Consider the following 56,727-nt stretch of genomic DNA (forward strand, 5'->3'; position numbering starts at 1 on the left):
TCGATTTCGGTCGTGGTGACGTCGTCGATGGAGAAGGCTTCGACATCCGCTTCGGGCAGATCCTCGGGCAGCGCCTCCGGCTGCACCGACGGAAAGCCGATGCCATGCGGAAAGTACTCCGACAGAAACTTCGCCTCATGCAACTGACGCGGCGACGCGATGCCGCCGCATTCGAGCATCAGACGCGCCTGCGAGATGCCGCGCGCGGCCGCCGCCGCTTCGAGCGCCTTGTATTCGATGGAATTCTTGTCCGGCTTGGTGAGCAGGCCGATCGCCTTGCCCTTCAGCGCCTCGGGCAGCTTGCCTGCCTTCAGTTCCTCTTCCCAGCCCTGCTGCACGAGCGCCTGCTGGCGCTTGCGCTCCAGCGACGCGAGCGCCATCTGCAACTGCTCCTGCGGCGCGCGCTGATACTGGCCACGCCCCTTGCGTCGGAAGTAGACCGGCGCGCCGTGCATGCGCAGGACGAGCGCCGCGCGCTCGGCGGGGCCGAACTTGTCGCCGAAATAGTCCGCGCCGAGCGCGGCGAACGGGAATTCGTCGTCGGGCGCGCATTCCCACAGGAAGTCGAGGTCGATTTCCTGCGCGATGGCGTCGGCTTCCTGCATCAGGTCGCCGGCGGCGGGCTTGTCGAACTCGATCAGCACGTCTTTCGCGCGCACCTTCGCGCGCCGCCCGCCCGGCAACTCGACCTGGAAGGCGTCGCCCTGCTTGGACAGCACCGATCCAGCCTTGAAACTACCCGATTCCTCGAAGAAAACGTTCACTCAATACTCTCGTAAAACGGTGGACCGGGTCGCGCTCGGTTGCAGCACGCGCGCCGGTGGTTGAATGGGTTCGACGCCGGGCTCACGCGACTGCCGGCGCGACGAGCGCGGGCGGCGCCTGATCGCAGAACGCGATGACATCGGCGAGATAGTCCGGAAAATCGCTGATCGCGTGATCGCCGCCCTGGATCAGCGTGGTCCGCACGCCGGGATAGTGGTCGAGCATCGTGCGGTAGTCGAGCACTTCGTCGCCCGTCGCCGCGATCAGATAGTAGCGCTCGGGCCGCGTGATCGACTCGACCGCGAGTTCGCGCAGTTCATCCAGATGCCGCGGCAGCACGGTGATGGTGCCGCCGCCATGCCACAAAGGCTGCTCGCCGAGAAAATGGCTCAGATCGCGCTGCGGCACCACGGCGGGATTGAGCAGCACCGCGCGCCAGCCGTGCTTTTCCGCGAGATAAGTGGCGTAGTAGCCGCCGAGCGAGCTGCCGACGACGGTGACATCGCTCTTTTTCTCGCCCGCCGCGAGCGATTCCGCCAACGCGACGGCTTCGCTGGGCGAAACCGGCAGCGTCGGGCACTGCCATTCGCCGAGCCGCCCGAGTTCCGCGAGCCGCGTGTGCATCACGCGCGCCTTGAACGAGTGGGGAGACGAGCGAAAGCCGTGCAGATAGAGAATCACGAATGTCCTCCTGCGCCACGCGCCGAAAGCGCGTCGAGCAGTTTCTGATGGACGCCGCCGAAGCCGCCGTTGCTCATCACGAGCACATGGTCGCCGGGGCGCGCGGCGGCCGTGACCGCCTTCACCAGGGGTTCGATCTCGTTGAATGCCCGCGCCTTGCCGCCGAGCGGGGACAGCGCCTCGGCGAGATCCCAGCCGAGCTTGTCGCGGCCTTCGCGCGCGCCGTAACCGAATACCAGATCCGCGCCCGCGAGACTCGCGGGCAATTGCGCCTTCATGGTGCCGAGCTTCATCGTGTTGGAGCGCGGCTCCAGCACGGCGAGGATGCGCGCGTCGCCGATGCGCGTTCTCAGTCCGGCGACGGTTGTGTCGATCGCGGTGGGATGATGCGCGAAGTCGTCGTAGACAGTAACGCCGTCGACGCTGCCCTTCACTTCCATGCGCCGCTTGACGTTGCGAAAGCCCGCAAGCGATTTGACCGACTGCGCCGCCGGCACGCCGACCGAGCGCGCCGCCGCGATCGCCGCGAGCGCGTTCATGCGATTGTGCTCGCCCTGCACCTCCCAGCCGACCACGCCCTGACGCTCGCCTTCCCAATACACGGCGAACTGCTCGTCGACGGGCGCGCCTTCCTCTACGGGCAGCGCCTGCCAGCCGCCCTCGACGCCGAAGCGCTCGACGCCGGACCAGCACCCGCGCGTGAGCACGCGCTCGAGCGCCGCCTCGCGCCCGTTCGTGACGATGCGCCCGACACCGGGCACCGTGCGCACGAGGTGATGGAATTGCGTTTCGATGGCGGCGAGATCGGGGAAGATATCGGCGTGATCGAATTCGAGATTGTTGAGCACGGCCGTGCGCGGCCGATAGTGGACGAATTTCGAGCGCTTGTCGAAGAACGCGGTGTCGTACTCGTCGGCTTCGATGACGAAGAAGCTCGAATCGGTCAGGCGCGCGGAAATACCGAAGTTGAGCGGCACGCCGCCGATCAGGAAGCCCGGATTCATGCCGGCGTCCTCGAGCAGCCACGCGAGCATGGAGCTCGTCGTCGTCTTGCCATGCGTGCCCGCGACCGCGAGCACCCATTTGCCGTTCAGCACGTGCTCGCCGAGCCATTGCGGGCCGGACGTGTACGGCAGGCCGCGATCGAGGATGGCCTCCATCAGCGGATTGCCGCGGCTCACCACGTTGCCGATGACGAACAGATCCGGCTCGAGTGCGAGCTGCTCGACGCCGTAACCTTCGATCAGCTCGATGCCCTGCGCTTCGAGTTGCGTGCTCATCGGCGGGTAGACGCCCGCGTCGCAGCCGGTGACCTTGTGGCCCGCTTCGCGCGCGAGGACGGCGAGTCCGCCCATGAAGGTGCCGCAGATGCCGAGGATGTGGATGTGCATAAAACGTGTCGCGCCGCGCGGGCGATTGAGATGCGGAAAACAGGAAACGGCGCCGTACGGGAACCTAAGGGCAAACCCGTGCAGAAAGGCGCCTGAAGGCGCATATTGTAACCGAGCAGGCTAAGTGCTCTTTCGCCCGCGCAAGCGTTCGGAGCGTTGCCCCGAAAAGGGCCGCCTGACGTTATCTAGTATCATTCCGGCATGGTTCGCAAATCACATTTCGATCCGCAGCGCGTGCGCGAGGAAATCGCGATTGCGGCTGCGCGGATGATCGCCGAGGATGGCCTCGACTACTCCACCGCCAAGCGCAAGGCCGCGAAGCAGGTGGTCGGCGAGGCCAAGATCGGCGGCGAGTTCCTGCCCGATAACGACCAGATCCAAGAGGAAATACGCGAGTATCAGGCGATTTTCCAGAGCGACAGCCAGCCGGCGGTGCTGCGCCGCATGCGCGAGGTCGCGCTCGAATGGATGGACCGGCTCAAGCCCTTCGGGCCTTATCTCACGGGCGCGGTACTCAACGGCACGGCGGGCGAGCATTCGGATATTCACCTGCAGTGCTTTTGCGACAATCCGAAGGAAGTCGCGATTTATCTGCTGAACGCGAACGTGCAGTACGACGTTTCCGAGACCCGGCATTTCGCCGGGCGCGGCTACGTCGAGACGCTGAGTTTTCTGCACCGGGTGCGCGGCGAGGAACCCATCGGCGTGCATATCGCGCTCTATGGCACCGACGACCTTCGCGGCGCCGTGCGCGCGGACGGCCGTGGCCGCCTCGCCCGCGCGAACGCGGCGGCCGTTCGCTCGCTCCTCGATCATCCCGACGCCCCGCCGCTCGAAATCGGCGGCTGATCTTTCTTCTGGACCCTCATGAAAAGCACACGCATTGTGGCGGCCCTCGTGGTCGCTGTCGCGGCGACCGTCGGCGGATTCTACGCGGGACACCGGTTCACAGGCAGCGATACCGTGGCCGCGACTCAGGCGAGCGGGAACGCCGTCGACCAGCTTTGGAAAGCGACGCCGCCCGGCGCGTCCGGCACCGCGCAGCCGCTCGCCGCGTTCAAGGGCAAGCCGGTCGTGGTGAACTTCTGGGCATCGTGGTGCGGCCCGTGCGTCAAGGAAATGCCGACGCTCTCCGCCATGCAGCGCGACTACGAGAAGAAGGGCATCACGTTCATCGGGCTGGGTGTGGACAGTGAAAAGAACGTCAACGACTTCCTGAAGAAAGTGCCGGTCGCCTATCCCGTCTACGTCACCGGCTTCGGCGGCGCGGAACTTGCGCGGAGCTTCGGCAATAATGCGGGCGGCCTCCCGTTCACCGTCGTAATCGACGCAAAGGGCCAGGTTCGCTCGACAAAATTGGGCGAAGTCGATCCGGCCGAGCTGAAAAACACGCTCGACAGCCTGTAAAAATTCGATGTTGATAGACAGCGACTTGCGCCGAGTAAGCTGCGAGTTAGGATGACATACGCCGATCTTGCGGCAAAATCGGCTAATCGAACCGTGTGAAGCGGTAATTTGTCCCGCCGTTTCAGATTGGTCCGTACGGTAAAACTAGACAAAATTCTCTAAACGGCGCTAAAGTGCGCCGAATTCCGCACAACCCGAAGCGACCATGACTACTCTGCCGGTGCCACGAGGCTACCTTGCCGCCGAGTCCGACCTCCGTGAAACCGGTGCCGGCTTGGGCGGGGCATCCGCAGCAGTCAGGCGCGTGCAGTTCGGGCGCGCGCTTCAAAGCGACCACGCCGATGCGTTCGACATGAACGCCCGCGGCGTGCCGACCGATTCTGCCGCCGTTGTTGCCGCCGGCGCATGCTCGGGCGCGGCAATGCGCTGCGGGCGCGCGCGCGTCGGACGGCTGGCCGCGCCGGCTCGCGGCTGAGCAGTCAGAACACCCACAAATCAAGTCAAGTGCCGGGCCAATCCCGGTCTCCAAGTATTGAAAGGGGATTTTTCGATGGACCTTCGTAAACTGAAAACGCTGATCGACCTCGTCTCGGAATCCGGCATCTCGGAGCTGGAAGTGACGGAAGGCGAAGGCAAGGTTCGCATCGTCAAGAACGCCGCGCCGGTCTACATGCAGGCGCCGCAGCAATACGCGCCGCAAATGCAGGCGCCGGTCGCGCCGCATTTCGCCGCCGCGGGAGAAGCAGGCGCAGTGGCCACGGCCGGCGCGCCCGCTGGCGCCGCCCTGCCGCAAGGTCATATCGTGACCTCGCCGATGGTCGGCTCGTTCTACCGCGCGCCGTCGCCGGGCGCGGACCCCTTCATCCAGGTCGGCGATACGGTGAAGGAAGGCCAGACGCTCTGCATCATCGAAGCGATGAAGCTCTTGAACGAAATCGAATCGGACAAGGCCGGCGTCGTGAAGGAAATCCTCGTCGAGAACGGCCAGGCGGTCGAGTACGGCCAGCCGCTCTTCGTGATCGGCGACTAAAGGCGCATCGGGCCGTGCCGCGGATGCGCCTCGCGGCCGCCGCCCGGCTTCACGCGCTGGCGCGCTTCGTGCGGTATCGATCCGTCGAAGTGCGCCGCCGATTGGATCCCCGAGGGCCGCTCGCGCGAGCCCGTTGATGAGCCGACCCACTATGTTTGAAAAAATTCTCATTGCGAACCGCGGCGAAATCGCGCTTCGCATCCAGCGCGCGTGCCGCGAACTGGGCGTCAAGACAGTCGTCGTCTACTCGGAAGCCGACAAGGAAGCGAAATACGTCAAGCTGGCCGACGAAGCCGTGTGCATCGGACCGGCGCCTTCGAATCTCTCGTACCTGAACATGCCGGCGCTCATCAGCGCGGCCGAAGTCACCGACGCGGAAGCCATCCACCCCGGCTACGGCTTCCTTTCCGAGAACGCAGATTTCGCCGAGCGCGTCGAGCAATCGGGGTTCACATTCATCGGCCCGCGTCCCGAAACGATCCGCCTGATGGGCGACAAGGTCACCGCCAAGCAGACGATGATCAAGACCGGCGTGCCGTGCGTGCCGGGCTCGGAAGGCGCGTTGCCGGACGATCCGCGCGAGATCGTGAAGATTGCGCGCACGATCGGCTACCCGGTCATCATCAAGGCAGCGGGCGGCGGCGGCGGCCGCGGCATGCGCGTGGTGCATACGGAAGCGGCGCTCGTCAACGCGGTCAACATGACGCGCGAAGAAGCGGGCCGCGCCTTCGGCAACCCGCAGGTCTACATGGAGAAGTTTCTCGAGAACCCGCGCCACATCGAGATCCAGGTGTTGTCGGATTCGTTCCGCAACGCGATCTGGCTCGGCGAGCGTGACTGCTCGATGCAGCGCCGTCACCAGAAGGTGATCGAGGAAGCGCCGGCGCCGGGTATCGCGCGGCGTCTGATCGAGCGCATCGGCGACCGCTGCGCCGATGCGTGCAAGAAGATGGGCTATCTCGGCGCGGGCACCTTCGAGTTCCTGTACGAGAACGGCGAGTTCTACTTCATCGAGATGAACACGCGCGTGCAGGTGGAGCATCCGGTGACCGAGCTCATCACGGGCGTCGATATCGTGCAGGAGCAGATCCGCATCGCCGCCGGCGAAAAGCTCTCGATCCGCCAGAAGGACATCGTGTTCCGCGGCCACGCGATCGAATGCCGCATCAACGCGGAAGATCCGTTCAAGTTCACGCCGTCGCCGGGACGCATCACGTCGTGGCACACGGCGGGTGGTCCGGGCATCCGCGTCGATTCGCACGCATATGCCAACTACTTCGTCCCGCCGAACTACGATTCGATGATCGGCAAGCTGATCGCTTACGGCGAAACGCGCGAACAGGCCATCAACCGCATGCGCATCGCGCTGTCGGAGATGGTCGTGGAAGGCATCTCGACCAACATCCCGCTGCATCGCGAGATGATGATCGACGCCAAGTTCGTCGAAGGCGGCACGAGCATCCACTATCTCGAGAACAAGCTCGCCGCGCGTCAGGCGGCTGTTGCCGAAGAGTCCTGAAGCACGCTTTACGTAGGCATTGAGCAGGGAAAGAGCATGAGTTACCGGGAACTGATCGCCGAACTGGATCGTGAGCACGCTGAAGCGCTGTCGGATGCGCTGCTCGAAGTCGGCGCATTGTCGGTGTCCGTCGAGGACGCCGACGCCGATACGCCCGACGAGCAGCCGCTCTTCGGCGAGCCGGGGCTCGTGCCCGAAAAGAGCGCGTGGAATCGCTCGCGCGTCGTCGCGCTGCTCGCCGAGGACGCCGACGCGGCCGTGTTGCTCGCGGCCGCGTCGAACGAAATCGGCTTGCAGCACGCGCCCGCGTTCACGGTGCGCGAAGTCGAGGAGCAGGATTGGGTGCGCCTCACGCAGGCTCAGTTCGATCCGATTTCCATCGGCGAGCGCATCTGGGTCGTGCCTTCGTGGCACGACGCTCCCGATCCGGACGCGCTCGTGCTCGAGCTCGATCCGGGCCTCGCGTTCGGCACCGGCAGCCATCCCACCACGCGTCTGTGCATGGAATGGCTGGAGCAATCGGTGAAACCGGGGCAATCATTGCTCGATTACGGTTGCGGCTCCGGCATCCTCGCGATTCTCGCGAAGAAGTGCGGCGCGGACCCGGTCGTCGGCATCGACATCGATCCGCAAGCGGTCGAGTCGGCGCGTCAAAACAGCGAGCGCAATCGCGCGGACGTGACCTATGGTCTGCCCGACGCGTGCCCCGCCGGCGAGTTCGATATCGTCGTCGCGAACATCCTCTCGAATCCGCTTAAGCTGATGGCGTCGATGCTCGCCGCGAAGGTCAAGCCAGGCGGCAGAATCGCGTTGTCGGGCGTGCTCGCGCGGCAGGCGGACGAGGTCGCGGCGGTCTATGCCAAGTGGATCGACATCGGCGTCTGGCGCGAGCACGAAGGCTGGGTGTGCCTTGCGGGAACCCGGCGCGAAAGCCTTTAGAATAGCGCCATCTTCCACGAATAGGCCGTCAGGCCAACGGCACTTCTTATATGGCGCTGGCAACCCGCTGCCCCCACTGCGAAACCGTATTCAAACTCGACCCGCATCTGCTCGCGCCGCATGACGGCCGCGTGCGCTGCGGACACTGCCAGGAAGTTTTCGACGCCGCGCATCATCGCTTCGAGCTGCCCGATGAGCCGGCCGCGGCTGGCATCGCACAGCATGCCGCGATCATCGACGATGAGGCCGCCGTCGGCCCCTCGACCCGTTCGGGCACGGGTTCGGCGTCTTCCGCCGAAGTTCCCGCCCAGCCCGACGCACCGCTGAAGCCGCGGCCGTTCGCGCCGCGCAACCTCGATCTCGGCTCGACGGGCCCGGCGAAACTCGCCGACGCGCCGCCGCGCGCCGCGAGCGCCAAGCCAGCCGAAGACAGCGAACGCACGGTCTACGCCGACTCTCCCGCATTCGCGAGCACGTCGGCGCCGCCGCGCTCAGCGCCTCCACGCACCGAAGCATCGCAGGCAGCGCAGCCGGATGCGGCGAACGAGCCCTCCGCGCTGCCCTCCGAACCCGCGCGCCTGAAGCAGTTCATCCGCGTGGGCGCACCGCATTCCGATGCCGCGAACTCGGCGCAAGGGGGCGCCGATATGCCGCTCGCCGAACCGCCTCCTCCGCCGCTCACCGGCCCTGTCGACGATCGTGCCGAACCGTTCATCGGACCGCTTCGCGATCCGGACGCGCCGCCCATGCGCGCCATGCCGGAGCCGCCGGCCGCATCCGCATGGCGCGAGGACGACGAACCCGGCTTCAGCGGCAAACCGCCCGCCGGCGCCCGCGCCACCCCTCGCCGCGTCAGCGCGAACGAAGCGTTTCCGGTCATCCGCGAACCGCGCGCGCCCGCGCGTGCCGCTGCCGGTTCGAGCAAGGGCAAGCGCATCGTGGGCATCGTCGTCGCCGTGCTGCTGGCGTTGCTGTTGCTCGTGCAGCTCGCATGGTGGCAACGCGAAACCGTGATGGTCATCGTGCCCGGCTCGCATGCGCTCTATTCGCAGGCCTGCGAGCAGATTGGCTGCACGATCTCGCCGCCGCGCGACATCGACGGACTGCAGATCGAGAGCTCCGGCCTGCGTCAGGTGGACGGCCCTCACAAGCTCGAATTGAAGCTGTCGCTGCGCAATCGGCTGGATGTCGCGCTCGCGTATCCGGCGCTCGAACTCACGCTGCTCGACGACAAGAACAACGTCGCCATTCGCCGCGTGCTCTGGCCGCAGGATTACGCGCGACCGGGTACGATATTCGCCATCGGCCTGCCGCCGCAGAGCGCGCAGCCGGTCGTCGTCCGGCTGGATACGGGCGACGCGATCGCCGCGAATTACCGGGTTCAGGTCTTTTATCCGTGATGACGGACCGGCGCGCGAACGCCGCCTGTCCCAATTCCCTACGACGCGCGTGACTGCCCTCGCGGCTCGGGCACGCGCGATTTTCCCGTCAGCATCTGACAACTCTCTGGAGCGCAACATGAGTCAAGTTACCCTCGGCGGCAATCCCATCGACGTCAGCGGCACGTTCCCGGGCGCAGGGCAGCAAGCGTCCGAATTCACGCTCGTCGGCACGGATCTCGGCGACGTCAAGCTGGCGAACTTCGCCGGCAAGCGCAAGGTGCTGAACATCGTGCCGAGCCTCGACACGCCGACCTGCGCCACCTCGACGCGCAAGTTCAACGAAGCCGCCGGCAAGCTGGACAACACCGTCGTCCTCGTGGTCTCGGGCGACCTGCCCTTCGCGATGAAGCGCTTCTGCTCGACCGAAGGCATCGAGAACGTGACGTCCGCATCGACCTTCCGCGGCCATGAATTCGCGCAGGCATATGGCGTCGACATCACCAGCGGCCCGCTGCGCGGTCTGACGGCGCGCGCCGTCGTCGTGCTGGACGAGAACAACAAGGTTCTGCATTCGGAGCTGGTGCCCGAAATCAAGAATGAACCGAACTACGACGCGGCGCTCGCCGCACTGAAGTAATTCCTCGCGCGGACCGCTTCTCCACGAAAGCGGTCCGCGCATACGAGGCGCGGTGAAAGTCTCGCCGCGCGCCGTATGCGCATTCTCTTATCCCGGATCCCCACGTAAAGGACGTTCGCCTTGGCTACGCTCATCTGCGGCTCGCTCGCCTACGACAACATCATGACTTTCCAGGGCCGCTTCGGCGACCACATCCTGCCGGACCAGGTGCATATGCTGAACATCAGCTTCCTGGTGCCGACGATGCGGCGCAACTTCGGCGGCTGCGCGGGCAACATCGCCTATGCGCTCAAGCTGCTCGGCGGCGATCCGAAGATCATGGCGACGCTCGGGGCGGCCGATTCGCAGCTCTATATCGACCGGCTCGACGCGCTCGGTTTGTCGAAGGAATACGTGCGCGTGCTGCCCGACCAGCACTCGGCGCAGTGCTTCATCACGACAGATCTCTCGAACAATCAGATCACCGCGTTCCACCCTGGCGCGATGATGGAATCGCACCTGAACCGTGCCGATGAAGCGCAAGGCATCACGCTCGGCATCGTCGCGCCGGACGGCGCTCAGGGCATGCGGGAGCACGCCGAAGGCCTGGCTCGCGCGGGCGTGCCGTTCGTGTTCGATCCGGGCCAGGGCTTGCCTATTTTGGAAAGCGTGGAACTTCGTCGCATGATTGAACTCGCCACATACGTGGCGGTCAACGATTACGAAGCCAAGTTGTTGAGCAACAAGACCGGCTGGTCGATCGAAGACATCAAGAGCCGCGTCGATGCCCTCGTGGTGACGCGTGGCGAACACGGCGCGCAGATCTATCATGAAGATGGCGTGCTCGAAGTGCCCTCCGTGAAAGCGCGTCAGGTCGTGGACCCGACCGGCTGCGGCGACGCATTCCGCGGCGGCCTGCTGTACGGCATCGAAAACAAGCTTGGCTGGGAGAAAACGGGTCGTCTCGCGAGTCTGATGGGTTCGCTGAAAATCGAACATCAGGGGCCGCAAACCTACGCGCCGACGTGCGCCGAAATCGAAGAGCGTTTCAAGCAGGCTTTCGGAAGCAGCCTGTTCTGAGTGACTGGAGTCAAGGAATGAAAACGGTAAGTCGTATCGCGCTGGCCATGGCGCTCGTCGGCTCGGTGGCGCTGACGGGCTGCGCGTACAACAGCAGTTCTTCGGACGTCTACACGGCGTCGCAGGCGCAGCGCGAGGAAACGGTGCGCATGGCGACCGTCGAAAGCGTGCGCGGCGTGAAGATCAGCTCGAACAACGGCCAGCCGACGGGCCTCGGCACCATCGGCGGCGGCGCGCTGGGCGGTGTTGCTGCGGCGAGCGCGATCGGCGGCGGCAATGGCTCCATCATCGCGGGCATCATCGGCGGTCTTGCAGGCGCAGTCGCGGGCAATGCGGTCGAGAACAGCGTTGCGATGAAGAACGGCCTCGAGATCACCGTCCGCCTCGACAACGGCGATCTGCGCGCCATCACGCAAACCGCGAACGGCGAAGTGTTCCAGGCGGGCGAGCGAGTCCGTCTCTTGTCGAGCGGCGGCGTCACGCGCGTCACTCACTGACCGATTCAACTGAGGATTAGGCGTAGCGTACCAACGCGAGCGTCCGTTCCAGCAAGAGCGCATGCATCGAAAGATGCATGCGCTTTTTCATTTGCAGCCGGATTCGAGTGACACACGCTCGATGAAATTCGTTGGCCGAAACGAAAAACCCGCCGCCAGGTTGCCCCGGCGACGGGTTCAGGCCGGGTAGGCTTACCCGGACTAAGGGCACAGCGCACTGTGCCTGGATGCTGCGTACTGCGAGAGCTTACGGACGGCTGCCCGTCGGGAACGGCCATGCCGCTGCCGGGTTCAACGCCGTCTTGACCGCAGCGGCCGGAGCCGGAGCAGGCGCCGATACCGTGGTTGCCGTCGTTGCGGGAGCAGCAGCCGTGGTCTTCTTCGCAGCAGCAGCCTTCTTGGCCGGAGCTTTCTTCGCCGGGGCCTTTTTCGCAGCAGGCGCAGGAGCAGGCGCAGCGGCTGCGGTCTTCGCAGCAGCCTTTTTCGCAGGAGCCTTCTTCGCAGCGGCCTTCTTCGCTGCAGCCTTCTTCGCCGGCGCCTTCTTCGCGGCGGCCTTCTTCGCAGGCGCCTTCTTGGCGGCAACCTTCTTCGCCGCTACCTTCTTGGCTGCGACTTTCTTCGCTGCTGCTTTCTTCGCGGGCGCCTTCTTCGCCGCGACCTTCTTTGCTGCTACTTTCTTCGCTGCCACTTTCTTTGCAGCAACCTTCTTCGCCACTACCTTCTTCGCAGCGACTTTCTTGGTTGCCACTTTCTTCGCCGCAACCTTCTTAGCAGCGACCTTCTTCGCTGCTACTTTCTTCGCTGCAACCTTCTTCACAGCGACCTTCTTGGCGGCAACCTTCTTCGCCGGAGCGGCCTTCTTGGCGGTGACTTTCTTCGCTGCAGCCTTCTTCGCCGCGGGTTTTTTCTTGGCAACTGCCATGGTTTTTCTCCTTCAGGTTTTCAGATGAGAGTCAGTTCAAACAACACCCTTCGTCAAAACCCGCTTCCCACGCGTCGCCTCTCACAGCGCACGCTACGAAGCGGATTATTCATCGGCGTACGCTGATCCCACCTGCTTACGCTAATGAATACGGCAAGGCGCGCCGTGCCCCGAGGCACCGCGCGCCAAATTGAGTCAGCTCCGCGTATTCGCGGCGCCGGCCATCGCTTGATCGAGCCAGCGAGCTTGCCGCTGGCATTTTCCGGGGGGAAGTTTGCCCATCCCTTTTCAGGGATCGCAAAACGCCTGTCTTCTATTCGAGCCACTCGGCCCGCCAAGTCAGTAGGCGCACTTTGCATCAGGCGACCGTTCTCCTAAACCTTGTCGGTCAGGCGCGCGTGAGCGACACGCTGCTGCCTGATCGTCCCATCGATTTCGTCTGCAACACGTCCTGGATTTTTCTTATTCCCAGGTCAGCGCGCCGCCGGTTTGATACTCAATCACGCGTGTCTCGAAGAAGTTGCGTTCCTTCTTCAAGTCGATCATTTCGCTCATCCACGGGAACGGGTTTTCCTCGTTCGGGAAGAGCGGGTCAAGTCCGATCTGCTGGCAACGACGGTTGCAGATGAACCGCAAGTAGCTCTTGAACATCGACGCATTCAGGCCGAGCACCCCGCGCGGCATGGTGTCTTCAGCGTAGCGATATTCAAGCTCGACAGCCTGCTTGAAGAGCTCGCGGATCTCGGCCTTGAATTCGGCGGTCCACAGTTGCGGCTCTTCCAGCTTGATCTGGTTGATGAGGTCGATGCCGAAGTTGCAGTGCATCGATTCATCGCGGAGGATGTACTGATACTGCTCCGCCGCGCCCGTCATCTTGTTCTGGCGACCCAGCGCCAGAATCTGCGTGAAGCCCACATAGAAGAACAGGCCTTCCATGATGCAGGCGAACACGATCAACGACTTCAGCAATTTCTGGTCCGCTTCCAGCGTGCCGGTGGTAAAGGCCGGGTCCGTCAGCGTATTGATGAACGGAATGAGGAACTCATCCTTGTCACGGATCGACTTCACTTCGTGATATGCGTTGAAGATCTCGCTTTCATCGAGACCCAGCGATTCGACGATGTACTGATACGCGTGCGTATGGATCGCCTCTTCGAACGCCTGGCGCAGCAGGAACTGGCGGCACTCCGGAGCGGTGATGTGACGGTACGTGCCGAGCACGATGTTGTTCGCGGCGAGCGAGTCCGCCGTGACGAAGAAGCCGAGGTTGCGCTTGACGATACGGCGCTCGTCGTCCGACAGACCGTTCGGGTCTTTCCACAGGGCGATGTCGCGCGACATGTTCACTTCCTGCGGCATCCAGTGGTTCGCGCAGCCGGCGAGGTACTTCTCCCACGCCCACTTGTACTTGAACGGGACGAGCTGATTGACGTCCGTCTTGCCGTTGATGATGCGCTTGTCGGCGACATTGACGCGCGCTTCGCTCTGCGCGGCGATCGCGCCGGCCGAAGGCGTAGCGGCTGCGGGCGGAACGAAACCATCGGAGAAGATGTTCGTCGTGTTCGCCTGAGCGGTCTGATGGGCAGCTTGATGAGCGTGCGCAACTTGCGTTGCACCCGGCGTACCGAAAGTCGTGCCTTGAGCGTGACGCAACGCGTTCTGTTGCGAAGCGCTCGAGGGAGCTACGGCAGTGGTCTCGTCATCCCAGTTGAGCATAAATTCTCACCATCAATTTAGTTCGGTTTTTACCATCTTTTCATGAGCGATAAAAGAGTTTGCTCATGAAAATTCTCGTTTTCATGCGATTTAGATTCGACGTTGCTACCTGCATACAACACTTGGCTCGCAGCGGTGTGCGTGAAGCGCGATGCGACATCTGTTGAATCGTGTGTGAAGCGGTCCTGATCGTGTGACTGCGAAGGCATCGCAACGTGCTTGCGGCTGACTTCATCGATGCCTTGGAAGCCTTGTTGCATAAGGCTTTGCGGCCGGCGCACGATGCATGATGCGAAGCACGGTGCGCTTTACTGCGAGCATCGACTCGACGATCAACGTGCGATCTCGAACACATCGGAGCGTGACTCGCTTCGGTCATCGATCGCTGTCTCTCGATGACACTCGATGCGATGCAAAACATGCGTCGTGAAGAGATCGACTTGCTACCTTCGCTCGCTCTCTTCGATGACCTTCGATGCGTGTCATCGAACACATGCCGCGCCACTCGAAGGACACGCGCACGGACATGTTGAACCGCGCTCTACTGCCTGTTGCATGCTTCGAATTCGTTGCCGAAGTTTAGCATTTGATGTCTCGCATTTCCACAATATCTTGTGCACTCGAATCTTGCCGATACAACCTATAGCGTGTAAACGCGACACTCCGTCTCACGGCGAAACACGCTCCGGCAGGCCTCATCGGCCGCGCAGAGGATCGAGCAGCGAGCGCAGGTTGTTGTGATCGATCTCGTGCATCAACGCGAGCAACTTGCCGAGCTTGCCCTCTGGAAAACCCTCACGCGCGAACCACGCGAGATAGTGACCAGGCAGATCCGCGATGAGCCTGTCCTTGTATTTGCCATAGGGCATCGTCTGTGCGACGAGACGTTGCAGATCCTGCGGGTCCATCTCTTCTTCACTCCTCGTTCAATGTTCATCGCACCACGCAATGCGCTTCGATCACTCAGCGACCGCTCCATATCGATGCCATAATCGCCGCTCTTGCCGCCAAGAGTTGATCGCGATTCACCATGCCGCTTGCCGTCAAAGCTTTCATTGCCCCTCTCATCGTCGCGTGTGCGATGTTCATGGAAAGCGTCGACGCCAATGTCATCGTCACCGCGATTCCCGAAATGGCGCGCGCCTTCGGACGCGATCCCGTCACGTTGAAGGTCGCCGTCACGAGCTATGTGCTCGGGCTCGGCGTCTTCATTCCGATCTGCGGCTGGGTGGCCGACCGCTTCGGCGCACGCGCCGTGTTCCGCACGGCCATCGGCGTGTTCGTCGTCGGCTCGCTGCTCTGCGCGGCCTCCACGTCGCTCGGCCCCTTCACCGTCGCGCGCTTCATCCAGGGCGTCGGCGGCGCGATGATGGTGCCTGTCGGCCGCATCATCATCTTCCGCTCGGTGCGCCGCTCGGAGTTCATTCGCGCGATGAACTATCTCTCGGTGCCCGCAATGCTCGGACCAGCCGTCGGGCCGCTGCTCGGCGGCTTCATCACGACTTACCTGCACTGGCGCCTGATCTTCTTCATCAACATCCCGATCGGCATCGCCGGTATCTGGCTGACGAACCGCTATATCGCCAACTCGCACGAGGAGCATCCGGGCCGGCTCGACTGGTTCGGCTTCTTCCTCTCGGCGAGCGCCGGCGTACTGCTGATGCTCGGTCTCTCGCTGGTCGGCGGCGAACTGATTCCGCAAGGCACGGCCTACGCGATGTGCGCCGCCGGCGCGCTGATGGTCATGCTGTACTGCATCCACGCGCGCCGCGCCGAGAAGCCGCTGCTCGACCTGCGTTTCTTCCGCGTGCCCACGTTTCAGGCGAGCGTGCTGGGCGGCTCGATGTTTCGCATCGGGCTCGGCGCGGTGCCGTTCCTTCTGCCGCTCGCGTTGCAGGAAGGCCTCGGCATGACCGCGTTCAAGTCCGGGGCGATCACTTGCGCGTCCGCGTTCGGCGGCATGTTCATGCGCTCGCTCGCGTCGCGCGTGCTGCATCGCTTCGGCTTCCGTCAGACGCTCTTCTACAACGCGGCGCTGTCGGGCATCGCTATCGCGGCATGCGGCGCGTTCTTTCCCGGCACGCCGACCTGGGTGATCTGGGCTGTCGTGCTGCTCGGCGGGTTCTTCCCCGCGTTGCAGTTCACGAGCCTCAACTCCCTCGCGTATGCGGAGATCGAAACACGCGATGTCGGCCGCGCGACCAGTCTCGCGAGCTTCGTGCAACAGGTGTCGCTCGGTCTCGGCGTGACCGTCGCGGGTATTACGCTCGAACTCTCGCAATATCTGAACGGTCATGCGAGCGTGCAATGGTCCGACTTCTGGCCCGCGTTTGTCGTCGTGGGGTTGTTCTCTTTCCTTTCGATGCCGATTACCGCGCGGCTTGCGCACGATGCTGGGACCGAGATTTCGCGTGGCACGCGGGGGTGAGGTTGGTTCTGCCCCTGTGGGGGCGTCCTGCGTGCGTCCCTGCGTGCGGTTTCATGGAATCCTGTTTTCGCGTCGGTCTATTTGTGCTGCCCCTGTGCGGGGCGGCTTGCGTGCGTCCCTGCGTGCGGTTTCATGGAATCCTGTTTTCGCGTCGGTCTATTTGTGCTGCCCCTGTGCGGGGCGGCTTGCGTGCGTCCCTGCGTGCGGTTTCATGGAATCCTGTTTTCGCGTCGGTCTATTTGCTCTGCCCCTATGCGGGGCGGCAGTCACTTTCTTTGCTGCTGCAAAGAAAGTAACCAAAGAAACAGCTATCCCCATCCAAAGTACTTCAAGCCGGCCCCGGCACAGAACGGCGCAAGTGGTCCGGCAGTAGCGAGTGCCCTCATAGGTCTAATCGGGCTTGGATCGCGCACGGTCTGTCACATCGCACCGCTCAACTGACTGGTAAGGCGCCAAATAGCTCCGGCCCGCTTCGCGGCCGACCGGTCCATCGGGTCGGCGCACACTTCCTTGCTAACGCTTCCATCTCATTGCATTCGCGCACCGTTGGTTTCCCTTGTAGACCCAGCGGCAGCGCGTAGCGCTGTGCCGGAGCTATTTGGTGCTGAACCAGCGCGCTCAAACTTCTAGCTTGTCAGACCGTGCGCGGTCCAAGCCCGATCAGACCTTTGAGGGCACTCGCTACTGCCGGACCACTTGCGCCGTTCTGTGCCGGGGCCGGCTTGAAGCACTTTGGATGGGGATAGCTGTTTCTTTGGTTACTTTCTTTGCAGCAGCAAAGAAAGTGACTGCCGCCCCGCATAGGGGCAACGCGAATAGACCGACGCGAAATCGGGATTTCACGAAGACCGAAGCGAAAGCGGAATCCGGCGAGACCGACACGCCCCCCGAATCCAGCGAAACAAACAAGAAAAAACAAAACGGACCGGCACCAGAGCGTGACACTGCCCCGATGCCGGCCCGCAAGACCGGCTCACCCCCGGCGCTCAGCCGAAACTTACTGACAAGCCTCGCACTCATCGAAGCCCGGATCGCCCGGGCGCATCATGCACACGGGGCCGTCCGCTTCCGGCGCGGATGCAGCCACTTCGACCGCCGCCGCATTGAACCCACCCGCGCCCGACGAAGCACCGCCCGACACGCCACCGAAACCGCCCTGCGCGCCCGATGCGCCGTTGCCGCTATCCCCCGAAGGCACCGCGTTCAACGCGCCGTGCGCCACCGTCGACTTCTCGACGTGCGTCGCCGCCATCGTGCGGAGGTAGTACGTCGTCTTCAGGCCACGAATCCACGCGAGCTTGTAGACCTCGTCGAGCTTCTTGCCCGACGCGCCCGCCATGTAGATGTTCAGCGACTGAGCCTGGTCGATCCACTTCTGACGGCGCGACGCCGCTTCGACCAGCCACTTCGGATCGACCTCGAACGCGGTCGCGTAGATCGCGCGCAGATCGCCCGGAACGCGGTCGATGCGCGAGAGCGTGCCGTCGAAGTACTTCAGATCCGACACCATCACTTCGTCCCACAGGCCGCGCGCCTTCAGATCACGCACCAGGTAGTCGTTCACGACCGTGAATTCGCCCGACAGATTCGACTTCACGTACAGGTTCTGGAAGGTCGGCTCGATACACGCCGACACGCCGATGATGTTGGAGATCGTCGCCGTCGGCGCAATCGCCACGCAGTTCGAGTTGCGCATGCCGTAGGTCGAGATGCGCGAGCGCAGTGCCGGCCAGTCCATGGTTTCGGACGTGTCCACTTCCACATAACCGCCGCGTGCTTCGGCCAGCAGCTTCAGCGAATCCTGCGGAAGAATGCCGCGATCCCACAGCGAGCCGCGATACGTCGCGTAACGGCCGCGCTCTTCAGCAAGCTCCGTCGAAGCGTAGTACGCGTAGTAGCAAACGGCTTCCATCGAGCGATCCGCGAACTCGACCGCATCCGTCGACGCGTACGGCGTGCGCAGCAGATGCAGGCAGTCCTGGAAGCCCATGATGCCCATGCCGACCGGACGATGCTTCAGGTTCGAGTTACGCGCCTTCGGCACCGCGTAGTAGTTGATGTCGATGACGTTGTCGAGCATGCGCATCGCGACGCTGATCGTGCGCTTCAACTTCGCGTGATCCAGCGCGTAGCTGCCGTCGGCCTGCTTGACCATGTGCGCGACGAGGTTCACCGAGCCGAGATTGCACACGGCGATTTCCGTTTCGCTCGTGTTCAGCGTGATTTCCGTGCACAGGTTCGACGAATGCACGACGCCCACGTGCTGCTGCGGCGAACGCACATTGCACGGATCCTTGAACGTGATCCACGGATGGCCCGTCTCGAACAGCATGCCGAGCATCTTGCGCCACAGTTGCGCCGCCGGCAGCTTCTTGAACAGCTTGATTTCGCCGCGCGCAGCTTTCTCTTCGTAAGCGACGTATGCCTTCTCGAAGTCCGCGCCGAACAGGTCGTGCAGGTCCGGGCAGGTCGACGGCGAGAACAGCGTCCAGTCGCCGCCTTCGACGACGCGCTTCATGAACAGGTCGGGAATCCAGTTCGCCGTGTTCATGTCGTGCGTGCGGCGACGGTCATCGCCCGTGTTCTTGCGCAGCTCGAGGAATTCCTCGATGTCGAGGTGCCATGACTCCAGGTAGGCGCACACGGCGCCCTTGCGCTTGCCGCCCTGATTCACCGCGACGGCCGTGTCGTTCACGACCTTCAGGAACGGCACCACGCCTTGCGACTTGCCGTTCGTGCCCTTGATGTGCGAACCGAGCGCGCGCACGCGCGTCCAGTCGTTGCCCAGGCCGCCCGCGAACTTCGAGAGCAGCGCGTTTTCCTTGAGCGCCTCGTAGATGCCGTCGAGGTCGTCGGAAACGGTCGTCAGATAGCACGACGACAACTGCGAGCGATGCGTGCCCGAGTTGAAGAGCGTCGGCGTCGACGACATGAAGTCGAACGACGACAGCACGTTGTAGAACTCGATGGCGCGCGCTTCGCGGTCGATCTCGTTCAGCGACAGGCCCATCGCGACACGCATGAAGAATGCCTGCGGCAGTTCGATGCGCGTGCCTTCGACGTGCAGGAAGTAGCGGTCGTAGAGCGTCTGCAGGCCGAGGTAGCCGAATTGCAGGTCGCGGTTCGCGTCGAGCGCGGCGCCGAGGCGCTTCAGGTCGAATTGCTGGAGCTTGTCATCGAGCAGGCCGGCTTCGACGCCGCGCTTGATGAAGAGCGGGAAGTATTCGGCGTAACGGTCGCCCATCTCGGCTTGCGTGACTTCGCCTTCGAGAATTTCGCGGCGGATCGTGTGCAGCAGGATGCGCGAGGTGACCTGGCTGTATGCCGGATCCTTTTCGATCATCGTGCGCGCGGCGAGGATCGCCGAGTCGTAGACCTGCGACATCGGCACGCCGTCGTACAGGTTCTTCACCGTTTCCGCGACGATCGGCTCGGCGGAGACCGCGTCGCCCAGATTCGCGCATGCGGAGACGATCAGCGCCTTCAGCGCTTCGAGATCGAGCGGGCGCGAGACGCCGTTGTCGGTCACGTTGATCGCGCCTTCATGCGACTGCGCGTTCTGCGCTTGCGTGCGCTCCTGCGAACGCTGCTGCGTGCGCTTCTCGCGATACAGCACGTACGCGCGCGCGACGTTGTGCTCGCCGCCGCGCATCAGCGCGAGCTCGACCTGATCCTGAATGTCTTCGATATGGAACGTGCCGCCATGCGGACGGCTGCGCACGAGCGCGCGCACGACCGCTTGCGTCAATTGCTCGACGAGCTCGCGCACGCGCGCGGATGCCGCGCCCTGGCCGCCGCTCACGGCGATGAACGCCTTCGTCACGGCGATGGCGATTTTCGTCGGCTCGAACGACACCACGCTTCCGTTGCGACGGATGACCTTGTAGTCGGCAAACGTCGTGTTGGGCGCGAGCGCCTGCTCGGCGCTCGTGGCCTGCGCACCGCCGATCGGCTGTGCGGATGCGCCTTCGAAGGAAGTCGTGGCGTTGTCGGTGGTTTGCATTTGCAAAACTCCTGGTGTTCGAATGGTGCGGATGGTCCGCGGATTTATCACTTATGCCGCGCGCGTCACGACATCGTCATGAAGCTTGCGCGGTGTTTTGGCGGTAAAGCCGGGCTGTGAATGCAGCAGGCTGGAAACACGAATCGCGGCGCTTACGGCCCGCATCGTTCTTGGCGTCTCATGCGGTGCCCGCGTTGGCGCGCGGTGTCGGTCGACGCAACTCGCGCTTGCTTGCTTGCCTTCTTCACGGTGCTGCTTGCTGGCGCTCGACGCGCCCGACGCCTCTCTCCTCGCAAAGAGAAACCGTCTCGCGCATCGCCCCGGGCCAGCCAAACTTCTCTTACGCCGGAAAGCGGGCGGCGCCGGCTCGTCGGAGCAGGCGCCGCCTCAACAACACAAGATCTAGTGCAAAGTACGTCTGTCGGCACCAAGTATAGTGGACATCCATCCAGTCTCAAAAAGTTTTATTTGCTTTGGATATGCCGCCGCGGGGTTGACTTTTGCTATCGCAAAGCGCGACAAGGCCTCGCGCGCGACGCTGCTGCGCCGCAACGAGAAAGACCTTACGCAGCGCTCAGATGTTGGACTGAAACGGGAAGAAGGAAGGCGGCAGCGCGCTGTCATGACGCAGACGCGGCCAGTCGAAATGCGGGCCGGGATCGGTCTTGCGGCCGGGCGCGATATCGGAATGTCCGGCTAGCGCGTCGATCGGATAACGCTTCACGATAATGCGCGTAAGCGCGCTCAGCGCTTCGTATTGCGCGTCTTCGAACGGCATGCGGTCGCTGCCTTCGAGCTCGATGCCGATGGAAAAATCGTTGCAGCGCTCGCGTCCGCAGAACGACGAGACGCCCGCGTGCCACGCGCGTTCATCGCAGGAGACGAACTGCTGAATCTCGCCGCCGCGGCGGATCACGAAGTGCGCCGACACGCGCATGCCGCGCAGATGATCGAAGTACGGATGCGCGTCGTGATCGAGCGTGTTGAGAAAGAAATCGGCGATGGCGTTCGTCGTGAAGTCGTCCGGCGGCAGGCTGATGTTGTGCACGACGATGAGCGTCGGCACCGCGTTGTCCGGACGCGCCTCGAAGTTCGGCGACGGCAGGCGCGTCGCGTTCGTGAGCCAGCCTTGCGCGTCGATATGCGGATCGCGCCTGGAAGCGATGTTCATCGTGCGTCGCGTCCGGTCGGACGGCTCGCGAAATGGCGCGCGTGATCGGCGCAGCAGAAGCGCTCGCCCGCGACGACGATCGATTCGCTGCGCGGCGTGTGCACGCCGCATTGCGCGCAGCGGATGAGCGGATCGGCGAGTTGCGGCGCGCCGTGCGCCGCGCCATTGCCGTGGCGCGCGCCGTGAGCGCCGTTGGCGCCGCCGGCCGTCGCGCCGCCAGCGGGTCGCGCGCCGGCTTGCGCTTCGCCCTGCTGCGCGCGCTCGTTCGCGCGGCGCAGCTTCTTCAGGAGCCATTGGCACACAAAGAAGAGGAGGACGAGGAAGAAGAAATTTCGCATCGAATGAATGCCGATAAAAGTGCGCCCGAACGCTCAGACGACCGCGCGATGCAGCAGCACTTCGAACACAAAACGGCTGCCGACGTAGGCGAGCAACAGCGCGGCGAACGAAGCGAGCACCCAGCGCAATGCGGCGCGTCCGCGCCATCCGGAGATGCGGCGCGCGGTGAGCAATGCGCCGAACATGAGCCAGGAGAGAAATGCGAACACGGTTTTGTGATCGAACTGAAACGCGCGATTGAGCAACTGCTCATTGAACGCGACGCCCGACACCAGCGTGAGCGTGAGCAGCACGAAGCCCGCCGCGATCAGGCGGAACAGCAGCTTTTCGAGCGTCAGGAGCGGCGGCAGCGTGTCGAGCCAGCTCGCAAGCCAGCCGTTGCCGGTATGACGCGTAGCCAGCCCGCGCATGCGTTGCAGACGGCGTTCGAGCAGCAGCATCAGCACGGCGTGCAGCGCGGCGATCGCGAACAGCCCGTACGCGACGTTCGCGATCAGGAAGTGCAGCTTGAACATCGGCGCGGCGGAGTACGACAGCACGCGCACGCCGCCGAAGACGAGCGGTAACAGCGACGCAATGCACGCGAGCGGCAGCACAAGCAGGCGCAAGCCGTCGAGCGGGAAGAAAAAGCTTTCGATCCAGTAGATGCCCGCGCCGAGCCAGAACATCGCGGAGAGCGCGAACGCGAAGCCGAAGATCATCGCGTTCTGGGGGAAGATTGTGGTGTGCAGCAACAGGCCGTGCACGAGCAACGCTATTAATAATAGAGCGCGCCCGGTACCGCCCATCCCGGACGCCTTTTTCGGCGCCGACGGCGATGCAATGCCCGAAGGCACGCCCGCCAGCGCCGGCTCCACGGCCGTGTGGCGATGCGCGCGCCAGCCCGCCACGGCAAGTCCGCCGTAGAGAAGCGCAGTGAGGGCATACAGTACAATATCCATGTTCGAAGTTTACACTAGGCCCCTGAATCGCGACGTTTTCTCCCTTGCGGCAACGCGGGGCGGCGTGTCGTGTCGCGTTGAAAAAGGGCCGCATTCTCTACCGTTTCCCCATGCTCGATAACCTCACTCAACGGATGGCGCGCGTCGTCAAGACGCTGCGCGGCGAGGCCCGGCTCACCGAGGCCAACACGCAGGAGATGCTGCGCGAGGTGCGCCTCGCGCTGCTCGAAGCGGACGTGGCGCTGCCGGTCGTGCGCGAGTTCATCGCGAAGGTGAAGGAAAAGGCGCTCGGCGAGGAAGTGCTGTCGAGCCTGTCGCCGGGTCAGGCGCTCGTCGGCGTCGTCCAGAAGGAACTGACCGCCGTGATCGGCGGCGATTACGAAGGCAAGGCCGCCGAGCTCGACCTCGCCGTCGCGCCGCCCGCCGTGATCCTGATGGCCGGCCTGCAGGGCGCGGGCAAAACCACGACCACCGGCAAGCTCGCCAAGCTCTTGCGCGAGAAGAGCAAGAAGAAAGTGCTCACCGTTTCCGTCGACGTGTACCGCCCCGCCGCTATCCGTCAGTTGCAGACGGTGACCGAGCAGGTCGGCGCGGATTTCTTCCCGTCCGAGCCGAATCAGAAACCGGCCGATATCGCGCGCGCGGCGATCGACTGGGCGAAGCGTCACTATCACGACGTCGTGATCGTCGATACGGCCGGCCGTCTCGGCATCGACGAAGCGATGATGCAAGAGATCAGCGAGTTGCACACGCTGCTCAAGCCCGCTGAAACGCTCTTCGTCGTCGATGCCATGCTCGGTCAGGACGCCGTCAACACCGCGAAGGCGTTCAACGACGCGCTGCCGCTCACGGGCGTCGTGCTCACCAAGCTCGACGGCGATTCGCGCGGCGGCGCGGCGCTCTCCGTGCGCCACGTCACCGGCAAGCCGATCAAGTTCGTCGGCGTCGCGGAAAAGCTGGACGGCCTCGAAGTCTTCCATCCGGATCGCATGGCGAACCGGATTCTCGGCATGGGCGATATTCTCGCGCTCGTCGAGGAAGCGCAGCGCGGCGTCGATACGGCCGCTGCACAGAAGCTCGCCGACAAGGTCAAGAAAGGCGGCGACTTCGATCTGAACGACTTCAAGGCGCAGTTGTCGCAGATGAAGAAGATGGGCGGCCTCTCGTCGCTCATGGATAAATTGCCGGCGCAGTTCCAGCAGGCCGCGCAAGGCGCGGACATGAACAACGCCGAGAAGCAGATGCGCCGCATGGAAGGCATCATCAACTCGATGACGCTCGCCGAGCGCGCGAAGCCCGAACTCATCAAGGCGGCGCGCAAACGCCGCATCGCCGCGGGCGCGGGCGTGCATGTGCAGGAAGTGAACCGCATGCTCAACCAGTACGAGCAGATGCGCGGGATGATGAAGAAGCTCAAGGGCGGCAACCTGCAGAAGATGATGCGCGGCATGAAGGGCATGCTGCCCGGCATGCGCTGATCCGCACTTTTATTGAACCCGCGTTCTCTTCGGTCGTCCGACTCGAAGAAACGCGGGTTTATCATATGGCGCACGCCGCCGTTTTTTTCCACACTAAGAAGTCAGCCTTTCCCGCTTCCCCCTTATGAATCGCGAAGAAGCCCTCCACATTTTCAGCCACTCCGAAGAAATCGTGACGGCTGACGAAGTCAACGCATCGATCGGCAAGATGGCCTCGGCCATCAAGGCGGCGACGAAAGACGACTTCCCGCTCGTGCTCTCGGTCATGGGAGGCGCGGCCGTGTTCACCGGCATGCTGCTGCCGCATCTGGATTTCCCGCTCGAGTTCGATTACATCCACCTGACGCGCTATCGCAACGCCATCAAGGGCGGCAGCGAGATGCAGTGGCGCGTAGCGCCGGCGGAATCGGTGAAGGATCGCGTGGTGCTCGTGCTCGACGACATCCTCGACGAAGGCGAGACGATGGCCGCAATCCGCGACCGCATCATGGCGATGGGCGCGAAGACGTTTCTCTCCGCGGTGCTGTGCGAGAAGATCATCCCGAAGGCGAAGCCGCTGCGTCCGGATTTTTGTGGATTCGAAGTGCCGGACCGGTATGTGTTCGGCTGCGGCATGGATGCGAAGGGTTACTGGCGGAATTTGCCGACGATTCGCGCGTTGACCGAAGGGGCGTGAACTTCGCCTTGTGATGCGACATGAAAAAAGCGGCCGAGGCCGCTTTTTTCACAACTGATGCACGAAAGTGCGAATGCCGGTCAATATCATCTCGACCGAAATCGCGACGAGCACGAGCCCCATCAAGCGCTCGAACGCCGTCACCACGCGCTCGCCGAGCCACTGCTGAATCCTCTCCGCGAGAATCAGCACCACGGCGCAGACGGTCATTGTGACCGTCAGCGCGCCGATCCACTCCAGCATTTTCCCCGGCGCCTGCGACGTCAGCAGCATCACGGTAGCGAGCGCCGAAGGTCCGGCCAGCGCCGGAATCGCCAGCGGCACGATCAGCGGTTCGCCGCCGCGGGAATCGCCGCCCATGGCGCCATCGGGATGCGGAAAGATCATCCGCAGCGCGATGAGGAACAGCACGATCCCGCCGGCGATACGCAGCGACAGATCCGTCAGATTCATCGCGCGCAGGAAGCGGTCGCCGGCCAGCATGAACACCAGCAGAATGCCGAACGCGATCGCCACTTCCCGGAGAATGACGACGCGGCGCCGCGCCTTCGCGACGCCGCGCAACGCGTTGATGAAGATCGGGATGTTGCCGAGCGGATCGGTGATCAGCAGCAGCAGGATCGTCGCCGAGAGGAAGTTGTACTGCATTACTTCCCGAGCGCCGCCCGCACCTTGCCCGCCACAACGTCAGCCGCTTCATCGACCGGCAGCAGCGTGGCTTCGGTGTCGCGACGGCCCTGATACTCCAGCTTGCCTTCCTTCAGCCCGCGATCGCCGATCACGATGCGATGCGGCACGCCGATCAGTTCCCAGTCCGCGAACATCACGCCCGGGCGCTCGCCGCGATCGTCGAGGATCACGTCGATGCCAGCTTGCTGCAGCGTCGCGTAGAGCTTGTCGGCCTGCTCGCGCACGGCGTCGCTGCGGTCGTAGCCCATCGGGCAGATCACGACTTCGAACGGCGCGATGGCTTCCGGCCAGATGATGCCCTTGTCATCGAAGTTCTGTTCGATCGCCGCGCCCAGCACGCGCGTCACGCCTATGCCGTAGCAGCCCATTTGCATCGGCGCGGGCTTGCCGTTTTCGTCGAGGAAGGTCGCGCCCATTGCCTCGGAGTACTTCGTGCCGAGCTGGAACACGTGGCCCACTTCGATGCCGCGGCAGATTTCGAGCACGCCACGGCCGTCCGGCGACGGATCGCCCGCGACGACGTTGCGGATATCCGCCACCTCCGGCTCGGGCAGATCGCGGCCCCAGTTCACGCCGGTGGTGTGGTAATCGACCTCGTTCGTGCCGACGACGAAATCGCTCATGTTCGCGACCGTGCGGTCCGCGATCACGCGCACCGGCTTCTTTGTGTCGATGGGACCGAGATAGCCCGGCGGCGTGCCGAACCATTCGATGATCTCGGCTTCCGTCGCGAAACGATAGCCCTTCAGGCCCGGCAACTTGTTCGTCTTGATGTCGTTGAGCGAGTGATCGCCGCGCAGCATCAGCAGCCAGATCGTGGGCTCGGCGCCTTCGTTGTCGGTGGCGAGGACGATCGACTTGATGGTCTTTTCGAGCGGAATGTTCAGAAGCTGCGCGACGGCCTCGCACTTCGCGGCGCCGGGCGTCGGCGTTTTCTTCAGCGCTTCGGTGGGTGCGGCGCGTTGCGCGATGAGCGGCAGTGCATCGGCGGCTTCGACGTTCGCCGCGAAGTCCGAGCTCGGGCAATACGCGATATCGTCCTCGCCCGTCTCGGCGATCACGTGGAACTCGTGCGAACCGCTGCCGCCGATCGAGCCGTTGTCCGCCGCGACCGCGCGGAACTCCAGGCCGATGCGCGTGAAGATGCGCACGTAGGCTTCGTACATCTTGCGATACGACTCGGCGAGGCCGTCGAGGTCCTTATCGAAGGAATAGGCGTCCTTCATGATGAACTCGCGGCCGCGCATCACGCCGAAGCGCGGACGGATCTCGTCGCGGAACTTCGTTTGAATCTGGTAGAAGTTCACCGGCAGCTGGCGATAGCTCTTGATGTCGCGGCGCGCGATGTCCGTCACGACTTCCTCGTGCGTCGGGCCCACGACGAAGTCGCGCTCATGGCGATCCTTGATGCGCAGCAGTTCCGGGCCGTACTGCTCCCAGCGGCCCGACTCCTGCCACAGTTCAGCGGGCTGCACGGCGGGCATCAGCAACTCGAGCGCGCCCGCGCGGTTCATCTCTTCACGCACGATGGCTTCGACCTTGCGCACCGAGCGCAGGCCGATCGGCATGTAATCGTAGATGCCGCCCGCAACGCGGCGGATCATGCCGGCGCGCATCATCAGCTTGTGGCTGACGATCTCGGCGTCGGCGGGAGCTTCTTTCAGGGTGCCGATGAAGAAACGGGATGCTTTCATTCAAATATTCCAAAAGCGGCGCACGCTTCGGAGCCGATGTGGCGCCGGAGCAGGCGGATCGAAGGTGAACGACGGAAACGGTCGAAGGCCCGGCCAAGAAGAAGATTTTGCCGTCTTCCCGATACGCTGGCAAAGCGTCTTGCGCCCTGCCCGGGAAACGTGGAACGAATTCGCGTTCGTGCCACGGGTTCGAACCGATGCGCGGGGTCCGTTAACTGTTTATAATCAAAGCAATTTTAAAGGATTTGAAGGTGGCTGTATGCTGGATCGTGAAGGCTTTCGCCCGAACGTCGGCATCATCCTCTTGAACGCGCGCAACGAAGTGTTTTGGGGCAAGCGGCTGCGTGAACATTCCTGGCAGTTTCCGCAAGGGGGCATCAAATACGGTGAGACCCCTGTGCAAGCGATGTATCGGGAGTTACACGAAGAAACCGGCCTGCTACCGGAGCATGTGAAAGTTGTCGGTCGCACACGCGACTGGCTGCGTTATGAGGTGCCGGATAAGTTCATCAAACGCGAGGTGCGCGGACACTATCGCGGTCAGAAACAGATCTGGTTTCTGCTGCGCATGGTAGGCCGCGATTGCGACATCTGCCTGCGTGCGACGGACCATCCGGAGTTCGATGCCTGGCGCTGGAACGAGTATTGGGTGCCGCTGGATGCGGTGATCGAGTTCAAGCGCGACGTTTATCAAATGGCTCTCACCGAGCTGTCCCGGTTCCTGCGGCGAACCAACTCCCGCGGCGAACGCGGCGAGCGAGCCGCGCATCATGGGCCGCGCTATCCGCGCGTGCTCCAGACGATGACGATCGAAGCACCTCCTGTCACTGCCTCCGGCGCGGCGGTTCAGGCAGAATGCACGGTCAGTGAAGAAGTGCACGTGATCGTGCAACGCTCATCGTTCGACTGAGCGTGCGACCGATCGCCGCGCTTCTTCGCGCACTTTGACACTAGCACGACTCTGATCGATGGCACGGCGAACTTCTCGCCGTGCCATCTCGCTTTGTTCCGCCGGGCGGGCGCCTTGCGTCCCGCGCGCATGTTTCCGGGAAGACCCAATTGAAAGTGAATGCCTCACTCGCGGTAATCGCGGCATCCGCGGCAGCGCTTGCCGTGCTCGCCGGCTGTTCCAGCAACAAAGGTCCGTCCACGCAGGACGACGGCGTCTTCACCTATCTGCTCGACCGCAAGCCGAACTGGACCGAGGAGAAGATCGAGACACTGCCGCCCTTGCCGCAAGCCTCCAACCTGCTCGCGTTCAACGTTTCGCAAAATACGCCGCTCAGCTTCGCCGTCGACAAGACCTCGCTCACGGTCGGCAAGGATGGCGTCGTGCGTTATGTGGTCGTCGTGACGAGTCCGGCGGGCGCGCGCAACGTCAACTATGAAGGCATTCGCTGCGATACCTATGAATGGCGCCGCTACGCGAGCATCAACGACGACCAGAACGGCTGGGACCAGGGTTCCGCGTTCGAATTCAAGCGCATCGAGAACGGCGAACTGAACGCATATCAGGCCGCGCTCTATCAGGATTACTTCTGCGCGAGCAAGCTGCCTGTCGGCACGGCCAAGCAGATCGTCAACAACATCCAGTACAAGCGCACGCAAAGCGTGATCAATTCGCGCTGAAGCGGCTTCCTTCGTGAAAAAGCCCGCTGGCCTTGCGGCTCAGCGGGCTTCGTTTTTTGCTGACAAAGGCTCAGACGAGCACGAGGTTATCGCGATGGATCAGCTCGGGCTCGAGCATATAGCCGAGCACGGTTTCGATCTCGCCACTCGGCCGCCGATGAATCAGCCGCGCTTCCGAACTGCTGTAGTTCGTGATGCCGCGCGCGATCTCCTGCCCCTTATCGTCGACGCAGGCAATGACCTCGCCGCGATCGAAGGCGCCCTTCACATCGATCACGCCGATCGGCAGCAGGCTCTTGCCATCTGCCGTGAGCTTGCGCACCGCGCCGTCATCGATCACGACGTGCCCGCGCACCTGCAGGTGATCTGCCATCCACTGCTTGCGCGCCGCCATGCGAGCCGTGCGCGCGATGAGTTGCGTGCCGATCATCTCGCCGGATGCGAGGCGCGTGAGCACATCGGATTCACGTCCGCTCGCGATCACCGTGTTCGCGCCGCTGTGCGCCGCGCGCTTCGCCGCGAGAATCTTCGTCAACATGCCGCCGCGCCCGAGGCTCGAGCCGGCGCCGCCCGCCATCTGCTCGAGTTCGGGCGTGCCGGCATCGGCCTGTTCGACGAGCGTCGCGTTCGGGTCCTTACGCGGATCGGCGGTGAAGAGGCCGCGTTGATCGGTGAGGATGACGAGCGCATCGCCTTCGATAAGATTGGCGACGAGCGCGCCGAGCGTGTCGTTGTCGCCGAACTTGATTTCGTCGGTGATGACCGTGTCGTTCTCGTTGATGATCGGCACCGCGCCGAGGCGCAGCAGCGTGAGCAACGTCGAGCGCGCGTTCAGATAGCGTTCGCGATCGGCGAGGTCGGCGTGCGTCAGCAGAATCTGCGCCGTGCGGATGCCGTGCGCGCCGAAGCTGCTCTCGTAAACCTGCGCGAGGCCCATCTGACCCACGGCGGCCGCTGCCTGCAACTCGTCGATTTCACGCGGACGCTTGGTCCAGCCGAGCCGGTGAATGCCTTCCGCTATCGCGCCCGAACTCACCAGCACGACTTCCTTGCCCTGCTCGCGAAGCGCCGCGATCTGCGACGCCCAGCGATTGATTGCAGCATGATCGAGACCGCGCCCGTCGTTGGTGACGAGGCTGGACCCTACTTTCACTACGATTCGCTTCGCAGCGGCGATGACCGAACGCATCGTGCGCTTTCTCCTCGGAAGTCGTGTTGTGGGGTGCGTCCTTACTCTTGTTCCTTGCCGGCTGCATCGTCACGGAAGCGCACATCGGCCGCGAGATCCTCGGCTTCCGCCGCACGCGACGCGTCCGAATGCTGCGAGATGTAGTCGTAGATCGCGTACGTGAGCGCTTCGCAGCCCTGACCGGTCAATGCAGAAATCTCGAAGACCGGGCCGTCCCATTCGAAGCGCTCGACGAAATCGGCGATGCGCGCCTCGCGCTCGTCTTCCGGCACCATGTCGAGCTTGTTCAGCACGAGCCAGCGCGGCTTCTCGTAGAGCGCCTCGTCGTACTTGCGTAATTCATTGACGATAGCCGTCGCTTCCGCAACCGGATCGACGTTTTCGTCGAACGGCGCCATATCGACCAGATGCAGCAGGACACCCGTGCGCTGCAGGTGACGCAGGAAGCGATGCCCGAGCCCCGCGCCTTCCGCCGCGCCTTCGATCAGGCCGGGAATGTCCGCGATCACGAAGCTCTTGCTCGGCCCGACGCGCACCACGCCGAGATTCGGCGCGAGCGTGGTGAACGGATAATCCGCGATCTTCGGCCGCGCGTTCGACACCGACGAGATGAAAGTGGATTTCCCCGCGTTCGGCATGCCGAGCAAACCGACATCGGCGAGCACTTTCAGCTCGAGCTTGAGCATGCGGCGCTCGCCCGGCTTGCCGTCGGTCTTCTGACGCGGCGCGCGGTTCGTGCTCGACTTGAAATGCAGGTTGCCGAGGCCGCCCGCGCCGCCCTTCGCGATCAGCACTTGCTGATTGTGCTCGGTCAGGTCGGCGATGATCTCGCCCGTCTCCTGATCCGCAATGATGGTGCCGACCGGCATGCGCAGCGTGATGTCGTCGCCGCCCTTGCCGTAGCAATCCGCGCCGCGTCCGTTTTCGCCGTTGCGCGCCTGGTGCTTTTTGGAAAAGCGGTAATCGATCAGCGTGTTGATATTGCGGTCCGCGACCGCGTAGACGCTGCCGCCGCGGCCGCCGTCGCCGCCGTCCGGCCCGCCGAACGGGACGAACTTTTCGCGGCGCATCGACGCGCTGCCATCTCCTCCGTCGCCGGCGATGACTTCGATCCTCGCTTCGTCAATGAACTTCATGCGTTGCTCCGTCCCGTGTATTCCAGCTATTTTGCCGTGACCTGACGATGCCAGTCACCGATATCCTTGAATTCGTCCGATGCGCCTTTTAAGCGCACCAAATGAAAATGGCCCCGCGAACTTCGCGGGGCCATTTTTTCGGTCCTGAAGCCCGTGCGTAAAATTTACGCTGCCGGGACAACGACGACCGTGTGCTTCTTCGCAGCGCCCTTGGTCACGAACTTGACGTGGCCGTCGGCCAGCGCGAACAGCGTGTGATCCTTGCCGATGCCGACATTCTCACCCGGGTGCATGCGCGTGCCGCGCTGGCGAACGATGATGCCGCCTGCGTTGATTGCCTGGCCGCCGTACACCTTCACGCCGAGGCGTTTCGACTCGGAGTCGCGGCCGTTGCGGGAAGACCCGCCTGCTTTTTTGTGTGCCATTTGCTTAGCTCCTTACCGGTGCGCTTACGCGTTGATCGCGTCGATGCGCAGTTCGGTGTAGTTCTGGCGATGGCCAGCGTGCTTTTGGTAGTGCTTCCGGCGACGCATCTTGAAGATGGTCACTTTGGCGTGACGACCCTGGGACACGACGGTAGCCTTGACGGAAGCCCCACTGACCAGCGGCGTACCGAACTTAATCGATTCGCCTTCGCCCACTGCGAGAACCTGGTCGAGCGTGATTTCAGCGTCAATGTCTGCCGGTATCTGTTCTACTTTCAATTTTTCGCCAACGGCAACCTTATACTGCTTGCCGCCGGTTTTTATGACCGCGTACATTGAGAACCTCACTCAGAATTCTTTCCCGCTCGCGCGGGAAACTTCAATATTTCCCACGCACCACGCGGGGAAAACACGCGATTATACATAGAGTTACGCTCGACGTCAAAGTGCGGTGCCGCCTACCTCGCCGGGGCGGCCCAACCTGTGCCGCGCATCCGAACCTCGGCGAAAAGGACGCGAATCGTGTCTGAATTCCGCCGACGTCACGCGAATCGACACAGCCGAACCCCGTCGTCTGTCGGATTCGCCTTATAATCCGCCGGATTACCCTTTTTGCCGATCATGTCGTCCACCGCCACTTCCTCTCCAAACGCCGCCGCGCTGCTTGCCCCGATCGCCGAGGACATGCAGCAGGTCAATCGCGTCATTCGGCAGCGCCTGGCATCAGAAGTGATGCTGATCAACCAGATTTCGGAATACATCATCGGCGCGGGCGGCAAGCGGCTGCGTCCGGCGCTGCTGCTGCTCGTTTCGGGCGCACTGGGCGACACGACCGGATATCGCCACGAGCTTGCCGCCGTCGTGGAGTTCATCCACACGGCGACGCTGCTGCACGACGACGTCGTCGACGAGTCCGACCTGCGCCGCGGCCGCAAGACCGCCAATGCGCTCTTCGGCAACGCGGCGAGCGTGCTGGTCGGCGACTTCCTGTATTCGCGCTCGTTCGAAATGATGGTGAGCGTCGGCAAGATGCGCGTGATGGAGATTCTCTCCGTCGCGACCAACATCATCTCCGAAGGCGAAGTGCTGCAGCTTCTCAACATGCACGACCCGGACGTCGACGAAGCGCGCTACATGCAGGTGATCCGCTATAAGACGGCGAAGCTGTTCGAAGCGGCCGCGCAGCTGGGCGCGGTGCTCTCGGGCGCCGATGCGCGCACCGAAGCGGCGGCGGCGGAATTCGGCCGGCGCATCGGCACGGCGTTCCAGATCATGGACGACTGGCTCGACTACACGGGCACACCCGAATCGATGGGCAAGAACGCCGGCGACGACCTACGCGAAGGCAAGCCCACGCTGCCGCTCATCTATCTGATGGAGCACGGCACGCCGGAACAGGCGGCGCTCGCGCGTGAAGCCATCGAACAGGGCGGCACGGATCGCTTCGAGACGATCTTCCACGCTATCACCACGTCCGGCGCGCTCGATCACACGATCGAATGCGCGCGCAAAGAGGCTCAGGCGGCGGCGAATGCAATTTCTTCATTTCCCTCTTCCATATACAAAGAGAGCCTGCTAGAATTATGTTCTTACTCGACGTCACGGCAGTCTTGAACGAGACTGAAGCGGCGGAAGAGTCCAAGTAGTACAGCAGTATCAATTCGGGGTGTAGCTTAGCCTGGTAGAGCGCTACGTTCGGGACGTAGAGGCCGGAGGTTCGAATCCTCTCACCCCGACCAGAATTAGAAAAACCCGCATGGTCCGCCATGCGGGTTTTTTATTTCCGGCGAACGAAAGCGCGTACGCTGGCCGAAAGGCCAAGGGCGAGCTTGCCGGCCCGTCTGCTATATTGCCTCCCATCTTCGCCCCTACTCGATCATCGCGTGGACAACCTTCCCTTATGGGCGCAAATTTGCGCCATTTTTCTGCTTCTCATCCTTTCCGGCTTTTTCTCGATCTCCGAAACGTCGATGATGGCGCTCAATCGCCATCGGCTGAAATATCTGGCGAGCCAGGGATCGCTCCGCGCGCGCACGACGCAAGGCCTGCTCGCGAAGACCGACCAGTTGCTTTCCGTGATCCTGATCGGCAACAACCTGATCAACACGATCATCCCGGTGCTCACCACGTCGATCGCGCTGCACACGTTCGGGCATAACAACCTCGTCCTGTCCATCACGACGGGCGTCATCGCGTTTCTGATCATCGTGTTCGCGGAGATCGCGCCGAAGATCGTCGGCGCGACGTATCCGGAGAAAGTGGCGCTGCCCGCGAGCCTCGTGCTCGCACCGCTCATGCGCATCGCGCGGCCGCTGATCTGGTTCGTCAATCTGTTCGCCAACGCGATTCTGGCCGCGCTGCACATCAACACGAAAAACAAGCGCGATCAGCGCATTTCGCCGGAAGAACTACGCACCATCGTGCTCGAAACCGGCAGCTTCATGCCGACCAAGCACCGCAGCATCCTGCTCAATCTGTTCGATCTGGAGAACATCACCGTCGATGACGTGATGATTCCGCGGCGGCGCATCGAAGCGCTCGACTTCGAAGCGCCTTTCGAGCAGATCCTGCATCAGCTCGAGACGTGCTATCACAACAAGCTCGTCGTCTATCAGGGCGATATCGATCGCGTAATGGGCATCCTGCACGTGCGCAAGACGCTGTCGGCGCTGCATAACCAGGAGCTCGAGCGAGAGACGCTGCGCGAACTGCTCGCCGAGCCGTACTTCGTGCCAACCGGCACGCCTGTGTTCCAGCAACTGCAGTACTTCCAGGAGAGCGGTCACCGTATTGCGATCGTCGTCGACGAGTACGGCGAGCTGCAAGGCCTTGTCACGCCCGAGGACATCATCGAGGAACTGATCGGCGAGTTCACGACGACGATCCCGCGCGGCACCGGCACGCGCAGCGGCTGGGACGAGAACGGCGAGTGCATCGTGGCGGGCAGCATGCCGCTGCGCGAACTGAACCGCTGGCTGCATCTGACGCTGCCGACGGACGGCCCGAAGACGCTCAACGGCCTGATTCTCGAAACGCTCGAAGACATTCCCGACGGCGATGTGTCCGTGCGCATCGCGGACGTCACTGTCGAAGTCATGCGCAGCGACGATCAGGCGATCCGCACCGTCAAAATCTTCCGTCCGGCGGGCCCCGCCAAACACGCGCTGCGTTAGCCATTCGGACGACTGGGCGCCCACGGCCGCGGGCGGGATGATCGGATCATCTCGACTCCGAAGGCCCGACGCCCATGATTTCCCCTTCCCGCGACACTTTCGAGACCCTCACGCGCCCGGCCCGCAGCGCCGAGGCCGCGCGCGATTCCTCCGCCGATCACGAGACGCCCGCCGTCTCGCTGCTCACCGAAACCTTGCGCGAAGCCGCCGAGCGCGGCGCGTCCGACATTCACGTCGAGCCGTCCGAGCATGACTGGCGCATCCGGCTGCGCGTCGATGGCGCGCTGCACGTGCTGAAGCGCCCGCCGCCGCATTTGCGTGACCCGTTCGTCACGCGCATCAAGGTGCTCGCGCGCATGGATATCGCCGAGCGGCGCGTGCCGCAGGATGGCCGGTTGCGTCTGAATCTGCCGGGCGGGCGGACCGGCGACTATCGTGTGAATTCGCTGCCCACGCTCTTCGGCGAAAAACTCGTGCTGCGGCGGCTCGACGCGCTGCCGCCCGATCTGTCGCTCGCCGCGCTCGGCCTCGATGATGCGCAGGGCCGCACGGTCGAATCGGCGATACGCGCGCCGCACGGCCTCGTGCTCGTGACCGGTCCTACCGGCAGCGGCAAAACGCTGTCGCTCTATTGCTTCCTGCAGATGCTCAACGCCGAGGCACGCAACGTGTGCTCGGTTGAAGATCCGGTCGAGATCCAGCTCGCCGGCATCAACCAGGTGAGCGTGCGCGAAAAGGCCGGGCTGACGTTCGCCGTGGCGCTGCGCGCGTTCATGCGGCAGGACCCGGACGTCATCATGGTCGGTGAGATTCGCGACGCCGAAACCGCCGATGTCGCCGTGAAGGCGGCTCAGACCGGCCATCTCGTGCTTTCGACGCTCCACACGAACGATGCGCCCGCCGCGATCGCGCGGCTCATCAATATCGGCGTGGCGCCTTATAACCTCGCGTCGGCGCTCAGGCTCGTCACCGCGCAGCGGCTCGTGCGGAAGCTATGCGAGCGCTGCCTCGCGCGTTCGTCCCTGCCGCTCGCCGACGGATTTCATCCGTTCGAGCCTCGCGGCTGTCCGGCGTGTCATGGAATCGGGTATCGCGGGCGCGTCGGCGTGCATCAGTTGATGCCGGTGTCGGATGAGATACGCGAACTCATCGTCTCCCGCTCGGCCACGCACGCGGTCGCGCGCGCGGCGCAGATGCAGGGCATGCCGGCATTACGCGACGCGGCGTTCGCACGCGTGCGCGAGGGCGTGACGAGCGTCGCCGAGGCCGCCGAAGCGACGGAGGTCGAATGACGAGCACCGCCCTTGAAATGCGCTTCGCGTGGCGTGGCATGGATGCCGAAGGCAAAGAGCGGCACGGCAAGATCGTCGCCGCCGATGCGCTGTCCGCACGCGCTTCGCTGCGGCGCGAAGGTGTCATCGTCGTCGGGCTCGAAATGCTCGGCGCCGCGCCGCCGCCCAAAGCGAAGGCGGCTGAAATCACGGTCTTCACGCGACAGCTCGCCGGCCTGTTGCGCGCTGGCTTGCCGCTCGCCGGCGCGCTCGAATTGCTGGGAGGCAGCGCGACCGGCGGCGGATTGCCGCGCATCGTACGCACGCTCGCCCGCGATATCACGCGCGGCGTGCCGTTTTCGACGGCGCTTGCGCAGCATCCCGCGGCATTCGGTGCGCTGTACTGTCAGTTGGTGTCGGTCGGCGAAGTGGCGGGCGCCCTGCCCGCCGTGCTCGCCCGTCTCGCCGACGATCGCGAGCGCGCCGCAGCGCAACGTGCCAGACTAGGCGCCGCCCTCACCTATCCGGTCATGGTGCTGCTGTTGTCGCTCGCGATCACGGCGGGCTTGCTGATTGGCGTCGTGCCGACCTTCAAGACGATCTTCGACGGCTTCGGCGCCGCGTTGCCCGCTCCGACGCGCTTCGTGCTCGCGCTTTCGGATGGCGTCGCGCGCGTGGGCGTTCCGTTCGCCATGGTGTGTGCGTGCGCGGTCATCGTCGTGTCGAACTGGATGAAGCGCTCACCAGACGCGCGCGAAGCGGCCGATCGCGCCGCGCTACGCTTGCCGCTCGCCGGCAAGCTGCTGCGCTCGCTCGCCGTCGCCCGATGGAGCCGCGCGCTCGGCACGCTGCTCGCCGCCGGCACGCCGCTCTCCGATGCCTTCGATTCGCTCACGCATGCCACCGGAAATCGCCTGTTCGATCGCGCGACCGTCGATATCGCCGCGCGCCTGCGCAACGGCGAGCGCCTCGCCGCCGCGATGCGCGCCACCGGATGCTTTCCGCAAGACGTGGTGCAGCCGATCGCGGTCGCGGAGGAATCGGGCTCGCTGGATGCGATGCTGCTCGATCTCGCGACGCTTGCCGACCGGCAGGTCGACGAGCGCATCGGCGCTTTCGCCAGCCTGTGCGAGCCGATCGTCATCGCGGTGCTGGGCGCGCTCGTGGGCGGACTTGTCATCGCGATGTATCTTCCTATCATTCAGCTCGGCAACGTGGTGTAGCATCGCGGGCCAAAGCAACCGTTCGTTCATCATGCAGCCTTCGTTCGATCCGACCGCCGCGCACTTCGCGAGCCGCTATGCAGAGGCATTCGCCGCGCTTCCCGTCGCCGCGCAGTACGGGTTCGCCGTCGTGTTCGGCCTCGTGATCGGCAGTTTTCTCAGCGTCGTCGTGCATCGTCTGCCGATCATGCTCGAACGTGCGTGGCGCGCGGAAGTCGAAGCAGCCATGCCCGATAACCCGAAGGCGGCGGCCGATTCCTATCCCGAGCGCTTCAATCTCGCCGTGCCGCGCAGCGCGTGCCCGCATTGCAAGCATGTGCTGCGCGCGTGGGAAAACATTCCTGTCATCAGCTATCTCGCGCTGCGCGGCCGCTGCTCGGCGTGCGGCGCGCGCGTGAGCCCGCGCTATCCGCTGATCGAACTCACGACCGGCGCGCTCGCGGCGCTTTCGCTCTACGCCTACGGTCCCGCGTGGAGCGCCGTGGCTGCGTTCGGCCTGTGCGCGACCTTGCTTGCGGCCGGCCTCATCGACTACGACACGCGCTATCTTCCCGATGTGCTGACGCTTCCGCTGCTGTGGGCCGGCCTCATCGTGAATTTCGGCGAAGGCGGATTCGCGACGCTTCACGATGCCGTGACCGGCGCGATCGCGGGCTATCTTTTCCTGTGGTGCGTGTACTGGCTCTTCAAGCTCGTGCGTGGCGTCGAAGGCATGGGATACGGCGATTTCAAGCTGCTCGCGGCAATCGGCGCGTGGCTCGGCTGGGGACCTCTCGCGCAGGTTGTGCTGATCGCGGCCGTAGCAGGCGCGGCGTTCGGAATCGTCGCGACGTGGCGCAAGCGCATGCGTTTCGAAGAGCCCTTGCCGTTCGGGCCGTTTCTCGCGGCGGGCGGAGCGATCACGCTGTTCGCCGGCACGCCGCTCTATGCATTGTTCGGATGATCGAAGGAGCGCAACGCATGTTCAGCATTGGCCTCACCGGCGGCATCGGCAGCGGCAAGAGCACGGTCGCGGACTTGTTCGCCGCGCGCGGCGTGCAGCTGATCGACACGGATCTGATCGCGCATCGAATCACGGCGCCGGGTGGCGTCGCTATGCCGCTCATCGCGAGCGAATTCGGCGACGATTTCATCGCGGCGGACGGCTCGCTCGATCGCGCGAAGATGCGCGCGCTCGTCTTCTCCGATGACACCGCGAAGACGCGCCTCGAAGGCATCGTGCATCCGCTGATTCGCGCGGAAACGGAACGGCAGCGGCATGCTGCGCCAGGCGCGTATCACATCGTCGTCGTGCCGCTGCTCGTCGAGTCGGGCGAATGGGCGAGCCGCGTGTCGCGCGTGCTCGTGGTGGATTGTCCCGTCGAGACGCAGATCGCGCGCGTCATGCGTCGCAATGGCTTCACGCGCGAACAGGTGCTCGCGATCATCGCGAAACAGGCGTCGCGCGAGGCGCGTCTCGCTGCGGCCGACGACATCGTCGTCAACGACGAAACGGCCACGCTCGACACACTCGCGCAGCAAGTCGATGCACTGCATGCGCGCTATCTCTCGCTTGCATCCGCGTAAAAAGCGTGGTCGCCTGAGTTAGCGAAATCCCCGAAAAGTTCCCGATTTCGCGTGTAAACACGCAGTTTGGCGCGCGAATATGCCGCGATTTGCTAGGGTGAGGATGCGGCATTAGAATGTGCTCACTTCCGCTCACGGAAGCAACCGACCCACGCCGAGGGGAGCGCGCTTGATCCTTTACGAGTATCCCTTCAACGAGCGAATCCGGACGCTGCTGCGCCTCGAAGACCTGTTCGAGCGCTTCACGTTCTTTCTGACTCAGGAAGACGCGCGAGAACATCATGTCGCGCTCACGACGCTCTTCGAGATCGCCGAAGTCGCCGGCCGCACGGACCTCAAGGCCGACCTCATGAAGGAACTGGAACGGCAGCGGCAGACGCTCGCGCCGTTTCGCGGCAATCCGGGCATCGAGCAGGAAGCGCTCGAAGCCGTGCTCGGCGAAATCGAGCAGACGCTCGCGGGGCTAACCGAGATGCACGGCAAGACCGGCCAGCATCTCGCCGACAACGAATGGCTCGCGAGCATCCGCAGCCGCACGATCATTCCAGGCGGAACGTGCAAGTTCGATCTGCCGTCGTACTACGCCTGGCAGCAGTTGCCGGTGGAGGAACGGCGTCAGGACATCGCGAAGTGGGTCACGCCGATGCTCGCGCTGCGCGACGCCGCGACCATCGTGCTGCGGCTTGCGCGCGAATCGGGCCAGGCATCGAAAGTAATGGCCATGCAGGGCAGTTATCAACAGATGCTGTCCGGGCGCACCTATCAGTTGATGCAGGTCCGCGTTTCACCCGACACGCGCGTGATTCCTGAAGCGAGCGCGAACAAGTACATGCTGTGGGTGCGATTCACGGTGCAGGACGGCGATCTCAAGCCGCGCGCCGTCGATGTCGACGTGCCCTTTCATCTGACGCTTTGCAGCCTTTGAATCGAGTCAGCCGGCCCCATATGGATTCGATGTTGATCCAGGCCGGCGTGATCCGTCACGTTTTACCGTCATGACCACTGTCGTCAAATGTCCGACCTGCGGCAAGGAAGTCCGCTGGGTTCCGGAAAACCGCTTTCGTCCCTTCTGCTCCGAGCGCTGCAAGCAGATCGATCTCGGCGCGTGGGCAGCCGAAAAGTACAAAATCTCGGGCAATTCGCAGGAAACGCCACCGGACGACGATACGCACGGCGGCCTGAACTGAGCGTTAGCCGACCTTTACTCGCGTTCTTCCTCTTCGAGCCATTCGAGAATCGGAATGGCCGCGGGAAGTAGCGGCGCCACCTCGACGGGCAGCGTCTGCCAGGCGATCGCCTGACCTTCGCGCCCGCGCGGCGTGCCCTTCCAGTCCGTCACCTTGCAGAAAAAAAGACGCACGTACGCGTGCGGATAATCGTGCTCGAGCGTGCGCCAGAGCTGACACGCGGTGACGTCGATGCCCAGTTCTTCGTGCAACTCGCGCCCGAGCGCCGCCTCGATGCTCTCGCCCGCTTCGAGCTTGCCGCCGGGAAACTCCCAGTAACCTTCATACGGTTTGCCCTCGGGCCGCTGCGCGAGGAGATAGCGTCCGTCCTGCTGCACCATCACGCCGACGGCCACTTCCGTCACCTTGCGGCCATCGGGCGCGATATCGGTCTGAGAACCGCTCATTGCTTGCGTCCCGACCAGTCGCGCGCGAATTGCCACGCCACGCGCCCCGAGCGCGAGCCGCGTTCGAGCGCCCAGACGAGCGCATCGCCGCGCGCGTTTTCGATCTCGGTCGCGTCGCAGCCGAAATGCTTCAGCCAATGTCCGACGATCGACAGATAGTCGTCCTGCTTGAACGGATAGAAACTGACCCACAGACCGAAGCGCTCGGACAGCGAAATCTTCTCCTCGACCACTTCGCCGGGATGAATCTCGCCGTCGGACGTGTGCTTGTACGTCTCGTTGTCGCTCATGTATTCGGGCAACAGGTGACGGCGGTTCGACGTCGCGTAGATCACCACGTTGTCCGATTGCGCGGCCACCGAACCATCGAGCGCGACCTTCAGCGCCTTGTAGCCCGACTCGCCTTCCTCGAACGAAAGATCGTCGCAGAAGACGATGAAACGCTCAGGCCGCGCCGAGATCAGATCGACGATATCGCCGAGATCGTGCAGATCGTCCTTGTCGACTTCGATGAGGCGAAGGCCATCCTTCGCATACGCGTTCAGGCACGCCTTGATCAGCGAAGACTTGCCCGTACCGCGTGCGCCTGTCAGCAGTACGTTGTTCGCGGGCAGCTTTTTCACGAATTGCTGCGTGTTCTGCTGAATCAGGCCCTTCTGACGATCGATGTTCTGAAGGTCATCGAGCGAAATCTGCGAGATGGCCGGCACGGGCTGCAAAAAGCCACGCCCCTGACGCTTGCGCCAGCGAAACGCCACTGCGGATGCCCAGTCGATATCGGGCGCCGCGGGCGGCAACATGCCTTCGATGCGCGCGAGGACCGCCTCGGCGCGCGTGAGAAATTGTTCGAGTTTGTCCATGTTCGTATCGATGCGCGCCGCTTCTTCAGGAACGGTAATCTGCGTTGATGCTCACGTAGTCGTGCGAGAGGTCGCAGGTCCAGACGGTCGCTTGCGCGTTGCCGCGTCCGAGCAGCACGCGAATCAGGATCTCGCTCTTCTTCATCACGCGCTGGCCGTCTTCTTCCTTGTACGCGGGATTGCGCCCGCCTGCTTTCGCGACGAGGACGTCATCGAGATAAAGATCGATCTTGCCGACATCGAGATCCGTCACGCCCGCATAGCCGATCGCCGCGAGAATGCGGCCGAGGTTCGGGTCCGACGCGTAGAACGCCGTCTTCACCAGGGGCGAATGGCCGATCGCATAGGCGATCTGGCGGCATTCCGCCGCGTCCTTGCCGCCTTCGACCGTGACCGTCATGAACTTGGTCGCGCCTTCGCCGTCGCGCACGATCAGTTGCGCGAGTTCCTGCGCCACTTCCGTCACCGCGTCGCGCAATGCGGCGTACGCGGACGAATCCGTCGACGTGATCGCGGGCAGCGACGACTTGCCCGACGCGATCAGGATGAACGAATCGTTGGTCGACGTATCGCCATCGATCGTGATGCAGTTGAACGAACGATCCGCGACGTGCTTCACGAGTTCGTCGAGGACGGGCTGCGCAACGGCCGCATCGAAGGCGAGGAAGCCGAGCATGGTCGCCATGTTCGGCTTGATCATGCCCGCGCCCTTGCTGATGCCCGACAACGTGACGACGTGACCATCGATCGTCACCTGACGCGACGCGGCCTTCGGCAGCGTGTCCGTCGTCATGATGGCTTGCGCCGCGTCGAACCAGTGTGCGGCCTTCTGATTCGCGAGCGCCGCCGGCAGGCCCGTCTTCAGGCGGTCGATCGGCAGCGGTTCCAGAATCACGCCGGTCGAGAACGGCAGGATCTGTTGAGCGTCGAGGCCCGCGAGGCGCGCGAGTTCCGCGCAGGTCTCACGCGCGATCACCATGCCCGGCTCGCCGGTGCCCGCGTTCGCATTGCCGGTGTTCACGACGAGCGCGCGAATGCCCTTGCCGCCTTTGCTCACCGCCGCAAGATGTTCGCGGCACACGATGACGGGCGCGGCGCAGAAGCGGTTCTGCGTGAACACGCCCGCTACGCTCGCGCCTTCGTCGACGCGAATGACAAGCACGTCCTTGCGATTGGGCTTGCGGATATTCGCCTCGGCCCAGCCTAGCGTGACGCCGGCGACGGGATGAAGCGTTGCGGGATCGATCGAGGGGAAGTTGACGGCCATGTTCGCGTCTCGGCTGTTGGTGGCGCGCGCCGGCTCATCGAACCGGCACGCTTTGAAAGACTGACGCCGTTCGGCTGAGCGAAATCGGCGCCGCGAATAAGGGAACCTGCAAAGACAAACGACGCATCGCTGCGTCGCTTGGGTCTGGTCAGCAGCCGATCAAGCCAGCTTGCCGTGACAGTTTTTGTACTTCTTGCCACTGCCGCACGGGCACGGGTCGTTGCGGCCGACCTTCGGCACATCGTCCGACGGATGCGTCGCGACGCTGATGTCGTCGCCGCCGGCCATCGCCTGGCTGACCATCTGCGCGGTGGCGCTCGCGGCCGACGCGGCCGGCGTCGGTTCCGCAGCCGGCGCGTTGAAGTCCGCGTGCGTGAACGACACGTTCTCGAGATGGCTGCCCATCTCTTCGTACTGCTCGGCGGCCTCTTCGAGTTGCTCGGGCGACTGGATCTGCACGTTCATCACGACGCGCGTCACTTCCTGCTTCACGGCGTCGAGCATCGCGGCGAAGAGTTCGAACGCCTCGCGCTTGTATTCCTGCTTCGGGTTCTTCTGCGCATAGCCGCGCAGATGGATGCCCTGACGCAAATGATCGAGCGCGGCGAGATGCTCGCGCCAGCGGCTGTCGAGCGTCTGCAGCATGATCGAACGCTCGAACGCGCTGAACGATTCGCGGCCCACCATGGCGACCTTCGCTTCGTACGCTTCGTCGGCGGCGGCGAGCACGGCTTCGCAGATCTCTTCGGCGTCGATCGAGTTCGACTCGTTGATCATCTCCTGAACGGCGAGATCGAGCGACCAGTCGTTGCGCAGCACTTCTTCCAGCTCCGGCGCTTCCCACTGCTCTTCGATGCTGCCCGCCGGAATGAACGTGCGCACCACGTCGCCGACCACGCTCTGACGCATCGCGGCGATGGTTTCCTGCACGTCGTTCGCTTCGAGCAATTCGTTGCGCTGCTGGTAGATCACCTTGCGCTGATCGTTGGAGACGTCGTCGTATTCGAGCAGTTGCTTGCGGATGTCGAAGTTGCGCGCTTCGACCTTGCGCTGCGCGCCTTCGATCGAGCGCGTGACCATGCCGGCTTCGATCGGCTCGCCTTCCGGCATCTTCAGGCGATCCATGATCGCGCGCACGCGGTCGCCCGCGAAAATGCGCAAGAGCGGATCATCCAGCGAAAGATAGAAGCGCGACGAGCCCGGATCGCCCTGACGGCCCGCACGGCCGCGCAGCTGGTTGTCGATACGGCGCGACTCGTGACGTTCCGTGCCGATGATGTGCAGACCGCCCGCGGCCTTCACGTGATCGTGCAGCGTCTGCCATTCGTCGTGCAGCTTCTGGATGCGCGCGGCCTTCTCGCTCTCGGGAATCGACAGATCCGCCTCGATGAACGACGCCTGCTTCTCGACGTTGCCGCCGAGCACGATGTCCGTGCCGCGGCCGGCCATGTTCGTCGCGATGGTGACGACGCCCGGACGGCCCGCTTCCGCGACGATCGCCGCTTCGCGCGCGTGCTGCTTCGCGTTGAGCACTTCGTGCCGCACGCCCGCCTGACTCAGCAGACCCGACAGCAACTCCGACGCTTCGATCGACGTGGTGCCGACGAGCGTCGGCTGCCCGCGCTCGACGCAATCGCGGATGTCGCGAATCACGGCGTCGTAACGTTCCTTCGACGTCTTGTAGATCTGATCCTGCTTGTCGACGCGCTTCGGCGGACGGTTCGTCGGAATCACGACCGTTTCGAGGCCGTAGATTTCCTGGAATTCGTACGCTTCCGTGTCCGCGGTGCCGGTCATGCCGGACAGCTTCGCGTACATGCGGAAGTAGTTCTGCAGCGTGATGGACGCGAGCGTCTGGTTCTCGGCCTGAATCTGGACGTGTTCCTTCGCTTCGACGGCCTGATGCAGGCCATCGGACCAGCGGCGGCCGGTCATCATGCGGCCCGTGAATTCGTCGACGATCACGACTTCGCCGTTCTGCACCACGTAATGCTGGTCGCGCAGGAAGAGCGTATGCGCGCGCAGTGCGGCATAGATGTGGTGCATCAGCGTGATGTTCTGCGGCGCGTAAAGGCTTTCGCCCTCGCCGATCAGGCCCCACTCGGCGAGCAGACGCTCGGCCTTTTCGTGCCCCGATTCCGTGAGGAATACCTGACGCGCTTTTTCATCGAGCGTGTAGTCGCCGGGCTTCTCGACGCCGGTGCCGTCCGCTTTCTCCTCGCCGATCTGCTGTTCGAGCAGCGGCGGCAGCGCATTCATGCGGACGTAGAGATCCGTGTGATCTTCCGCCTGACCGGAGATGATGAGCGGCGTGCGCGCCTCGTCGATGAGGATCGAGTCCACTTCGTCGACGATCGCGAAATTGAGCGGCCGCTGCACGCGCGCGTTGGTCTCGTAGACCATGTTGTCGCGCAGATAGTCGAAGCCGAACTCGTTGTTGGTGCCGTACGTGATGTCCGCCGCGTACGCTTCCTGCTTCTGCGAGTGCTCCATCTGCGACAGATTCACGCCGCACGAGAGCCCGAGGAAGTTGTAGAGGCGCGCCATCCATTCGGCGTCGCGCTGGGCGAGGTAATCGTTCACCGTCACGACGTGCACGCCGCGGCCCGACAGCGCATTCAGATACGCCGCGAGCGTCGCGACGAGCGTCTTGCCCTCGCCGGTGCGCATTTCGGCGATCTTGCCGTAGTGCAGGACCATGCCGCCGATGAGCTGGACGTCGAAATGGCGCATCTTCAGGACGCGCTTGCTCGCCTCGCGACAGACAGCGAACGCCTCGGGCAGGATCACGTCGAGCGATTCGCCGCCCGCGACGCGCTGGCGGAATTCATCGGTCTTCGCGCGCAGCTGGTCGTCCGAATATTTCTCGACGGTCGGCTCGAGGGCATTGATCGCCGCAACGGTCTTTTGATACTGCTTGACCAGCCGCTGATTGCGACTGCCAAAAATCTTCTGAAGGAAACCGGTCGTCATCGGATCAGTGTCTGCGTCGCGGCTTCGGACGGAAACAGCAGCAAGCTGCGTCCGGGCTCGGAGAACCTCGGCGACTTAAGTCCATAAGGTGAAATTCGAATCGGGAATTTTAGCACGCGAGTTTGTCAGACTTTGCGTGGGCGTGCCCGCGCGGGCGTCGGCGCGACGCGACAGTCAACGGGTTGAAAGCTGCCGCGCGGGCGGCCTCGAAAGAAGCCGCGCACATCGGCAATGGCTTGCCTCGCGTACAATCGAACCGTTTCATCGGGCGTTCGCCTAATCAAAAATGAGCCGCTTTTCTACAAATTCAAGATCGCGATTCGATCCGCGCCGGCCGCAAGCCGTCGCCGACGTGCTCGACCGCACCGATGCCTTTCGCGCGCTGCGTGCGGGCGTCGAGCAGGTGGCTTCGTTGCAGCGCGATCTGAGCGCGCTTTTGCCGGATTATCTGGCGTCGAACGTGGAGCCGGGATTCATCAAGGATGGCGTGCTCGCGCTCTTCGCCGCTCATAATGCGCTCGCGGCGCGCTTGCGGCATCTGGAACCGCGTCTGCTCTCGGATCTTCAGCAGCGCGGCTGGGCCGTCAACGCGCTCAAAATCCGCGTGCGCCCTCAGCCGATGAAGGAACCCGCGCCGCCGAAACAGGCGCGCATGTCGCCGGTGGGCGCGTCGGCGCTGCGCGAGCTGGCCGAGACGCTCGAGCCCTCGCCGCTGCAGGAGGCGCTCGCACGCATGGCGTCGCGCCACCAGGGACGCGCGCAAAAAAAATGAGCGGCGCTTACGCTGCCGCTCATCTCACCGTTCACTGCCCGCCAAATATCAGGCGAAAGCCGTTTGCGTATCGAATCCGAAACCGCGCGGCGCCTTCTGCGTGTCCTCGAACGTGACGATTTCATAAGCGTCTTCGTTCGCGAGCAATTCGCGCAGCAGCATGTTGTTCATCGCGTGGCCGCCCTTGTACGCCTTGTACGACGCCAGCAACGGATGGCCGACCACGTATAGATCGCCGATCGCGTCGAGCATCTTGTGCTTCACGAATTCGTCGTCGTAACGCAGGCCGTCGTTGTTCAGGATGCGGTATTCGTCCAGCACGATCGCGTTGTCCATGCTGCCGCCGCGCGCCAGGCCCAGTTCACGCATCATTTCGACTTCGTGCGCAAAACCGAACGTGCGCGCACGGGCGATTTCACGCACATACGACGTGGTCGCAAAATCCACTTCCAGCGCCTGGCCGGTTTTATCGACGGCCGGATGACGAAAATCGATGGTAAAGCTCAGCTTAAAACCGAAATACGGTTCGAGCCGCGCGAATTTATCGCCTTCGCGTACTTCCACCGGTTTCGTCACCTTGATGAATTTCTTCGCCGCGTTCTGTTCCTCGATACCTGCCGACTGGATCAGAAACACGAAAGAAGCCGCGCTGCCGTCCATGATCGGGATTTCCTCGGCGGTTACATCGACATACAGGTTGTCGATACCGAGGCCCGCGCACGCCGACATCAAGTGCTCGATGGTGGACACGCGCGCGCCGTCCTTCTGCAACACGGACGCGAGACGGGTGTCGCCGATCGCCATTGCCGACGCGGGGATATCGACCGGCTCGGGCAGGTCGATCCGCGAAAACACGACGCCCGTGCCAATGGGCGCGGGACGCAGGGTCAATTCGACCTTGCGGCCGGAATGGAGCCCGATTCCCACGGTTTTGACAACGGTCTTGATTGTTCGCTGCTTCAACATGATGTTCTTTTCCGATTCATATTCCCTATTAAGAGAATTAATCGCGCATTAAATACCAATAGCTCTAATTATACTCCATTCGTCGCGCGCCGTCCTGATCGAGGAGGTATCAACTGTTTCCCTGTGTTACGGGTTAGCCGCGAATTTTTGAAGTAGAACGGGCCGATGCCCGGAATGGAGGCATTTCCGGTCATCGGCCCCAAGTTGCTGCTCACTGCGAGGGCGCCTTGAGCGTTGCGCGCAGGCAACGCGGCGCCGCTGCATTCAGCGCAACGTCGCCAGGATGCTTCGAGCGTCGCTGACTTCGAACTTGCCGGGCGCTTCGACTTTCAGCGTCTTGACCACGCCGTCGTCGACCACCATCGCGTAGCGCTGGGAACGGATTCCCATGCCACGCTCCGACAAATCCTGATCCAGTCCGAGTGCCTGAGTGAAACGCGCACTGCCGTCCGCGATCATCTTCACCTTGCCCGCGGTTTGAAGATCGCGTCCCCACGCGCTCATGACGAACGCGTCGTTGACGGAAACGCACCAGACCTCGTCGATGCCGGCCGCGGACAGATCCGCCGCCGCATCGACGTAGCCGGGCACGTGTCTGGCGGAGCACGTCGGCGTGAACGCGCCCGGCAATCCGAAGATCACCACGCGCTTGCCTGCGCACCGCTCGCGCGCCGGGAACGCATTCGGTCCCACGGCACAGCCTTCAGTGGCCTCATCGATGAACTCGAAGAGACGCACATCGGGCAACGTTTCACCCACTTTGATCATGCTCGGTCCTTCCCTCGTCAGTGCTCGCGGACATCCTCGCGATTGCATCGTCCCGCTGCGTCGCCGAATGCCATTGCGGCGAATTCGGCGTCAATCTGCCTTCCTCGACTTCAGGAACAGATTCGTGGGGGTCGGCTGGCCACGGCCAGGCGTCCATTGCAAATCAGGACGCGGCCTTGGACAGTCGCCCCACTGACGCCTGCATCATCCGCGCCGGATATTCAGCGCGTGCACGCGGTGGGTTGCATCGTCATCACCAACCTTGCAGCAAATAACGTGCGCCGCGCTCAGTCCGCCTGCTTGCGCAGGAACGCCGGGATGTCGTACGTATCGACGCCCTTCTCCTGCAACGCCTGCACGTGCGATGCCGCCGTTTCACGCGTCGAACGCCACACTGCCGGCGTGTCGAGCTGACCGTAATCCGTCGTGCCCTGACCGTGCTGCGTGCCGTACGAATTGTGCGCTGCGTGATGCGCGTGCGCGACCGGCTGATTGTCGGTGCCCGTGCGCAGGAGGGTCATCGGCGCTTGCTGCTGCTTCTTCGCCGCACGGCCCAGGCCCGTTGCCACCACCGTCACACGCAGCGCGTCGCCCATCGCGTCGTCGTACACCGCGCCGAAGATGACCGTTGCGTCGTCAGCCGCGTAGCTTTTGATCGTGTTCATCACTTCGCGCGTTTCCGACAGACGCAGCGAACGGCTCGACGTGATGTTCACCAGCACGCCGCGCGCACCCGACAGATCCACCCCTTCCAGCAGCGGACTTGCGACAGCCTGCTCGGCAGCCAGACGCGCGCGATCGACGCCGGCAACCGTCGCCGTGCCCATCATCGCCTTGCCCTGCTCGCCCATCACGGTCTTCACGTCTTCGAAGTCGACGTTCACGAGGCCATCGACGTTGATGATTTCCGCGATACCGGCAACTGCGTTGTTCAGCACGTCGTCCGCGCACTGGAAGCACTTGTCCATCTCGGCGTCATCGCCCATCACCTCGAACAGCTTGTCGTTGAGCACGACGATCAGCGAGTCGACGTGATCCTCCAGTTGCTGCGAGCCTGCTTCCGCGACGCGCATGCGACGGCCGCCTTCGAACTCGAACGGCTTGCTCACCACCCCGACGGTCAGAATGCCCATTTCCTTCGCGATCTGCGCGACCACCGGTGCTGCGCCCGTGCCCGTGCCGCCGCCCATGCCGGCGGTGATGAACACCATGTGCGCGCCGCGCAGTGCATCGGCGATGCGCTCGCGTGCATCTTCCGCCGCTTCCTTGCCCTTCTCCGGTTTCGCGCCCGCGCCGAGACCGGTCATGCCCAGTTGCAGAACCGCCGGCGCGCGCGAACGGGCGAGCGCCTGCGCGTCGGTGTTCATCACGATGAAGTCCACGCCCTGCACACCGCGGTTGATCATGTGCTGAACCGCGTTGCCGCCAGCGCCACCAACACCCACGACCTTGATGATCGTGCCGTTGGTTTCCGTTTCCAGCATTTCGAAATCCATGTTGCCTCCGTCAAGAATGAAGATCGGCGTTATTCGACGAGAGATCGGGCAACCTTTCGTCGCGCGCCAGCCGCCGGTACCAGCGCGTAATTCTTCGATGCGTTTTGCTTAGAAGTTTCCGAGGAACCAGTCCTTCATCCTCGAAAACACTTGTCCCATCGAACCGTTTTGCACCGCGACCTTCCGGCCGCGCATGCGTTGCGAACGTCCTTCCGCGAGCAGGCCCATCGCTGTCGAGTAGCGCGGATTGCGCACCACGTCCGCGAGACCGCCCGCGTATTCCGGCACGCCGATGCGCACCGGCTTCAAGAAGATGTCTTCGCCGAGCTCGACCATGCCGGGCATCATCGCCGCGCCGCCGGTCAGCACGACGCCGCTCGACAGCAGCTCTTCGTAGCCCGACTCGCGCACGACCTGCTGCACCAGCGAGAACAGCTCTTCGACGCGCGGCTCGACGACCGCCGCCAGCGCCTGGCGCGACAGCGTGCGCGGACCGCGCTCGCCGAGCCCCGGCACTTCGATCATTTCGTCCGGATCGGCGAGCGCCTGCTTCGCGATGCCGTAGCTCACCTTGATGTCTTCCGCGTCCGGTGTTGGCGTGCGCAGCGCCATCGCGACGTCGCTCGTGATCTGATCGCCGGCGATGGGGATCACGGCCGTATGACGGATCGCGCCCTCGCTGAAGATGGCGATATCGGTCGTACCGCCGCCGATATCGACGAGCACGACGCCCAGTTCCTTCTCGTCCTCCGTCAGCACCGCGAGCGACGACGCAAGCGGCTGCAGGATCAGATCGTTCACTTCGAGCCCGCAGCGGCGCACGCACTTCACGATGTTCTGCGCCGCGCTCACCGCGCCCGTCACGATATGCACCTTCACTTCGAGCCGGATGCCGCTCATGCCGATCGGCTCGCGCACGTCTTCCTGGCCGTCGATGATGAATTCCTGCGTCAGGATGTGCAGCACCTGCTGATCGGTCGGGATGTTGATCGCCTTGGCCGTCTCGATCACGCGTGCGACGTCCGCCTGCGTGACTTCCTTGTCCTTGATCGCGACCATGCCGCTCGAATTGAAGCTGCGGATATGGCTGCCCGCGATGCCGGTGAATACGTTTGTGATCTTGCAATCCGCCATCAGTTCGGCTTCTTCGAGCGCGCGCTGGATGGATTGCACCGTGGCCTCGATATTGACCACGACCCCCTTCTTCAACCCCTTCGAGTCGCTCTGACCGAGTCCGATCACCTCGTAGTGGCCTTCGCCCTTCAGTTCGGCGACGATCGCGACCACCTTCGACGTTCCGATGTCGAGGGAAACCAGCAGGTCTTTGTAGTCTTTGCTCATAGCGTGCTCATGCCTGTGATGTCTGCTTACTTCTTGGCCTTGTCGGTGTCGTTGATGAAGCGCATGCCGGCAGCGCGTATCGCGAAGCCGTTCGGGTAACGCAAATCCGCATATTCGATGTCTTTCCCCCATCGTCCCGTCACGGAAGACCACGACGCCACGAAACGCTTGCAGCGCTCGTTCAGCGTGTCCTGATTGCGTTCACGGCCAAGCTCGATCTGCGTGCCGTTCGACAGCTTCACCGTCCACGCGAAACGCGGCGACAGCGTCACTTCGTCGGGTTGCGCGTCGAGCGGCGCGAACCACTTCTGGAAATCGTGATAGCGCGCGACCACTTCCTTCGCCGTGCCCTCGGGGCCGTCGAACGCGGGAAGGTCGTCGTCGAGCTCGCCCTGGTTCGCCGTGAAGAGTTCGCCGTCCACGCTCACCAGTTGATCCGTGCCCCAGGTGCCGAGCGGCTTGTATTCCTCGAGCGTGACCGCGAGCGCATTCGGCCAGACGCGCCGCACGCTCGCATGGCGCACCCACGGCACCTGCTCGAACGCGGCGCGCGCCGCATCGAGATCGACGGTGAAGAAGTTGCCCTTCAGATGACCGACCACGCTCGCGCGAACGACCGGCGAGCTGATGTGCGCCGTGTCTCCGTCGATCTGGATCGCGCGCAGGCGAAACTCAGGACGCTGGATCGCCCAGATACCGGCGGCGCCGAGCAGCGACAGCACGAAGATGGCGTGCAGTGCGCTGCTGGCGAGGTTCATCTGGCGAACGTTGTTCCACATGGTTTCGATTGTTCGTGTCCTGTGTGATCGACCTAGTTCTTCAGCGTGAGCGACAGCACCTTCACGACGAGATCCTTGTAGCTGATGCCCACCGCGCGCGCGGCCTTCGGCGGCAGCGAGTGATCCGTCATGCCGGGCGCCGTGTTCACCTCCAGGAAATACGGGTTGCCGTCCGCATCGAGCATGAAGTCGGCGCGGCCCCAGTCGGTGCAGCCGAGAATCTCGAACGCGCGCTTGGTCAGCTGCTTCATGCGCGCTTCCTCGGCTTCCGTCAGGCCGCACGGAATCAGGTATTGCGTGTCGTCGGCGACGTACTTCGCGTGGTAGTCGTAGAACTCGCCCGCCGGCACGATCTTGATGACTGGCAAGTCAAGGTCGCCCGCGATGCAGCACGTGAACTCGCCGCCGCCCTCGATGCTCTTCTCGACGATCACGATCTTGTCGTACTTCGCGGCTTCCTCGAGCGCGGGCACGAGCGCCTCCGCGCTCTTCACCTTGATGACGGCCACGCTCGAGCCTTCGCTCGCCGGCTTCACGAAGAGCGGAAGCCCGAGCTTCGCGATGGCGTCCTGCGCACGCGCCGCATAGTCTTCGCCGCGGAAGACGGTTTCGAACGGCGGCGTTGGAATGCCGGTCTGCTGCCACACGAGTTTCGTGCGCAGCTTGTCCATGCCGAGCGCCGAACCGAGCACGCCGCTGCCCGTGTAGCGGATGCCGTAGAAATCGAGCGCGCCTTGCAGTTGTCCGTTCTCGCCATAACCGCCATGCAGCGCGATGAACGCGCGCACGAAGCCCTGAGCCTTCAGATCCGAAAGCGGATGCCTGGCGGGATCGAACGGATGCGCGTCGATGCCCGCTTCGCGCAGACCTTCGAGCACGAGGCGCCCGGAATTGAGCGAGACCTCGCGCTCGGCGGAATTTCCACCGAGCAGCACCGCGACTTTGCCGAAGACTTTCGGATCGATTTGATTCACTTGATTACTCGTTACGTCTTTCATTTCAGTTCTGGCCGTTTGCCAGTTTTCCGCACACGCCGCCGATGGAGCCCGCGCCCATCGCGATCACCACATCGCCGCCGCGCGCGATCGTCGTGACCGCGTCAGGCACTTCGTCGATCGTTTCGACGAACACCGGCTCGACCTTGCCCGCGACGCGAATCGCGCGCGCCAGCGCGCGGCCGTCCGCCGCGACGATAGGCGCTTCGCCCGCGGCGTAGACATCGGTGAGCACGAGGGCATCGACGGTCGACAGCACCTTCACGAAGTCCTCGAAGCAATCGCGCGTGCGCGTATAGCGATGCGGCTGGAACGCGAGCACGAGACGCCGGTCGGGAAACGCGCCGCGCGCCGCCGCGATCGTCGCGGCCATTTCCACGGGGTGATGACCGTAGTCGTCGATCAGCGTGTACGCGCCTTCGCCGCTGCTCGCCTTCACTTCGCCGTAACGCTGGAAACGCCGGCCCACGCCGTTGAATTCGGCGAGTGCACGCTGGATATCGGCATCCGCGACTTCAAGTTCAGTCGCAATTGCAATTGCCGCGAGCGCGTTCTGCACGTTGTGCGTGCCCGGCAGGTTCAGCACGATGTCGAGCGACGGCGCGTCTTCGCGCAGTGTCGTGAACTGCATGCGGCCGTCGCGCGCCTCGACATTCACCGCGCGCACCTGCGCTTCCGCGCCGAGGCCGTAGCGGATGATCGGCTTCGAGACGAACGGCAGGATCTCGCGCACGTTCGGATCGTCGACGCACAGCACCGCGATGCCATAGAACGGCAGGCGATGCGTGAACTCGATGAACGCCTGCTTGAGCCGCGCGAAATCGTGGCCGTAGGTGTCCATGTGATCGGCGTCGATGTTCGTGATGACTTCGATCACCGGGAAGAGATTGAGGAACGACGCATCGGATTCATCGGCTTCGGCGACGATGAAATCCCCCGTGCCCAGACGCGCGTTCGCGCCCGCGCTGATCAGGCGCCCGCCGATGACGAACGTGGGATCGAGCCCGCCCGCTGCGAGCACGCTCGCGACGAGCGACGTGGTCGTGGTCTTGCCGTGCGTGCCGGCGATCGCGATGCCCTGCTTCAGGCGCATCAGCTCCGCGAGCATCACCGCGCGCGGCACGATCGGCACGCGGCGATGGCGCGCGGCGAGCACTTCAGGGTTGTCCGGGCGCACGGCTGTCGACACGACGACCGCATTCGCGCCTTCGATGTTCTGCTCGTGATGGCCGATCTCGACGCGCGCGCCGAGCGCCCGCAGCCGCTCCGTGACGGCGTTGTTCGAGAGATCCGAGCCGCTCACGTGATAGCCGAGATTGAGCAGCACCTCGGCGATGCCGCTCATGCCCGCGCCGCCGATCCCGACGAAGTGAATATGCTTGACGATATGTTTCATTTAATGTGCCTCCCGAGCTTGCGCGTCGAAACGCGCGCCGGCCACGTCGGCGCAAACGCTCGCGACCCTTTCGGTCGCGTCCGGTTTGGCGAGTGCGCGAGAGCGCTCGGCCATGTCCGCGAGCGTCGCGCGCGACTGTGCGCGTAACCAGTCGGCGAGCTTTTGCGCCGACAAATCGCGTTGTTGTATCAGTTCAGCCGCGCCGTTCTTCGCGAGGAACGCAGCGTTGGTCGTCTGGTGATCGTCGACGGCGAACGGGAACGGCACGAAGAGCGCAGCCACGCCGACCGCCGCGATTTCCGAGACGGTCATCGCGCCCGAGCGGCAGATGACGAGATCCGCCGATGCGTACGCGCTCGCCATGTCCTCGATGAACGGCACGAGCTGCAAGTCCTCGCCGCGCGCGAGACCCGCCGCCGCGTAGTTCGCTTCAAGTGCTTCGATATGCTTCGCGCCCGCCTGATGCACGATGCGCGGACGTTCATCCGCGTTCAGCAGCGCGAGCGCCTTGGGCACGGTTTCGTTCAATGCGGCCGCACCGAGACTGCCGCCGACGACGAGCACGTTCAGGCGTCCCGAACGCGCGGCGTAGCGTTCTTTGGGTGGCAATGCGCGCGTTAGTTCCGCACGGATCGGATTACCGGTCCATTCGGCATTCGGCAGAGCATTGGGGAACGCGACGAGCACGCGCTTCGCGAGATGCGCGAGCACCTTGTTCGCGAGTCCGGCGATGGAATTTTGTTCGTGCAGCACGAGCGGACAGCCGGCGAGCTTCGTCATGATGCCCGCCGGAAACGTGATGTAGCCGCCCATGCCGAGCACGACGTCCGGCTTCACGCGGCGCAAGGCGCTCAGGCTTTGCGAACACGCGCGCAGCAGATTCACCGGCAACATCAGCTTCGTCTTGATGCCCTTGCCGCGCACGCCGCCGAAGCGCACGCATTCCATCGGAATGCCATGCTTCGGCACGAGCGTCGCTTCCATGCCGCTCGCATTGCCGAGCCACACCACGCGCCAGCCGTGCGCCTGCATCCAGTGCGCGACCGCGAGCCCCGGGAACACGTGGCCCCCGGTGCCGCCTGCCATCACCATCAAGGTTCGCGTAGCTTGCGCGGTCATACTTTTCCTCCGCGCATCAGAACCCGGTTTTCGTAGTCCACACGCAGCAGCACCGCCAGCGCGACGCAATTGAGCAAAATGCCCGAGCCGCCGTAGGAAACGAGCGGCAGCGTGAGACCTTTGGTCGGCAGCAAGCCGAGGTTCACGCCCATGTTGATGAAGGTCTGCGCGCCGAACCAGATGCCCACGCCCTTCGCCATCAGGCCCGCGAACGTGCGATCGAGCGCGAGCGCCTGACGGCCGATCTCGAACGCGCGGCGCACGATCCAGTAGAACAGCAGGATCACGCAGATCACGCCGACGAAACCCAGTTCTTCGCCGATGACCGCGAGAATGAAGTCGGTATGCGCTTCGGGCAGATAGTTGAGCTTCTCGACGCTGCCGCCGAGACCGACGCCGAACCACTCGCCACGTCCGAAGGCGATAAGCGAGTGCGTCAGCTGATAGGCCTTGCCCTGCGCATAGCGGTCGTCCCACGGATTGAGGTACGCGAAGATCCGCTCGCGCCGCCACGGCGATGCCCACACGAGCAGCGTGAACGTGCCGACCGCCGTCGCCACGAGGCCGCCGAACAGCTTGCCGTTGACGCCGCCGAGGAACAGCACGCCCATGGCGATCGCGGCGATCACCATGAACGCGCCCATGTCCGGCTCGAGCAGCAGCAGCGCGCCGACCGCGCCGACCGCGACCGCCATCGGCAGGAAGCCCTTGCCGAAGCTGTGCATGAATTCCTGCTTGCGCACGGTGTAATTCGCGGCGTAGATGGTCACCGCGAGCTTCATGATTTCCGATGGCTGCATGTTCGAGATGCCGAGCGGAATCCAGCGGCGCGCGCCGTTCACGCCTTTGCCGACGTGAGGAATCAGCACGATGACGAGCATCACCAGCGCGACGAGAAAGAGCTTCGGCGCGTACTTTTCCCAGGTCTTGATGGGAATCTTGAACGCGATGGTCGCGCCGACGAGCGCCGTCGTGATCGAGATCAGGTGGCGCACGAGGAAGTGATAGTCGCGGTAGCTCGCGTACTTCGGCGAATCGGGCATTGCGATCGACGCCGAGTACACCATCACGATGCCGAGGCCGAGCAGCGCGATCATCACCCACAAGAGCGAGTAGTCGTAGTCGAGCATGCGCGAGCGCGCGGGACGCACGCCATTCACGGCGCTCGAAATACCGCTCGCCTCTTCACGGCGCGAGCGCACGCCGGAACTCGAACGGCCGCCGAGCGAGTCATGCGGGACCGCGTTGCGCTGGCCAGTCAGTTTCGATCCGAAGCGTTCCGACCAGCTCATAGCATCACTCCCCGCGCTGCTGCAATATCTTCGACCGCGCCGCGAAAGACATCGGCGCGATGTGCGTAGTTCTTGAACATGTCGAGGCTCGCG

At 63.6% G+C, this 56,727-nt stretch carries 55 protein-coding genes, 1 tRNA gene and 1 pseudogene (2 of these 57 cut by a window edge); 25 read left to right on the forward strand and 32 right to left on the reverse strand.

The annotated features are described in order from the left end of the window. The 3 genes from AC1Z32_RS25735 to mpl form a co-directional block, all read right to left on the reverse strand. A protein-coding gene (locus AC1Z32_RS25735) for a ribonuclease catalytic domain-containing protein (RefSeq protein WP_483481552.1) crosses the window boundary here: on the reverse strand, positions 1-764 show its beginning. It extends 1,312 nt beyond the left edge of the window; the window shows 764 of its 2,076 coding nt (coding positions 1-764); the start codon lies at positions 762-764; its stop codon lies beyond the left edge, outside the window. A gap of 82 nt (positions 765-846) precedes the next feature. After that, positions 847-1,446 carry a YqiA/YcfP family alpha/beta fold hydrolase gene (locus AC1Z32_RS25740; RefSeq protein WP_483481553.1) on the reverse strand — a complete coding sequence of 200 codons (600 nt, stop codon included), beginning with the start codon at positions 1,444-1,446 and terminating at the stop codon, positions 847-849. Next, on the reverse strand, positions 1,443-2,837 hold the full coding sequence (mpl, locus tag AC1Z32_RS25745; RefSeq protein ID WP_483481554.1) for a UDP-N-acetylmuramate:L-alanyl-gamma-D-glutamyl-meso-diaminopimelate ligase: 1,395 nt from the start codon (positions 2,835-2,837) through the stop codon (positions 1,443-1,445). Before mpl ends, AC1Z32_RS25740 begins: the two co-directional genes overlap by 4 nt. A gap of 201 nt (positions 2,838-3,038) precedes the next feature. Here mpl and AC1Z32_RS25750 point away from each other — a divergent pair, with 201 nt between their 5' ends. From AC1Z32_RS25750 to AC1Z32_RS25795, 10 genes are all read left to right on the forward strand, one after another. Then, a complete protein-coding gene (locus AC1Z32_RS25750) occupies positions 3,039-3,686 on the forward strand; it encodes a UDP-N-acetylmuramate--alanine ligase (protein ID WP_483481555.1) in 648 nt (215 codons plus the stop codon). A gap of 18 nt (positions 3,687-3,704) precedes the next feature. Next, positions 3,705-4,244: a TlpA family protein disulfide reductase gene (locus AC1Z32_RS25755; RefSeq protein ID WP_483481556.1), complete on the forward strand. Its 540-nt coding sequence runs from the start codon at positions 3,705-3,707 to the stop codon at positions 4,242-4,244. Positions 4,245-4,449: 205 nt separating this feature from the next. Then, the gene (locus AC1Z32_RS25760) at positions 4,450-4,719 is read left to right on the forward strand and encodes a hypothetical protein (RefSeq protein WP_483481557.1); all 270 of its coding nucleotides are present in this window, start codon (positions 4,450-4,452) and stop codon (positions 4,717-4,719) included. Positions 4,720-4,794: 75 nt separating this feature from the next. Then, the gene (gene accB / locus AC1Z32_RS25765) at positions 4,795-5,274 is read left to right on the forward strand and encodes an acetyl-CoA carboxylase biotin carboxyl carrier protein (RefSeq protein ID WP_483481558.1); all 480 of its coding nucleotides are present in this window, start codon (positions 4,795-4,797) and stop codon (positions 5,272-5,274) included. Between the two features lie 151 nt (positions 5,275-5,425). Beyond that, positions 5,426-6,793: an acetyl-CoA carboxylase biotin carboxylase subunit gene (accC, locus tag AC1Z32_RS25770; protein ID WP_483481559.1), complete on the forward strand. Its 1,368-nt coding sequence runs from the start codon at positions 5,426-5,428 to the stop codon at positions 6,791-6,793. 36 nt (positions 6,794-6,829) lie between these two features. Further along, positions 6,830-7,732, forward strand: a complete 903-nt coding sequence (prmA, locus tag AC1Z32_RS25775) for a 50S ribosomal protein L11 methyltransferase (protein ID WP_483481560.1) — start codon at positions 6,830-6,832, stop codon at positions 7,730-7,732. Positions 7,733-7,782: 50 nt separating this feature from the next. Further along, entirely contained in the window at positions 7,783-9,132 is a 1,350-nt protein-coding gene (locus tag AC1Z32_RS25780) for a zinc-ribbon and DUF3426 domain-containing protein (protein WP_483481561.1), read from the forward strand. A 118-nt stretch (positions 9,133-9,250) separates the two neighbouring features. Then, positions 9,251-9,751 carry a thiol peroxidase gene (gene tpx, locus AC1Z32_RS25785; protein WP_483481562.1) on the forward strand — a complete coding sequence of 167 codons (501 nt, stop codon included), beginning with the start codon at positions 9,251-9,253 and terminating at the stop codon, positions 9,749-9,751. 120 nt (positions 9,752-9,871) lie between these two features. Further along, positions 9,872-10,810: a carbohydrate kinase family protein gene (locus AC1Z32_RS25790; RefSeq protein WP_483481563.1), complete on the forward strand. Its 939-nt coding sequence runs from the start codon at positions 9,872-9,874 to the stop codon at positions 10,808-10,810. A 17-nt stretch (positions 10,811-10,827) separates the two neighbouring features. Then, a complete protein-coding gene (locus tag AC1Z32_RS25795; RefSeq protein ID WP_008342914.1) occupies positions 10,828-11,307 on the forward strand; it encodes an outer membrane lipoprotein in 480 nt (159 codons plus the stop codon). A 247-nt stretch (positions 11,308-11,554) separates the two neighbouring features. On the opposite strand, the gene AC1Z32_RS25800 is transcribed toward AC1Z32_RS25795, so the two are convergent. From AC1Z32_RS25800 to AC1Z32_RS25820, 5 genes and pseudogenes are all read right to left on the reverse strand, one after another. Continuing rightward, entirely contained in the window at positions 11,555-12,229 is a 675-nt protein-coding gene (locus AC1Z32_RS25800; RefSeq protein ID WP_483481564.1) for a histone H1-like DNA-binding protein, read from the reverse strand. A 31-nt stretch (positions 12,230-12,260) separates the two neighbouring features. Then, positions 12,261-12,588: pseudogene (locus tag AC1Z32_RS25805) on the reverse strand (hypothetical protein). A 103-nt stretch (positions 12,589-12,691) separates the two neighbouring features. Further along, a complete protein-coding gene (locus AC1Z32_RS25810) occupies positions 12,692-13,945 on the reverse strand; it encodes a ribonucleotide-diphosphate reductase subunit beta (RefSeq protein ID WP_483481565.1) in 1,254 nt (417 codons plus the stop codon). A 29-nt stretch (positions 13,946-13,974) separates the two neighbouring features. Then, a complete protein-coding gene (locus AC1Z32_RS25815) occupies positions 13,975-14,205 on the reverse strand; it encodes a hypothetical protein (RefSeq protein WP_483481566.1) in 231 nt (76 codons plus the stop codon). 435 nt (positions 14,206-14,640) lie between these two features. After that, positions 14,641-14,853, reverse strand: coding sequence for a DUF3820 family protein (locus AC1Z32_RS25820; RefSeq protein ID WP_483481567.1), 213 nt, complete (start codon positions 14,851-14,853; stop codon positions 14,641-14,643). A gap of 122 nt (positions 14,854-14,975) precedes the next feature. Between AC1Z32_RS25820 and AC1Z32_RS25825 the strand changes: the two genes are divergently transcribed. Then, positions 14,976-16,373, forward strand: coding sequence for an MFS transporter (locus tag AC1Z32_RS25825; RefSeq protein ID WP_483481568.1), 1,398 nt, complete (start codon positions 14,976-14,978; stop codon positions 16,371-16,373). Positions 16,374-17,370: 997 nt separating this feature from the next. Here the strand turns inward: AC1Z32_RS25825 and AC1Z32_RS25830 are convergent. The 4 genes from AC1Z32_RS25830 to AC1Z32_RS25845 all read right to left on the reverse strand — a co-directional run bounded on the left by AC1Z32_RS25830 (position 17,371) and on the right by AC1Z32_RS25845 (position 22,827). Beyond that, on the reverse strand, positions 17,371-20,376 hold the full coding sequence (locus AC1Z32_RS25830) for a ribonucleoside-diphosphate reductase subunit alpha (RefSeq protein WP_483481569.1): 3,006 nt from the start codon (positions 20,374-20,376) through the stop codon (positions 17,371-17,373). A 574-nt stretch (positions 20,377-20,950) separates the two neighbouring features. Further along, positions 20,951-21,547 carry a 1,6-anhydro-N-acetylmuramyl-L-alanine amidase AmpD gene (gene ampD / locus AC1Z32_RS25835; protein WP_483481570.1) on the reverse strand — a complete coding sequence of 199 codons (597 nt, stop codon included), beginning with the start codon at positions 21,545-21,547 and terminating at the stop codon, positions 20,951-20,953. Further along, positions 21,544-21,885: a PP0621 family protein gene (locus AC1Z32_RS25840; protein ID WP_483481571.1), complete on the reverse strand. Its 342-nt coding sequence runs from the start codon at positions 21,883-21,885 to the stop codon at positions 21,544-21,546. The genes ampD and AC1Z32_RS25840 overlap by 4 nt, the downstream gene beginning before the upstream one ends. Positions 21,886-21,918: 33 nt before the next feature. Then, positions 21,919-22,827, reverse strand: a complete 909-nt coding sequence (locus tag AC1Z32_RS25845; protein WP_483481572.1) for a cytochrome C assembly family protein — start codon at positions 22,825-22,827, stop codon at positions 21,919-21,921. A gap of 110 nt (positions 22,828-22,937) precedes the next feature. On the opposite strand from AC1Z32_RS25845, the gene ffh reads away from it, so the two are divergent. Together ffh and AC1Z32_RS25855 are read left to right on the forward strand one after the other, a co-directional pair. Beyond that, positions 22,938-24,305 (forward strand): signal recognition particle protein, encoded by a 1,368-nt coding sequence (gene ffh / locus AC1Z32_RS25850; RefSeq protein ID WP_483481573.1) that lies wholly within the window; start codon positions 22,938-22,940, stop codon positions 24,303-24,305. Between the two features lie 124 nt (positions 24,306-24,429). Continuing rightward, on the forward strand, positions 24,430-24,981 hold the full coding sequence (locus AC1Z32_RS25855; RefSeq protein ID WP_062610472.1) for a hypoxanthine-guanine phosphoribosyltransferase: 552 nt from the start codon (positions 24,430-24,432) through the stop codon (positions 24,979-24,981). A gap of 48 nt (positions 24,982-25,029) precedes the next feature. Here AC1Z32_RS25855 and AC1Z32_RS25860 read toward each other — a convergent pair whose 3' ends face one another. Further along, entirely contained in the window at positions 25,030-25,629 is a 600-nt protein-coding gene (locus tag AC1Z32_RS25860; RefSeq protein ID WP_483481574.1) for a MarC family protein, read from the reverse strand. Next, on the reverse strand, positions 25,629-27,365 hold the full coding sequence (locus AC1Z32_RS25865) for a proline--tRNA ligase (protein WP_483481575.1): 1,737 nt from the start codon (positions 27,363-27,365) through the stop codon (positions 25,629-25,631). The genes AC1Z32_RS25860 and AC1Z32_RS25865 overlap by 1 nt, the downstream gene beginning before the upstream one ends. A gap of 259 nt (positions 27,366-27,624) precedes the next feature. Between AC1Z32_RS25865 and AC1Z32_RS25870 the strand changes: the two genes are divergently transcribed. Together AC1Z32_RS25870 and AC1Z32_RS25875 are read left to right on the forward strand one after the other, a co-directional pair. After that, positions 27,625-28,275, forward strand: a complete 651-nt coding sequence (locus tag AC1Z32_RS25870) for an RNA pyrophosphohydrolase (RefSeq protein WP_483481740.1) — start codon at positions 27,625-27,627, stop codon at positions 28,273-28,275. Between the two features lie 155 nt (positions 28,276-28,430). After that, positions 28,431-28,994, forward strand: coding sequence for a CNP1-like family protein (locus tag AC1Z32_RS25875; protein ID WP_062610508.1), 564 nt, complete (start codon positions 28,431-28,433; stop codon positions 28,992-28,994). Positions 28,995-29,064: 70 nt separating this feature from the next. Here the strand turns inward: AC1Z32_RS25875 and proB are convergent, their stop codons facing one another. The 4 genes from proB to rplU all read right to left on the reverse strand — a co-directional run bounded on the left by proB (position 29,065) and on the right by rplU (position 32,080). Next, on the reverse strand, positions 29,065-30,183 hold the full coding sequence (gene proB / locus AC1Z32_RS25880) for a glutamate 5-kinase (protein ID WP_483481576.1): 1,119 nt from the start codon (positions 30,181-30,183) through the stop codon (positions 29,065-29,067). A gap of 41 nt (positions 30,184-30,224) precedes the next feature. After that, entirely contained in the window at positions 30,225-31,319 is a 1,095-nt protein-coding gene (cgtA, locus tag AC1Z32_RS25885; protein WP_483481577.1) for an Obg family GTPase CgtA, read from the reverse strand. A gap of 164 nt (positions 31,320-31,483) precedes the next feature. Further along, a complete protein-coding gene (rpmA, locus tag AC1Z32_RS25890) occupies positions 31,484-31,744 on the reverse strand; it encodes a 50S ribosomal protein L27 (protein WP_008342952.1) in 261 nt (86 codons plus the stop codon). Positions 31,745-31,768: 24 nt separating this feature from the next. Beyond that, positions 31,769-32,080: a 50S ribosomal protein L21 gene (rplU, locus tag AC1Z32_RS25895; RefSeq protein WP_016346298.1), complete on the reverse strand. Its 312-nt coding sequence runs from the start codon at positions 32,078-32,080 to the stop codon at positions 31,769-31,771. A 285-nt stretch (positions 32,081-32,365) separates the two neighbouring features. Between rplU and AC1Z32_RS25900 the strand changes: the two genes are divergently transcribed. From AC1Z32_RS25900 to yacG, 9 genes are all read left to right on the forward strand, one after another. Beyond that, entirely contained in the window at positions 32,366-33,358 is a 993-nt protein-coding gene (locus AC1Z32_RS25900; protein ID WP_483481578.1) for a polyprenyl synthetase family protein, read from the forward strand. 48 nt (positions 33,359-33,406) lie between these two features. After that, positions 33,407-33,483: transfer RNA gene (locus AC1Z32_RS25905), tRNA-Pro, on the forward strand. A 144-nt stretch (positions 33,484-33,627) separates the two neighbouring features. Further along, complete coding sequence (locus tag AC1Z32_RS25910) at positions 33,628-34,917, forward strand: HlyC/CorC family transporter (RefSeq protein WP_483481579.1); 1,290 nt, start codon at positions 33,628-33,630, stop codon at positions 34,915-34,917. A 74-nt stretch (positions 34,918-34,991) separates the two neighbouring features. Beyond that, a complete protein-coding gene (locus tag AC1Z32_RS25915; protein ID WP_483481580.1) occupies positions 34,992-36,209 on the forward strand; it encodes a GspE/PulE family protein in 1,218 nt (405 codons plus the stop codon). Next, entirely contained in the window at positions 36,206-37,411 is a 1,206-nt protein-coding gene (locus AC1Z32_RS25920) for a type II secretion system F family protein (RefSeq protein WP_483481581.1), read from the forward strand. The genes AC1Z32_RS25915 and AC1Z32_RS25920 overlap by 4 nt, the downstream gene beginning before the upstream one ends. Positions 37,412-37,442: 31 nt before the next feature. Next, positions 37,443-38,354: a prepilin peptidase gene (locus AC1Z32_RS25925; RefSeq protein ID WP_483481582.1), complete on the forward strand. Its 912-nt coding sequence runs from the start codon at positions 37,443-37,445 to the stop codon at positions 38,352-38,354. A gap of 17 nt (positions 38,355-38,371) precedes the next feature. Further along, on the forward strand, positions 38,372-38,977 hold the full coding sequence (gene coaE, locus AC1Z32_RS25930; protein ID WP_483481583.1) for a dephospho-CoA kinase: 606 nt from the start codon (positions 38,372-38,374) through the stop codon (positions 38,975-38,977). Positions 38,978-39,146: 169 nt separating this feature from the next. Beyond that, positions 39,147-39,902, forward strand: coding sequence for a cell division protein ZapD (gene zapD, locus AC1Z32_RS25935; RefSeq protein WP_483481584.1), 756 nt, complete (start codon positions 39,147-39,149; stop codon positions 39,900-39,902). Between the two features lie 70 nt (positions 39,903-39,972). Then, a complete protein-coding gene (gene yacG, locus AC1Z32_RS25940) occupies positions 39,973-40,164 on the forward strand; it encodes a DNA gyrase inhibitor YacG (protein ID WP_483481585.1) in 192 nt (63 codons plus the stop codon). A gap of 14 nt (positions 40,165-40,178) precedes the next feature. On the opposite strand, the gene AC1Z32_RS25945 is transcribed toward yacG, so the two are convergent. The 4 genes from AC1Z32_RS25945 to secA form a co-directional block, all read right to left on the reverse strand. Beyond that, the gene (locus tag AC1Z32_RS25945) at positions 40,179-40,610 is read right to left on the reverse strand and encodes an NUDIX domain-containing protein (protein WP_483481586.1); all 432 of its coding nucleotides are present in this window, start codon (positions 40,608-40,610) and stop codon (positions 40,179-40,181) included. Further along, complete coding sequence (locus AC1Z32_RS25950) at positions 40,607-41,470, reverse strand: ATP-binding protein (RefSeq protein ID WP_483481587.1); 864 nt, start codon at positions 41,468-41,470, stop codon at positions 40,607-40,609. The genes AC1Z32_RS25945 and AC1Z32_RS25950 overlap by 4 nt, the downstream gene beginning before the upstream one ends. Positions 41,471-41,495: 25 nt before the next feature. Next, entirely contained in the window at positions 41,496-42,737 is a 1,242-nt protein-coding gene (gene argJ, locus AC1Z32_RS25955; protein WP_483481588.1) for a bifunctional glutamate N-acetyltransferase/amino-acid acetyltransferase ArgJ, read from the reverse strand. Positions 42,738-42,896: 159 nt separating this feature from the next. Continuing rightward, the gene (gene secA / locus AC1Z32_RS25960) at positions 42,897-45,710 is read right to left on the reverse strand and encodes a preprotein translocase subunit SecA (RefSeq protein ID WP_483481589.1); all 2,814 of its coding nucleotides are present in this window, start codon (positions 45,708-45,710) and stop codon (positions 42,897-42,899) included. A gap of 286 nt (positions 45,711-45,996) precedes the next feature. On the opposite strand from secA, the gene AC1Z32_RS25965 reads away from it, so the two are divergent. After that, on the forward strand, positions 45,997-46,482 hold the full coding sequence (locus AC1Z32_RS25965; protein WP_483481590.1) for a DciA family protein: 486 nt from the start codon (positions 45,997-45,999) through the stop codon (positions 46,480-46,482). A gap of 48 nt (positions 46,483-46,530) precedes the next feature. Here the strand turns inward: AC1Z32_RS25965 and lpxC are convergent, their stop codons facing one another. The 10 genes from lpxC to murD all read right to left on the reverse strand — a co-directional run. Next, positions 46,531-47,448, reverse strand: a complete 918-nt coding sequence (lpxC, locus tag AC1Z32_RS25970) for a UDP-3-O-acyl-N-acetylglucosamine deacetylase (protein WP_483481591.1) — start codon at positions 47,446-47,448, stop codon at positions 46,531-46,533. Positions 47,449-47,712: 264 nt separating this feature from the next. Then, complete coding sequence (locus AC1Z32_RS25975; protein WP_483481592.1) at positions 47,713-48,216, reverse strand: redoxin family protein; 504 nt, start codon at positions 48,214-48,216, stop codon at positions 47,713-47,715. 287 nt (positions 48,217-48,503) lie between these two features. Then, positions 48,504-49,712, reverse strand: coding sequence for a cell division protein FtsZ (gene ftsZ, locus AC1Z32_RS25980; protein ID WP_483481593.1), 1,209 nt, complete (start codon positions 49,710-49,712; stop codon positions 48,504-48,506). Between the two features lie 108 nt (positions 49,713-49,820). After that, positions 49,821-51,053, reverse strand: a complete 1,233-nt coding sequence (gene ftsA, locus AC1Z32_RS25985; protein ID WP_008342980.1) for a cell division protein FtsA — start codon at positions 51,051-51,053, stop codon at positions 49,821-49,823. Positions 51,054-51,079: 26 nt separating this feature from the next. After that, entirely contained in the window at positions 51,080-51,832 is a 753-nt protein-coding gene (locus AC1Z32_RS25990; RefSeq protein ID WP_483481594.1) for a cell division protein FtsQ/DivIB, read from the reverse strand. Positions 51,833-51,864: 32 nt separating this feature from the next. Then, positions 51,865-52,806, reverse strand: coding sequence for a D-alanine--D-alanine ligase (locus tag AC1Z32_RS25995; RefSeq protein ID WP_483481595.1), 942 nt, complete (start codon positions 52,804-52,806; stop codon positions 51,865-51,867). Between the two features lie 25 nt (positions 52,807-52,831). Continuing rightward, positions 52,832-54,223 (reverse strand): UDP-N-acetylmuramate--L-alanine ligase, encoded by a 1,392-nt coding sequence (gene murC, locus AC1Z32_RS26000; RefSeq protein ID WP_483481596.1) that lies wholly within the window; start codon positions 54,221-54,223, stop codon positions 52,832-52,834. Further along, entirely contained in the window at positions 54,224-55,342 is a 1,119-nt protein-coding gene (gene murG, locus AC1Z32_RS26005; RefSeq protein ID WP_483481597.1) for an undecaprenyldiphospho-muramoylpentapeptide beta-N-acetylglucosaminyltransferase, read from the reverse strand. It lies immediately after the preceding gene. Then, entirely contained in the window at positions 55,339-56,634 is a 1,296-nt protein-coding gene (gene ftsW / locus AC1Z32_RS26010; RefSeq protein ID WP_483481598.1) for a putative lipid II flippase FtsW, read from the reverse strand. Before ftsW ends, murG begins: the two co-directional genes overlap by 4 nt. After that, positions 56,631-56,727: the final stretch of a UDP-N-acetylmuramoyl-L-alanine--D-glutamate ligase gene (gene murD, locus AC1Z32_RS26015; protein WP_483481599.1), read on the reverse strand. Its footprint extends 1,412 nt past the window's final position; the window shows 97 of its 1,509 coding nt (coding positions 1,413-1,509); the start codon falls outside the window, past its right edge; its stop codon occupies positions 56,631-56,633. The genes ftsW and murD overlap by 4 nt, the downstream gene beginning before the upstream one ends.

The organism is Caballeronia sp. 11_S32, assembly GCF_056930355.1.

Bases quoted from the DNA above. Each gene is read 5' to 3' on its own strand.
- AC1Z32_RS25990 (WP_483481594.1), bottom strand. From the start codon at position 51,832: ATGTGGAACAACGTTCGCCAGATGAACCTCGCCAGCAGCGCACTGCAC.
- AC1Z32_RS25845 (WP_483481572.1), bottom strand. From the start codon at position 22,827: ATGGATATTGTACTGTATGCCCTCACTGCGCTTCTCTACGGCGGACTT.
- AC1Z32_RS25975 (WP_483481592.1), bottom strand. From the start codon at position 48,216: ATGATCAAAGTGGGTGAAACGTTGCCCGATGTGCGTCTCTTCGAGTTC.
- AC1Z32_RS25800 (WP_483481564.1), bottom strand. From the start codon at position 12,229: ATGGCAGTTGCCAAGAAAAAACCCGCGGCGAAGAAGGCTGCAGCGAAG.
- AC1Z32_RS25870 (WP_483481740.1), top strand. From the start codon at position 27,625: ATGCTGGATCGTGAAGGCTTTCGCCCGAACGTCGGCATCATCCTCTTG.
- cgtA (WP_483481577.1), bottom strand. From the start codon at position 31,319: ATGAAGTTCATTGACGAAGCGAGGATCGAAGTCATCGCCGGCGACGGA.
- ftsW (WP_483481598.1), bottom strand. From the start codon at position 56,634: ATGAGCTGGTCGGAACGCTTCGGATCGAAACTGACTGGCCAGCGCAAC.
- AC1Z32_RS25840 (WP_483481571.1), bottom strand. From the start codon at position 21,885: ATGCGAAATTTCTTCTTCCTCGTCCTCCTCTTCTTTGTGTGCCAATGG.
- tpx (WP_483481562.1), top strand. From the start codon at position 9,251: ATGAGTCAAGTTACCCTCGGCGGCAATCCCATCGACGTCAGCGGCACG.
- prmA (WP_483481560.1), top strand. From the start codon at position 6,830: ATGAGTTACCGGGAACTGATCGCCGAACTGGATCGTGAGCACGCTGAA.
- AC1Z32_RS25810 (WP_483481565.1), bottom strand. From the start codon at position 13,945: ATGCTCAACTGGGATGACGAGACCACTGCCGTAGCTCCCTCGAGCGCT.
- yacG (WP_483481585.1), top strand. From the start codon at position 39,973: ATGACCACTGTCGTCAAATGTCCGACCTGCGGCAAGGAAGTCCGCTGG.
- AC1Z32_RS25830 (WP_483481569.1), bottom strand. From the start codon at position 20,376: ATGCAAACCACCGACAACGCCACGACTTCCTTCGAAGGCGCATCCGCA.
- AC1Z32_RS25855 (WP_062610472.1), top strand. From the start codon at position 24,430: ATGAATCGCGAAGAAGCCCTCCACATTTTCAGCCACTCCGAAGAAATC.
- AC1Z32_RS25920 (WP_483481581.1), top strand. From the start codon at position 36,206: ATGACGAGCACCGCCCTTGAAATGCGCTTCGCGTGGCGTGGCATGGAT.
- AC1Z32_RS25900 (WP_483481578.1), top strand. From the start codon at position 32,366: ATGTCGTCCACCGCCACTTCCTCTCCAAACGCCGCCGCGCTGCTTGCC.
- ffh (WP_483481573.1), top strand. From the start codon at position 22,938: ATGCTCGATAACCTCACTCAACGGATGGCGCGCGTCGTCAAGACGCTG.
- murC (WP_483481596.1), bottom strand. From the start codon at position 54,223: ATGAAACATATCGTCAAGCATATTCACTTCGTCGGGATCGGCGGCGCG.
- AC1Z32_RS25755 (WP_483481556.1), top strand. From the start codon at position 3,705: ATGAAAAGCACACGCATTGTGGCGGCCCTCGTGGTCGCTGTCGCGGCG.
- AC1Z32_RS25865 (WP_483481575.1), bottom strand. From the start codon at position 27,365: ATGAAAGCATCCCGTTTCTTCATCGGCACCCTGAAAGAAGCTCCCGCC.
- murG (WP_483481597.1), bottom strand. From the start codon at position 55,342: ATGACCGCGCAAGCTACGCGAACCTTGATGGTGATGGCAGGCGGCACC.
- AC1Z32_RS25795 (WP_008342914.1), top strand. From the start codon at position 10,828: ATGAAAACGGTAAGTCGTATCGCGCTGGCCATGGCGCTCGTCGGCTCG.
- AC1Z32_RS25965 (WP_483481590.1), top strand. From the start codon at position 45,997: ATGAGCCGCTTTTCTACAAATTCAAGATCGCGATTCGATCCGCGCCGG.
- accB (WP_483481558.1), top strand. From the start codon at position 4,795: ATGGACCTTCGTAAACTGAAAACGCTGATCGACCTCGTCTCGGAATCC.
- rplU (WP_016346298.1), bottom strand. From the start codon at position 32,080: ATGTACGCGGTCATAAAAACCGGCGGCAAGCAGTATAAGGTTGCCGTT.
- rpmA (WP_008342952.1), bottom strand. From the start codon at position 31,744: ATGGCACACAAAAAAGCAGGCGGGTCTTCCCGCAACGGCCGCGACTCC.
- mpl (WP_483481554.1), bottom strand. From the start codon at position 2,837: ATGCACATCCACATCCTCGGCATCTGCGGCACCTTCATGGGCGGACTC.
- coaE (WP_483481583.1), top strand. From the start codon at position 38,372: ATGTTCAGCATTGGCCTCACCGGCGGCATCGGCAGCGGCAAGAGCACG.
- secA (WP_483481589.1), bottom strand. From the start codon at position 45,710: ATGACGACCGGTTTCCTTCAGAAGATTTTTGGCAGTCGCAATCAGCGG.
- AC1Z32_RS25945 (WP_483481586.1), bottom strand. From the start codon at position 40,610: ATGAGCGGTTCTCAGACCGATATCGCGCCCGATGGCCGCAAGGTGACG.
- accC (WP_483481559.1), top strand. From the start codon at position 5,426: ATGTTTGAAAAAATTCTCATTGCGAACCGCGGCGAAATCGCGCTTCGC.
- AC1Z32_RS25915 (WP_483481580.1), top strand. From the start codon at position 34,992: ATGATTTCCCCTTCCCGCGACACTTTCGAGACCCTCACGCGCCCGGCC.
- AC1Z32_RS25750 (WP_483481555.1), top strand. From the start codon at position 3,039: ATGGTTCGCAAATCACATTTCGATCCGCAGCGCGTGCGCGAGGAAATC.
- AC1Z32_RS25825 (WP_483481568.1), top strand. From the start codon at position 14,976: ATGCCGCTTGCCGTCAAAGCTTTCATTGCCCCTCTCATCGTCGCGTGT.
- AC1Z32_RS25760 (WP_483481557.1), top strand. From the start codon at position 4,450: ATGACTACTCTGCCGGTGCCACGAGGCTACCTTGCCGCCGAGTCCGAC.
- AC1Z32_RS25820 (WP_483481567.1), bottom strand. From the start codon at position 14,853: ATGGACCCGCAGGATCTGCAACGTCTCGTCGCACAGACGATGCCCTAT.
- lpxC (WP_483481591.1), bottom strand. From the start codon at position 47,448: ATGTTGAAGCAGCGAACAATCAAGACCGTTGTCAAAACCGTGGGAATC.
- AC1Z32_RS25815 (WP_483481566.1), bottom strand. From the start codon at position 14,205: ATGCAACAAGGCTTCCAAGGCATCGATGAAGTCAGCCGCAAGCACGTT.
- AC1Z32_RS25780 (WP_483481561.1), top strand. From the start codon at position 7,783: ATGGCGCTGGCAACCCGCTGCCCCCACTGCGAAACCGTATTCAAACTC.
- AC1Z32_RS25950 (WP_483481587.1), bottom strand. From the start codon at position 41,470: ATGGACAAACTCGAACAATTTCTCACGCGCGCCGAGGCGGTCCTCGCG.
- argJ (WP_483481588.1), bottom strand. From the start codon at position 42,737: ATGGCCGTCAACTTCCCCTCGATCGATCCCGCAACGCTTCATCCCGTC.
- ampD (WP_483481570.1), bottom strand. From the start codon at position 21,547: ATGAACATCGCTTCCAGGCGCGATCCGCATATCGACGCGCAAGGCTGG.
- ftsA (WP_008342980.1), bottom strand. From the start codon at position 51,053: ATGAGCAAAGACTACAAAGACCTGCTGGTTTCCCTCGACATCGGAACG.
- ftsZ (WP_483481593.1), bottom strand. From the start codon at position 49,712: ATGGATTTCGAAATGCTGGAAACGGAAACCAACGGCACGATCATCAAG.
- AC1Z32_RS25925 (WP_483481582.1), top strand. From the start codon at position 37,443: ATGCAGCCTTCGTTCGATCCGACCGCCGCGCACTTCGCGAGCCGCTAT.
- AC1Z32_RS25860 (WP_483481574.1), bottom strand. From the start codon at position 25,629: ATGCAGTACAACTTCCTCTCGGCGACGATCCTGCTGCTGCTGATCACC.
- proB (WP_483481576.1), bottom strand. From the start codon at position 30,183: ATGCGTTCGGTCATCGCCGCTGCGAAGCGAATCGTAGTGAAAGTAGGG.